We start from the raw sequence: 57,671 nt of genomic DNA on the forward strand, positions 1-57,671 counted from the left end.
GAGCCATTACCAATTTTAACACCAGGATTTACACTAGTATTAATACCTGTTTTTACACCATCACCAAAGATAGCACCAAGTTTACGAAGACCAGAATCTACACGTTCACCTTTAACTGTAACTGGAACATTTTTATTATCAAATCTAAGATTTGCAAGATTTGTACCAGCACCAAGATTACAATTCACACCAATAACAGAATCTCCCACATATGAAAGATGATTTACATTAGTACCATCCATAATAATACTATTTTTTATCTCAACAGCATTACCAACATCTACATCGTTACACAAACAGGTATATGGACGTAGATATGTATTAGGTCCAACATCACAGTTTTCACCAATAAATACAGGACCTTGAATATAACATCCAGATCTTATAATACTGTTTTTACCAAGATGAAGATCACCATGAACTGTTACACCATCTTCAATTTCACCCTGAATATCTTCTTCCATTTTCTCAAGGAAGCTAGCATTAGATTTTAGAAGTTCCCATGGTCTTCCAACATCCATCCAAGGTTCATGAGATACTAAACCAAGTATTTCATAGTCATTGTCAAGTTCAATTTGAAGTGAATCTGTAATTTCATATTCTCCACGCTCTGAAAGTTGTGTTTCACGAATAGCATCGAATATTTCAAGGCTAAATAGGTATATTCCAGCGTTTGCAAGATTACTTGGAGCTTCATCTTCTGCTGGTTTTTCAATGATTTGAGTAATTTTATCATTAGTCATTGAAACAATACCATAATTTGATGGATTATCAACTTCAATCAATGTTAATACTCCTTTAACATTGTTGCTTCGTCTTGTAGCATATTTTTCAATTAAGTTTCTAATAAGATCATAACTTACAATAATATCTCCATTTAAAACTATGAAACTTTCATCAATATACTCCTCAGCACTACCAATAGCATGAGCTGTACCAAGCTGTCCTTCTTGTAAGGCATAATTAATATTTACTCCAAAGTCACTTCCATCTCCGAAGTAGTCTTCTATAACTTCATGTTTATATCCTACAACTAAGGTTATGTCTTTGATTCCTGCTTTTTTAAGTGATTCAATGTTATATTGGATTAATGGTTTTCCTCCAGTAATAAGCATTGTTTTTGGTCTTGTGGTTGTCAAAGGACGCATTCTTGTTCCTTCACCAGCTGTTAAAATTATTGCCTTCATATGATTTTCCATCCTTTAGTTTTTAATTAATAATATTAATTTCTTATTATAAGTTATTATATATTTTTTTAATAAAAAAAGAATTAGAAAATAAAGAAAAAAAGAAGAGTGGAGATTAAATTAAATAAAATAACAACTAGATAAGGTTATCTAGGAAATCTGATGAGATTTTACCAATTTCATCAAGAAGTTGTTGTGTTTTTGCTTCAGCTGTTATTCTAATGTATGGTTCTGTACCAGATGGACGTATTAAAACCCAACTATCATCGTCAAATTGTACTCTTACACCGTCAATTGTGAGAATTTCAGCGATATTTGTGAATTTTTCACTAAAATGCTGTGATACTTCATCCATAACAGCAGCTTTTCTATCATTTTGACATGTTACTTTAAGTCTTAATGTAGGATAGCTTTCAATATCAGCTAGTTGTTTTGATAATTTACCATTTTTCTGTACAGCTGCAATAATTCTAAGTGCAGAAAGAAGTCCATCAGGACACATACAGAAGTCTGGATGAATCCATGTACCAGATGGTTCTCCACCAAATGTTGCATTATTATCAACAATAGATTCTGCTACATGTACATCACCAACAGGTGTTCTTAGTACACTTCCACCAAGTTTTTTCATCTGTGTATCAAGACATGCTGATGCATCAACTGTTGTAACTACAACCCCACCAAATTCTTTTGCCATAATTGTAAGAAGTTTATCAAAGTCTGATATGTTACCTTCCTCATCTATTGCAATCATACGATCTGCATCACCATCATGTGCAATACCAATATCTGCACCTGTAGCTTTTACAGTTTTCATAAGTTCAACTAAGTTATCAGCATTAGGTTCAGGATTACGTCCTGGGAAGAATCCATCAGGTTGACAATTAAGTGTTATAAGTTCCATTCCAGATTTACGTATTGCTTCTGGTGAAAGATATGATCCTGCACCACTTGCTGCATCAAGGACAACTTTTAGAGGTTTTGATGAATCAATTCCTGATGCTTCAATTATTGCATCTACATATTCATCACAAAATGATGAAATATCATATACTTCTCCTATTTCATCCCATCCAAGAATATTGAAATCTCTTTCATATACAATTTTTTCAATTTCATGTTCTTGATGTTGTTTATATGCTGATCCATCTGCATTCCATAGTTTTATACCATTATATGGTGAAGGATTATGTGATGCTGTTATCATAATACCTGCATCTGCATTTTTCTTTATTGTTGCATATCCTACAGTTGGTGTTGGTACCATTCCAAGAGATAGTACATTACAACCTGACTGCATAAGTCCTGCAATCATAACATTTTCAATAATTTTACCAGTTGTACGTGTATCTCGTCCTATTACAACTGTTTTTCCATGTCCACCAATATATTTTGCTAGTGCTCGTGCTACATCTAATGCTAATTCTAGTGTAACTTCTTGTTGATATTTTCCTCTGATTCCTGATGTTCCAAATAGTTTTGGTATATTATCTTCCATTATATGTAAATCTCCTTTTATTAAATGAGTATAATAATTAAAATAAAAATTAATTCTTTAATATATTTAGTTTTATTATCTTTTTTTATTAAATTTTTTAAGTATTTTTCAATAAAAATTGTGGAAATAATTTTATCTAAAAAAAGGGGTGTGAAATAGGGGGAGGTGAATTAGTTGTAATTTAAATATAAAAATTCTATGCTCCGAATTTTGCAATTACATTCATTAAATCTCTGATAATGTACATTACATCTGATCCTCTAATACGGCAAAGACCACCTTTTGCTGCTGCTCTTTCACCATATTCTGTTACATCATCTACTCTAAGACCAGGTGCTTTTATAAATACAGGTACAGGATCTCCTGTGTGATCCATTACACTTACAGGTGTTGAATGGTCTGCTGTTACAAATAGTACAATGTCATCCATTTCATCAAGATCTTTCATAATTGGATCAATTTTTTCAATGAAATCTCTTTTACCAATTGTATCTCCATCGTGTCCTGCTTCATCTGCACCATCAACATTTACAAGTATGAAATCATATTTATCACTTTTTACTGTGTCAATGATGTGTTTGTGTACACTGTCAATATCTGTGTGAATTCCACCAGTTGCTCCTGGGATTTGGATAATGTCCATACCAGCAAGTTTACCAATACCTTGAATAAGTCCAGTTTCTGCTACACATGCTGCTTTAAGACCATATTTTTCTTCAAATGATTCTACTTCAGGTACAGCTCCTACACCACGTGGTATAACAATATTTGCTGGATTTTCTCCATTTTCTATTCTTTCAAGGTTTACTGGATGATCTTTAAGCATTTCATATGATTTTTCAACGAATTGATTTACAACATCTGCTGTATATTTTGCTTCTTTTGTATCATCTAAAGGTTTTACAACTTTTGGTTTGTGTCCTTCATGTTTAGGATCTGCATCTGTAATTTGATCAGATAATCCTTCTCCTCTTAGAACTAGAACTGCTCTGTGTCCTGTAGATTCTTTAAAGATAACTTCAACATTATCATCAATTTTCATTTGATTGATTGTTTCTGAAATTTTATCTGTTCCTACTTCTATTCTTCCAGCACGTCTATCTGTAATTGTTAGATCTTCATCTGCTGTTGAGAAGTTACATCTGAATGCTACATCTCCAGGTTGAACATCTACATCTACACCTGCTGCTTCAAATGGTCCTCTTCCTGTGTATACTTCATATGGATCATAACCTAGTAAGGTTAAGTGTGCTGTGTCACTTCCAGGTCTTACACCAGGACGTATTGTATCCATAATTCCTGTTATACCTTCTGTTACCATTTTATCCATAGATGGAGTTCTTGCACTCTCAAGTGGTGTTTTACCACCTAATTCTTTCATTGGGCGATCTCCCATTCCATCTATTACAAATATAATTCCTTTCATATTTTCATGCTCCAATTGTGATTATTATGATACCAACTAATGCTCCAATTATTGTGGCTAGTAAATTAACATGTTCATTATTTAAAAGTCCCTCGCGCTCTAATGTTGCACCTAAAAGACTATCTGCAAAACAACCTACCATTCCAGCAATGATTGCTATACAGATACTGTGGGTAATGTCTGGGGTTACATTTACTATAAAGGCTGAAACTCCAATTATTAAAGCTCCAATTAATCCTGCAACAGTTCCAAGTACTGATACTCCTCCATCTGTTCCAGGTTTTACTTGTTCCTTATTTGTTATAAGTATAGGTTTGCTTAACACTCCTATTTCACTTGCCATTGTATCTGCTGTTGCTGTTGCTATTGCTCCAACAAATCCAGCATAATTCCCAAAAACGGCCATTATTACAGGAACGATACCGTTTGATATAACGTTTTTTATCGTTCTTTTTTCATGAATTAAACCTATACGATACTTGTAGTCTTTTTTAAATTTAGTAAATACTGAACCTAAAATAAGAAATAGTAAAAGTATTGTTAGCCAGTTAAATCCTCTGGTTGTAACAATAAACATTCCAATAATTGTAACAAAAAATGAGCCTAGTAAATCAAGTGCACCACTTAAGTATACTAAAATTCCAAGTATTACACAAGTTATGAGGAATATTAATTGTATCATAAAGTAATCTATGTACTTTAATTATATTAAATGTTTATAAAAAAAAGAAATAAAAAAAAAGAAGAAGATTATAAATTATCTAAATTAGTCAATATATTCAATTGTTTTAGAATAAATTTGTTAGAAAACAAATTTAGTTTACTTTTGATTTTATTGTTTCTACTTTTTTAAGTGGGTAGATTTTTTTAGCTTCGTGGTAGATGTTTGATGCAAATTTACCAGAAATTATATCTTTTACTAATTCATTAAGATTTTTCTCTGCTGCGTTTTCAACAACCATTCTTCTCATGGTTTCTCTGATAAGTTTTTGTTGTGAAGCTTTTGCTCTTTTTACTGTAATTGCAAGTATGTGTATGTCTAATTTTACACCGTCTTTTGTTGTTGCACTTGTGATTGTATCGATACGGCTTGTTCCTCTTCTGATCATACTACGTACGTAATCTGATGTTACTTTGTGACCTGTAAATACTGTGTGTGCTACTTCTCCTGATACGTGATCTACTTCAAAGAAGAGTTTTACGTATTGTCTGCTGAAGTCACCGTTTAATTCACGCATTGAGGTTTCAATTTTACGTCCTACAAGCATTTCTGGTTCTCTTGCAGGGGATGTTCCTAAACTTTCTTCATTAAATTCTTCTGGTGCTAAAATATCGTACCAAATTTTTTCTTTCCATGTGTCACGTACTCGTCTTCTTGCTTTTGCCATTATATCATATTCTCCTATAAGTTTTATTTTTAAATTAAATTTTTTTATTTGACAGTTTATATTACTGCTAAAATAGTTTTTGGTGGTTAGTTATTTTAAAATCTTAATTAAAGATACAGTTCTTAAAAAAGGTTATAATTTTGTTGTATCTTCTGAATTAGTTTATATTTTTTTAATAATTTTCTTCTAAATTTATTAGTTTGAAAATAATTCCGTCAAGTTCAAAATTGGTAAATAAAACAAATTAATATCGTTGTTTTTTATAAAAGAATTTAGATACGCATGACTTTTGTCATAATCTCTTATAATAATCTCGATAGGATTTTAGATTATAAATTACCAAGAACCTAGTCTATATTATTAATTTTATATTATGTTTTTTATTTAATATAAAGTTACGTATTAAAATTAGTAATTAAATTATGTAAAAAAAGAATTAATTTTCAAAAAAGATTTAATTGTGTGGGTATGTATGTTATTTTTAAATTTCCATCCTAAAAAAATATAAATTAGGAGGGAATAAATTTCCTATATTTATTTTTATGCTTGTCTAACTTCTTGGAATAGTTCATTTAAGTCAAATGATCTTACATCTACTTCATCATCAGTAATTCTTTTTGAAATTTCACCATCAAGAATTTCAAGTAAAACTCTTAGTGATGAAGAATCCTGATTTTGAGGTACTTTATATGTTTCTATTAAATCTTTTTTTGATGCATATTCAATTAATTCATGATACTGTGTATCTCGACCATATATTTTTGCATAAAGTCTTGACTGGGAATCTTGTGTTCCAGGTATTACTATAATTTGTGAAAATACATCAACTCTTTCATAGTTTAATGTTTCAAGTTCACAGTAATCTTCTATAAATTTATGGAGATAATACATTGTAAGTGATGGATTTTCAAGTTCTAAATCTTCATCTAAGTTGATAAATAAGTAGAATTCATTAAATCCTGTATATAATGGTACTGCCTCAATATTAAAGAGACTTTTTATAAGATCATATACTTTTTGTAGTTCATAGAATGCTTTTTTATCATGTCCTAAATTAATTGATCTGCGTATGAACATGTATTTTTGAATTTCATTTAATTCTTCAGTTTCTTGTCTTATGATTGTTGTATCATTTTTAAATCTGAACATTATATAACGTTTTTTTGAATGCTCTTCATATTTTTCTTTTTGAAGTCTATCCCATTTTAGTATATTTTCATCTGTATCAAAGTTATATAGTGACATGTAGAATTCTTTTTGTGGATAGTATTCTTCAATATATTCTGATAGTTGATCTATTGATCTTACATTATAGTTTTTAAATCCTTCTTTTTTTGTTCCTATTGTTAGAACTCTGTTGAATTTTTCTCCATATATAGCTCTGTATAGATCAATCCATTTTTCATCTATTTTCATAATGATTCCCCCCTCTAAATTAAAATATAATTTAAAATAATTCCAATGTGTTTTAATTTAAAGTAATTATTAAGCTCTGTTTTCTTATTATTAATTATAACATAATATAATTTTGCTAAAAAATATTAATTTTACTTAATTTTAAATCATAATAATTTAAATAAACCTTTGGTAAGTTTAAAAACAAAATAAGCATGATAAAAAAATAAAAAGGGTGGTCAGTAAATTAAATCTAAGTTTCTAAGTTATTTCTGATTTTTAAGAAAGTTATCTAAAACTTCATCAATAGATCCTTCATCTTCAATAACTTCAACACCTTTATGTTTCATCTGTCCTTTAGGTACAACACCTATTTTTTCACAGATAACAACATCGCATCCATCAATAGCATCTGCTGACTTTTCCCACTCTTCAGGACTTGTATGATCTTTTGGAGAAAATATAAGATTATCATACTCTATATTTCCACTTTTCTTATCATAATTATATACAATAAAACTTTCAGATGTTCCAAAATGTCCAACTTTAACTCCATTATCTTTTACAGCTACTGCTATTTTCATCATAATATAAGTTCCTCTAAAATATATTTTCTATTATAAATATTTGTTTAATAATTTATTTAAATTTTTTAAATAAAATTAATTAATAAAAAAAGAGATTAAAAAAAAAGATTTAAGAAAGTTTAGATAATAATTAGAAATTATCTATTTCATCTTTAGTATAATGTGTTACAGGTTTTGGTATGTTAAGTAAATCTATAACATCATCTTCATTTACCATTGTATTGATACATCCATCCTTTAAAAGTACAGCACCCTGTGTTGTAAGTGGTGCAAGTGATGTCATCATATTATTTAAATCAATAGGACATGCAACTCCAATTGCTGCTTTAAATGGTCTTTGTTTCATTACCTGTTTTATAAATGTTGATCCTGGAACAACATACATTCCAATTTCTTTTTTATCACACATTTTCTTAAAAGTTCCTATTGAACATTTACCACACTTTACACATTCAAGTCCTGAATTTCCAAGTACTGCAGGACACTTTTGTGCTCTAAGACAGTGTGGAAGTATTAAAATCACATCTTTTGCATCAAGTTCTTTAAAGTCATTATGATGTAATCTATTTCTTAGGTCAATACTGATTTTATCTATTAATAATTCATCCATATTTAGTAATTTTAACATTCTCTTTGTTGTTGGATATGTTAAATTAATAGCAAAAAGTAGCACTCTTGGAAATACTAATTTCTTATTTTCAAGCTGATAAACACCTAATATTAGTGATATTGCAATTAGAATTAGTATAATAACTACTCCTACCACTACTATTTCACCAACTAATGTGAATATATTCATGTCCATTTTATTTATTTCCTATATTTTAAAAAATATAATATTTTATAATATAAAAATCTTAATTTTAAAGTATTAAAGTTTTTTATTAATTTAGAAAGATATATAGATTATAAAGATAAATTCTAAGATATTAAATAATATATTTTTTTAGTTAGAATTTCTTTGAAAATTTATTGTAAAAATAGAAATCTTTTTATTAACTAAAAAATATAACTAATATATACTATTCTAATAATAATCTGTTATTTATAAAATATTACTAGATTTAATAATATTAACAACGTTGTTATAAGAATTATTTTATTTATCAAAAAATTATTAAAAGTATTATAAAGATGAAAATTGTAATTTATCACTCAAAAGAGTGCGATCCAAAAAGATGTACATCAATAAAGCTTGCAAATCAAAATAAGGCAACTATTACACACCAGATGAATAGAATACCTTATAATGCAATTGTTTTAGATGCTGAAGCTAAAAAGGCAGTTTCTTGTGAAGATCGAGAAAAAATTACAAAATACGGATTATCAGCATTAGATTGTTCTTGGAAGAAATTAAAAAAATCTTCATTTAATTTTAAATCTAAGAAGAATCACAGGTTACTTCCATTTCTAGTTGCAGCAAACCCTGTAAACTATGGAAAACCATGTATTCTCTCAAGTGCTGAAGCATTAAGTGCTACTTTGTATATTGTAGGTTATAAACAAGAGGCTCGTGATCTAATGAATTGTTTCAAATGGGGACCTCATTTCATTACACTTAATGAAAATTTATTAGAAGCCTATAGTGAGGCAAAAAATAGTTCTGAAATTGTTAAAATTCAAAATGAATTTTTAGGAGGAAAATAACATGGCAAAATTTGAAGAAGCAGAAAACAGAATTTTCAATGTAAAAATTTGTTTAAAATGTAACGTAAGAAACCCTGCATCCGCAAAATCCTGCAGAAAATGTGGTTACAAAGGTTTAAGATTCAAAGCAAAAGAACCAAGAGGATAGACTCACTGATGGATCTTTGTTTAAAGATTTAAACTTTTTTACTTTTTTTATTTTTTTTTAATTAAATTAGCTTTTTTTTAATATATAACTTATTTTATTATGAAATTAATTTATTTTTATTTTAACTAAAATTTCTAGTTAATAGTCTTTTTTTATAAATAAAATTAAATTATATAAAAAATACATAAATTATTATTAATCAACTTGAAGGAATTTAAATAATGAATGTTGAAGAATATTTAAATAACACACTTAAAGATCATAAGTTACACATAACTCTTATTGATCCTGATGAACAAACACCTGCTGAGGCTGTTGAAATAGCAACAGCAGCACAAAAAGCCGGAACTGATGCTTTTCTTGTTGGAGGTTCAATAACAGATCAGGAAGAGTTAGATGAAACAGTAAAAGCTCTAAAAGATAATATTTCATTACCTGTTATACTATTTCCAGGAAATGTTGTTGGTGTAAGTAAATATGCTGATGCATTACTTTTTATGAGTTTACTTAATTCAACAAATCCATACTGGCTTACAACAGCTCAAGCTCTTGCAGCACCATCTGTTAAAAAGATTGGAATTGAAACAATACCTATGGGTTATTTAATTGTTGAACCTGGAGGAACTGTTGGATGGGTTGGTGATGCTAAAGCTATTCCTAGAAATAAATCAGATTTAGCTGTAGCATATTCTCTTGCAGCAGAATATCTTGGTATGCGTGTAATTTATCTTGAAGCTGGTTCTGGTGCTGATGCTCCTATACCTGTTGATTTTGTTATGAAGGTTAAAAAATTAACAAATCTCATGGTTATTGTAGGTGGAGGTATTAGAACAGCAGAAGATGCTGCTAAAATCAAACAAGCAGGTGCAGATATAATAATTACAGGTACTGTTGTTGAAGAAAGTAGCGATGTATATGGAAAAATCAAAGAATTAACAGATGCTATACATCAATAAATTACAATATGACCTTAAACCCCATCTTCTTTTTTTTTGATTTACTTTTTTTTAGAAATATTAAATCTTTTATTCAACCTATCAATACATTAAAAAATATTATAGATATGTTTTTAAATACATAAAAGATATTCAATTATAACAACAACCTATGTAGTAAATATAAAAAAAAATAAGGAAATATAATAGGCAAATTCACATATTTTACATGGGTAGTTGAAACCAAATTAACTAGGAGAATAAATTATGCAAAGTCCATGTCAAATTAATGAATATGAAACAATAGCAAATAAAATAAAAACATTACTAAAACTTGAAAAAGAACCAGTAGCTGTAAAATTATTCCTAACTGAAGATGAAGCAAAAGAAACACTAAAAAAAGCTGATGATAAAATAAGACACTGTGAACGTATCTTCAAAGCAGCAGCAGAAGGTGTATCATGCTATGCAACAGTAGATGAACAACAATGTCAAGGAGGAGCAGCAGTACTAGGACTTCGTGACCTTCCAGAAGCTGTAAAAACAGGAAAAAAATACATGTCACTCGGAAGATTTGCATCACTAGGATCTGCAAAACATGAAGTAGATCAAATACCAATGGTTGACAATATAATGGAAGCTGTAGGATATGCACCTCTAAAAGATGCAAAATTTAAAGCTGATGTAATAGTACTTTATGCAAAACCAGAACAAGCAATGCGTGTAGTTCAAGCAAATGGATTCATACTAGGTAAAAGATTTACCTCATCATTTGCAGGAATACAATCAATGTGTGCAGATGTTGTAGCACAACCATTTGTAAATAAAGAACCTAACATGTCACTTGGATGTGATGGATCAAGAAAATCAACATCAATTGCACCAGATGAACTTGTAATAGGACTTACAGCAGAAAATATTGGATGTATGCTTAACTCACTTGACAGCATACTCGGATAGAAAAAAAGGAAAATTTAATTATACCACCCAAAAAAAAGAGATTATAAAAAAAGATTTTGGAATTTATATTTCCATGATCTTTCCCTTTTTAATTACCACTACTTTTTTCAATAATATCTTTAATTTTAAGATATTCACTATAATGATTTATATTAAGAAGCTCAACATCATCAACTGCTTCAATACCATAGAATTTAACACCATCTTTAATCATATTACGCAGTATAGGATTTAAATTACAATTAGCACCCTTAAGATAGTTATAAATCAAACTACCATAACAGCAAAATGGCATGCCAAGACCTTCTGCTGAATTAAGAACACCTGTTTTTCGTCTTGCAAGAACACTTACTAAATTATACTTGTCACTATCTGAATTATAAATATTAATCATATTATTAATTGTTTCAGGTGAAATTGTAGGCTGATCTGCTGCCATAAATAAGTAGTCACAATCACTACAACCACTAAGTGCATTTAGTATAGTTTCAGAAAGTGCTACATCAACATTACTATTTTCTCGAATTCTAACACAATCAAGCATACTATATTCATCTAAAATACCATAAATTTCATCTCTAAAATGACCAAGCATAACTGTAATATTTTCAATATCTGCTTTCATAACATTTTCTATTGTATGTATAATTATAGGCTTATCATCAATTTTAAGTTTTAATTTATGAATAGGCTCCATTTTAAGATTAGTGAAATCCTCTATCATTCTTGAATTTCTACCTGCTGCTGTTATTATAGCATCCATATAATCACATCCCCCTAAAGCATATCACTTTTTTTTAATTAATTATATGATTTATTATATCATCTATAAAAATAGGAAATGTAATTTTAAAATCAGGGAAAAAAATAGTTTTTTTTAGAAAAATAAATTATAAAAAAAAATAGCTAGTTTATTTTGAAAAAAGAAAAGATTAGAAGAATTTTTCTAATCTTCTGATGAACTTGAAACTGTGGATGATGTTGTTACATTGTTATATGTAGCATTATCTTTAAGTTCATAGATTGTTGTGAAAATCTGTGTATCTCCACTTTCTCCTTCAGTCCACATAACTATCTTAATTGGATAGTCACCATTGTTTGTTACAAGAACATCTGCTGTTGGTCTGTATTCATATAAAATACATTCTTCTGCTCCACTCATACCTACAGGTAATGGATTTCCAAGAGCAAGTATTGCATCTCTTAGTGATCTTCCAGGTGGACATACACCGTGTGTTGCACTACCTGATGCTGCTTCTGATTCACTAATTGATGTGAAAGATACATTTTCTTTTCCATGAGCTGCTGAGTGTGGTGGAATTATTGTGTTGTTCCATCCATCTGCAAACATCTTAGCATTTGCTGCTCTTACTTCTGTTGGATATCCTGCAAGATAACGTACTGTACTTACAGCAGAACTTACATTTGTCTCTGATGCATTGTGTGTATATACCATTACAGGTGCACCTGAGGTGTAGTTTCTCATGTAATCGTAAGCTCCTTGACCAAATTTATGGATTATATTTTTCTTACCATATACTCCATTTCTTTTATCACTGAAGTCTCCAAGGTAGTAGTCTACTGTGATGTTATCTCCATCTTTTGATGAATTAAACCATTCTTTTAATGATGCTGCTGAAACAAAGTCTGTAGGAACTGTATCATTATTAATATCAGTTGCTTTTACTGTTTTTACGGTTTTATTATTTTCTACAAGTTTTATTTCATCACCTGCTTTAACAGCTTTTGTATATGGAAGTTTATGTCCCCATACCATTGAAGTTGCAGGTTTTACTGAAACTTTATTGTTTTCATCAAATTCAACTACTGCAGGACCATCTAGTTTACTTGAGATGTGTCCATCTGCTGTTATGTACGAATTGTTTTTAATAACATCATTAGGTGCTGCTGCTGTTACTATACTGAAAAATACTGTTGATATATCACGATTTTTAATAGGTCTTAGTATGTTCATTGGATTTGATGCTATTGGAACTTTCTGTACTGTAGCTTGATCTATTAATGCATCTCCTGATACAACAGTTGAACCATTTTCATATCCAATAGGGTTCTCTTTTGCTATAGTTTCAGCTGTAACCATATTACATAAGAGTCCAGAAACTGCTACTGTTACTAGAAGAACAATAATTAACAGATATGGATTATCTAATTTTTTCTTTATTTTAATTAACCCCCTATCTAATTTTAAGAAAAAATTTTATTTTCAATTATTTTATTATTATCTATTTTTATTTGTTTTAATAAATAAAGATTATTTAATAATTATATTTTAATCTATTTAAATTAATAAAAAAAGTTAATATTCACATATATTAGGTGTTTATACTTGGTTAAATCGTTCTAATTTATAAAAAAAAGATTAAAATGAAGGTTATAGTTGAAATTATATGTTTTAATTTCTTTATAATTCATCTTCTAGCATTGATGTAATTTTTGTAATTTTTTCTTGTCCATTTCCACCAATGAATATTTTTGAGTTTTGTTTTGAATTTATATATCGTATTATATCATCTATATTTTTAAGTACCATCATATCTTTGTTATATCCAATATTATTTAGATATTCAATATAGTCATACGTTGTATCTTCTAGTCCTGGGAAGATTATAAGTGTGTCAGGTTTGTATGATTTGATATAGTCAAGTATATTGTATCTGCATGTTTCATACTTTCTTGGTGTTCCTATAATTAGAATGTCAAATCTTTCCTCATCAAGTACTGCTTTTAGTGCATCTACATTGTCTGTTTTTCCTGTTATTACCTCGTTTGTATTGTATATGATCTTCTTTGTACGTCCTTTTACTGCTTCAAATTCTGCTAGTGATTTTTTAATTTCATCTGTATTTATTCCCAGATATTGGCATGTCATGTATGCTGCATCTGCATTTTTTAGGTTGAATTTTCCAAATAAATTAAGATCTCCATCATAGATATTAAATAGTAATGGATTGCTGCTTTCATCCTTTATTTTAACAAGATTTTCATCATTACAATTAAGAATTGCTGGTTTGTCTTTTATAAATTCTGCAACCTCTTGAGTATATTGTTCAATTGAACCATGAACATCCATATGATCATAGCCAATATTTGTAACAACAACAATATCTATGTCAAAAACATAACTACAAAAAGCAAGAGTCATATCACATACTTCAATAACCATGTAGTCATAATCATTTTCATTAGCATCAAGTAGAAGTTCATTATAACCAGAAAATCCACCACCACCATTACCACCAATTGCTACCTTATATCCATTATTTTTTAGAATCTCATAGATCATATGAGTAGTGGTAGTTTTACCATTAGTTCCAGTAACAGCAATTGTCTTAACAGATTTATGTTTTGTAAATATATCAGATATGAAAATGTCACGTTCTATAATATCTTTACAAATCTTTTTATTAAATAAACTAGGACTTACACTAACAGCATCAGATTTAAATATCTTATCAAGATTATGACTTCCAACTTCAAGATCAAGATTAATGTTTTCATCAAAACCACTACTTTGAAGTAATGATAAGTCAATATCCTTATTAATATCTGATGAATAAACATCATAATCCCGCTTAAGTAGAGAAATTGTTGCTTTTTGTCCTTCAACACCTAATCCAACTACACTTATCTTCATAAATAGCCCTCATGTTATATTTTTTCTATAATTAAAAAAAACCTAAAATGAAATATTAAAGGTTCTAATTTATTTTAATTATTTACTAATATAATATAAATATTTTAATTTTAATATTATTATTCATAATAAAAAAAATAATTAATTATTAAATAGAAAAAAAAACTATTTCAAAAAAGGTATGAAAATTTTATAAATAATACTATTTTTTTATATAATTCCCAACTATAGGAGTAATGAGTTAAATGAAAAATATGACAAAAACAATTCTTAAAAAGATTGATGAGGTAAAACAACCAATCAAAATCATGCACGTATGTGGATCACACGAACATACCATAATGTATAACGGTATAAGATCCATGCTACCACCTGAAGTTGAAGTTGTAGCAGGTCCTGGATGTCCTGTATGTGTTGTACCATCACAGGAAATTGATGAATGTGTAGCACTAGCAGAACAAGGAGTAACAGTAGCAATATTTGGAGATATGCTAAGAGTACCAGGTACAGTAAAATCATTAGCAGATGCAAAATCAGAAGGTGCAGATGTAAGAATAGTATATGGAATTTCCAATGCTGTTGAAATGGCAAAAGAATCAGACAATGATGTTGTATTTATGTCAGCAGGATTTGAAACAACAGCACCACTAACTGCAAATGAACTTCTAAGTGAACCACCAGAAAACTTCTCAGTTCTATCAAGTCACAGACTTGTACCACCAGCACTTGACTTCTTAGTACATGATGATGTACAACTAGATGGACTTATAGAACCAGGACATGTATGTACAATTATTGGTACAAAACCACTAGAATTCCTATCTGATGACTATGGAATTCCACAAGTTGTATCAGGATTCAATCCACTTGACATACTCCTTTCAATATACTTCATATTAAAACAGAAAAAAGAAGACAATCCAAGAATACAAAACGAATACAAACGTGCAGTAGCAGAAGAAGGAAACATCAAAGCACAAGAAGCAATGGCTGAAGTATTCAGACCAGTAACAAAAGAATGGAGAGGTTTCCCAGAAATACCAGACTCTGTATATGATCTTAAATCAGAATTTGACGATCATAATGCACGCGTAAAATATGACATGGATCTACCAGATACAGAAAATGTACCAAAAGGATGTATCTGTGGACCAATTCTCAGAGGAACAGCAAGACCAGAGGATTGTAAATTATTCAGAGGAGAATGTAACCCACTTCACCCAATAGGTGCATGTATGGTAAGTAAAGAAGGTACATGTAATATTGCATACAGATACTCAAAAATGGACTAAATATTTTATAGTCACATAAGAAACTTGAAAATTAAAGAAAATAAAAGAAAAAATAAATTTATTAGGATGAAAAAGTTATGGATCATTTACTAGATAATATTTTAAATAAACTAACAAAACAAGTAGATCATGCAGAAGTATATGCTGAGAAGATAATTTCAACAGATGTTGACATACTAAATGATAAAATTAACCATGCAAAAGATGAAGACATCTATGGAATTGGTATCAGAATATTTAAAGATCAAAAACAGGGATTTGCATATACAACAAACATTGATAGAATAGATGAAACAATTAATCAAGCAATAAATAATTCAAAACTAAATCATAAAGATGAAAATTTAGTAATGATAGATAATTCAAAAAAATACTCACAAATCAAAGGATTATACAACAAAGATGTCATAGATATGGATGTTGAAGATGCAATTGAGTATTCACAAACCCTAATAGATCTAACAAAAGATGCAAAATGTAACCCTACATCTGGTGGATTTTCAACAACAGTAAGTGAAATACAGATAATGAACTCAAATGGTATAGATGTAAAAGAACAACAAACAGGATGTGGAGCATCAATATCTGTTAATGTAGATGATAATGACGTTGTATCAAGTGCATACTACTATGATTTAAGTCATAGTGTAAATATTGACTTGGAAAATATTGTTCAAAAAGCAACAAAACTAGCACTAGATTCAAGAAATGCAAAACCAACACAAACACGTGATAGTAATGTAATTCTTAATCATACAGCTGCAGTATCACTTCTTGGAACATTCCTCAGTGCAATTGGAAGTGAAAATGTACAAAGAGGAAGATCATTATTTAAAGATAAACTAGAAATGCAAGTTGCAAATGAAAACTTCACATTAACAGATGATGGAACACTAGATTATGCACTTAATTCATCAATAGCTGATGGTGAAGGTATGCCATCTGAGAAGACCACACTAATTGAAGATGGAATACTTAAAAGTTTCATATACGATGCATACCATGCTAAAAAAGATGAAGCAGATGTACAAACAACAGCAAATGCAGTGCGTGATAGTTATTCATCAACACCATCTGTTGGATTTACAAACCTAAAACTTGACTTTAAAGATGTAGTTAAAGTTAGTGATATTCAAGATGGAATAATTGTAGATAATGTTATGGGAGCACATACAGCAAATCCTATAACTGGTGATTTCTCAGTTGAAGTATTAAATGCATTTGAAATAAGAAATGGTGAAATTGCAAATCCAATTAAAAAAGGTATGATTTCAGGAAATATCTTTGAAATTATGAAAGATGCAAAAGCAGTAGATAGTGAAATTCGCCAGGTTGGAAGTTGTATAACTCCACAGATTTTAGCTGATAATCTACGTATTATTGGATAAATAAATTTTTTTCTTTTTATTTTTCCAGATAACCACCATTTAACCCCTTAAACTCCATTTTTTTAGATTTTACTTATTATTTTAAAAATATGATTTAATATAAACTCTTAAATTTTTATATATTATAAAAAAGATATATTTTCTTAATCTAAAAAAAGGTATATAATATAATTTTTATAATTCTACTAATAGAGTAAAAAAACTAATAATAAAAGAAATCCTTTTTTAATACTAATTAGGCATAATACAATTTAATGATTATTTCATAGTATTTTTTTAACTTAAATAAAAAAAAAACAAATTAAGAGATGAGGTAGTATATAATGTTTTGTAGAAACTGTGGTACAGAACTTAGCGACGATGACAATTTCTGTTTTAATTGTGGAAATAAAGTAGGAGAAGAAGCAGAAACCACACCTAAAGAAGAACCAAAAGCTGTAGATGAATTTGACGAACTTCTCGAATTAGACACTGAAGACTTTGAAGATGAAGGACTTGTATGGGAAGAAGTACCAATAGATGAAGATTTAAGCTTTATTGAACCAGAAGCTGAAAAAGAAGAAGTAGAAGAAAAACCTAAAGCAAAACCTAAAAAAGATGTGTCAAATCTTAAATCAGTGAAATCAACAATTGCAAATCCAATAAAACCAAAAGCAAAACCTAAAAAAGCAGCACCAAAAGCAGCACCTAAAGTTGAAAAACCAGTTGTTGAAGAAGAACCTGTTGATGAAATAGTAGAAGATATACCAGTAGAACAAGAAGAAGTACCAGTAGAACAAGAAGATATTCATGTAGATGATACAGAAGTTATGAGCATTGATGAAGATGCAGTAGTACTTGATGATGATGAATTACTTCTTGATGATGATATAATAATTGATGATGACATCGTAATTGATGAAGCAGATCCTGTTATTGATGAAATTATATCAGAAGAACCAAAAGCTGAACCTGAAGTTGAACAACCAGTAGTTGAAGAAAAACCTGTTGTTGAAGAAAAACCAGAACCAGTAGCTGCTAAAACAGAAGACGTAATTATTCCAGAAATTGAAGATGAAGAACCTGAAATAAAAGAAGCAAAATCTGTTGTAGAAGAAGCAAAAGAAGCAGTAAGAGAAGCAAAAGCTGTAGTTGATCCAAAATCTGAAACAACAGTAGAAGAAAAACCAGCAGATGATGATATTGATGATGATCTTGAAAAACTTCTCAAATTAGATGATGAAGAAGATGAACAAAAAGAAGATGAAAAACCACCAGTTCTTAAATCACTACAAGATTCTGTGAAAAAACAAAAACAACAAGAAGAAGAAAAACAAGAAAAAGATTCAAAAATCAAAGATAAATTCAACAAAATCCTCGAAGATGATGATATTGATGATCTAGCTGATCTTGAAGGAGAACTTGATGAAAACATAAACACATTAAGTAGTAAACTTGTAACAATTCTTATCATCGTATTAATTCTTGTAATTGCAGCTGTTGTTGCATTATCATTAATTAACTACATAGGAATGTAAAGAAAAATATTTTTTTACAATAAAAACTTCCACACCACTTCTTATTTTTTTTCTTTTTTTAAAAAATAATTAAAAATAATAAACTATCTAAAAAAAGGGAATTTTATGAAACTTCTAAAAAGTAAAGATGATATTTCACGTTTAACTGAAATTGTTAATGTACTAATAAAATATGGATTTGACAATTCAATTACAAACGATCTTAAATCTAAAATAAAGATATTTAACAAAGTACTTCCTGAAACACAAAACTATGATGTTAATACAAGAATTAGACTAGTACTTGAGGAGCTTGGAACAACATTTATAAAACTTGGTCAAACACTAAGTACATTTCCAAACATTGTAGGTGTAGAGTTAGCTGAGGAGTTATCAAAGCTACAACAATCAGCACCTGTAAGTGATTATGAGGATGTGAAAGATGTAATTGAATCTGAATTTTCAAAGCCTATAGATGAAGTATTTTCAGATTTTTCAGAAAAACCTATTGCATCAGCAAGTATAGGTCAAATACACAAAGCATTCTATAAAGATAATCTTGTTGCTGTAAAAGTTCAACATCCTAATATTCAACAAACAATTGAAAGTGATATTAGGATAATGAAAACAATATCAAAATATACAAATAAGCTATCATCACTTGCAATATTTAATTTTCCAGAGTTAATTGATGTATTTGAACGTGACATGAAAAATGAGCTTGACTATACATTTGAGGCAATAAATACGATTCATATGGATGATCTTCTCAGAGATGATGAAGTTCATATTCCAAAGATATATAGTGATGTTTCAACATCAAAGATTCTTACAATGGAATTTATTGATGGGGTAAGTCTTAGTGAAGTATTTGAAGCTAGTGATGATGAATATGATAAAAAGAAGATTGCTCATGTTGGTGCTGATTCATACATAAAACAGATTCTTATTCATGGATTTTATCATGCAGATCCTCATCCTGGAAATATCTTTGTAATTAATCGTGATATTGTTACATTTATAGACTTTGGTATGATAGGACATCTAAGTAATTCTCTTCGTAAGGATCTTATTAAGTTATTTACATTTATTATTCAAAACGATGCATATCTTCTTACAAAACAACTATATCGTATGAATATTGTTAAAAATAAGAAGTACTTTGAAAGTATTGAAAATGAGATAATTTATCTTCTTGATAAAAACTATAATGCTCAATTTAATGATATTACAGGTATTTTTCAGGAAGTTATAAAATCAAAAACACTCCAACAATATGGTGTTGTTATTCCTCGTGAACTTATGATGGTAATACGTACAATATCTATGGTGTATGATTTTGGATGTAAGCTTGATGATGAATTTGATACAACAGAAGTTCTAAGACCTTATGCACTTAAATTATTTTTAGATAACTTTAGTGGTAGTAATATGTATCATAAAAGTCGAAAGTTTTCCATGAATCTTGAATATCTTATGCATGAACTTCCCGATGCATTAATTAAGTTTTTAAATATTGTAGATGATGATGGTAAGGTACGTCTTTCTCTTGAATCTAATGAACTTGACAGTATTAACAATATAGTTTCACGTATAATTAATGAAATTGTTCTTTCTATTATTATTGCAGCACTTCTTATTGGTTCATCTGTAATGGTTCACTCTGGTGTTGGAATGAAATTATTTGGATATCCAATTCTTGGATTTGTTGGATTTTCATTTAGTGGAATTCTTGGAATAATACTTGTTATTATGATTCTAAGACGTGGAAATTACTAATAAAAAAAAAATTTATTATAACTATATCTCCACCAATTATTTTTTTTTCTTTTTTTTATAGTTAAAAATTTAGGAAAAAAATATAATCTCTCTTTTTTTTAGAAAAAATAAGTTTTTTGATATTTAAAATAAAAATAAAAAAGTTTAAAATTTAGTTTTATATATTTGGGTGATGATTTTTATCTAAAAGAAACTGTCAAGACTTGTTTGTTTTTCATTGTTCATGACTTGTTCTTCACTATATCCAATTGCTTCAAGAATTCTTAATGTTGCTGGCAATACCTGATTTTGTATGTAGTATTCAGCATCATATGAGAATTTATCTCCAATAAGTTCAACTGGTTCTGCTTTTTGACTTATTGATCCTTTAGCTTTTGTTATAACATAGCTTATAATAGTACCACTTTTTACATTAATTCCATGGTCTATTAGTTTTCTTGCAGCAATTACATGTGGTGCTATTTGTTTGTAGTTTTCAGGTTTCTTTGTTAGTTTTGTATGAATAACTAGATCATCAAGTGGAACTTCACCCTTATTAAGACGTGTAATAACATTATTTACTATCTTTTTAGCCTTTTTAGGTGATGCATCCTTTAGTATTGCTTCAAGTACATCGTGTTGTGTCTGTTTTGCAACGTTTGCCCAGTCTCGTCTAACAAGTTCAAGACCTTTAACTGTTATTTCACCATCAGATATGACTGCATATCTTTTTTTTGTTACGAAGAATCCTCTATCATAGTAACCTTCAAGTTCAAGTTCCATGTCTGAGGGAAGATTTTGATTTATGGAGCTTAGTAGCTCCTCAATCTTTTCTTCAATTATTGGTGGAATGCTCATTCGATTAATACACCGTTTACAATTCCGTTTTGTCCTGGTCTGGATGTGATTCTTGCATTACCAATTTCTGTTTCAACAATTGCACCTTTTGTAATGATGTTTCTTCTTACAAAGTGGCTGTTTGCTGAGTTTTCAAGAACTGTGATAATTTCAACATTTTTTGTTGAGTTGTCTTTAGGATCTACAACGTTGATTCTGTTAGCAACTGTTGCTCTTGTTTTTGAGCAGTTTCCTCTTGCTACAATTTCTTTTTTAACTTCTTCACCAATTCTTGTTTCTGCTGGTGTTCTTCCGAATTCAGCGTTTCTTTTGTTTTTGTTTCTTATTGATCTTGCTCCAGATGGTTTTCTTAGGGAGCTTCCTTGCCATATTGCCATTTTTTCACCTTAGTTTTTTTAATTAAATTAAATTTTATACTAAAGAATTAAAATCTTTAGATAAATCCGTAAATAATTACCCATTATAGGTAATTTGTGATATAATATAAAGTATTTGTAATTAGTTTAATCTACCAAAATTTGTAGTAAACTAAGTTTATTGTATAATATAAATTTTATTTTTCATAAAATAAATAAAAGAGTAAATATTATATTATACTAATTTTTACAATAATATTATAATATATAATTAATATTATATTTATATTTTATCGAATAAATTTCACAACCCAAAAAAATTAATATATTCATCTTACTTTTTTCATAAAAACCTATTTTTTATAGTGTAAAATTTTATTAAATAATTAATTGATAAATATATATTATAAATAAATAAAAAAACTAAAAAAATTTTTATTACTAAAGGATTTTAATTTTTTTTGTAAAAAACAAAAGTATATAGGAGCAATATATAATGGCATATAATGATGATAAAATTAACATGGTTCATGGTGCTGGTGGAGAAGTAATGCAACAGATGATTTCAGAAATTGTTCTATCAAATGTTACTAAAAAAAGTGTAAATGGTGGAATAGGACTTGAATCATTAGATGACAGTGCAACAATACCAATTGATGATGAAAATGTAGTTGTAACAACTATTGACAGTCATACAATACAACCATTATTTTTCCCAGGTGGAGATATAGGAAGAATATCTGCAGCAGGAACCTTAAATGATATATCAGTTATGGGAGTAAAACCAGTTTCATTAAGCAATTCAATGGTTATAAGTGAAGGATTTTCAAGAGAAGATCTTGATAAAATCATGAAATCAATGGATGAAGCATGCCAAGAAGTAGGAGCTGCAATTGTTACAGGAGATACAAAAGTTATTGACAGTGACAAACTTGACTCAATGATTATAACAACAGCAGGAATAGGTATAGGTAAAAAAGAAAACGTAGTACGTGACTGTACCTTAAATGTTGGAGATAAAGTAATTGTAACAGGAACAGTTGGAGATCATGGAATGGCTATTATGTCCAAACGTGAAGGATTTGGATATGATACAGAACTACAATCAGATGTAGCACCTGTATGGTCAATGGTTGAAGCAGCACAAAAAGTTGGAAAAATTACAGCAATGAAAGATCCAACACGTGGTGGAATAGCAAATGCATTAAATGAAATGGCAAATAAATCAGGTGTAGGTATGAGATTATATGAAGAAAATATACCAGTAAGACCTGAAGTTGAAGCTGTATCAGACATGCTTGGAATTGACCCATTTGAAGTTGCAAATGAAGGAAAAATTGTAATGGGTGTAGAAGCTGAAAATGCAGAAGATATGCTTGAAGCAATAAGAAAAACTAAGTATGGTAAAAATGCACAAATTATCGGTGAAGTTACAGATACAAACCGTGTAATTATGGAAACTCTTATTGGTGGAGAAAGATTAATAGAACCTCCAATAGCAGATCCTGTACCTAGAGTATGTTAAGTGGTAGTTATGGAACATTTTATTTTAAGAACAGAAGCATTGATAGTTGATGGTATTATAGTAACTCTTCTTACAGCGTTACTTAATAACATTCTATTTATGTTATTTGTCTTGTTACACATACCAGTTCTTAACTTATATAATATGGTTGTACTTGTTGTTGTAACAATGGCATACTTTACAATCTTTGAAGCAAAAACAAACAAAACAATAGGAAAGAAAATGCTTCACTTATATGTATCAGATGCTGAAGGATACATGAGCTACAAAAAAGCATTCATCAGAAATATTACAAAAATCTGTTGGGTACCACTTATTGTTGATATTATAATTGGTAAAATATTAAACTACCCATCAAGATTATTTGATAAAATTGCACAAACTGATGTTTATGCAGATAATGAACTTGAAAGTGTAGATGAAGACGATGACTTCGAAGCATTAGATGATGATTTTGAAGAACTAGATGCTGACTTTGAAAGTGAAGATAAAGAAAAATCAGCTTCCTAGATTAAAAGAAATAGAAACACAAAAAAACAACTAGAAAAGATAAAAGAAAGGAGATATGAGTTTTGTTAGATATAAAATTATTCAGAGAAAATCCAGAAAAGATCATTGAATCTGAAAAGAAAAGATTCAGAGAAACCACAAATGTTGAAAAAACAATAGAATATGATAATTTATGGAGAGAAGGTCTTCAAAGATTAAACAATCTAAGATCAGAAAAAAATAAACTATCAAAATCATTCAAACAAGCAAAAAAAGATGGAAATATTGAAGAAGTAATATCAAAATCTAAAGAAGTAGCAGAAGAAATTAAAAATCTTGAACCAAAAATTGCAGAATATGAAAAAATCCGTGATGAATACAGATACAAAGTAGGAAATATTATAGATGACCAAGTACCAGTATCTGATACAGAAGATGACAATGAAGTTATAAAAACATATGGTGAAATTCCACAATTTGACTTTGAAGCATTAAATCACGTTGATCTTATTGAAAAAGTTGATGGAGCAAATCTAGAAACAGCATCTGAAGTTTCAGGATCAAGATTTTACTACTTAAAAGAAGATATACTCTCACTTAACCTTGCACTTATTCAATTTGCATTAAATGAACTAACAAAAAAAGGATATACTCCAATGCAAACTCCATTTTTCATTAAAAGTGAAGTTGCAGCAGAAACATCAGAACTTGGTGAATTTGAAGAAACACTCTATAAAATAGAAGATGAAGATTTATATCTTATTGCAACAGCAGAACAAACACTTGCAGCATTACACAGAAATGAAATTATAGATTCAGAAGATTTACCACTAAGATACTGTGCACTTTCCACATGTTTCAGAAAAGAAGCAGGATCACATGGAAAAGATACACTTGGTATTTTCAGAGTACATCAATTTGAAAAAGTTGAACAATTCATCTATACAACACCAGATAACTCTGATGCAGAACATAAAAAACTTCTAGAAGTAACAGAAGACATCTACCAGAAACTTAATCTTCCATACCGTGTTGTTGCAATTGTATCATCAGCATTAAATGATAATGCAGCAATAAAATACGACCTTGAAGCATGGTTCCCTGGATCTGAAACATACCGTGAACTTGTATCATGTACAAATTGTAAAGATTACCAGGCAAGAAAAATCAATACAAGATATGGAAAAGCAGGATCAGGTGATGCTCAAATTCTTCACACACTCAACAGTACAGCTATTGCTACAGAACGTACAATCTGTTGTATTCTTGAAAATTATCAACAAGAAGATGGAAGCGTTAAAGTTCCTGAAGTTCTCACACCTTACATGAACAAAACAGTTATTGAAGCTAAAAAATAAGTTTTATATTTGAAAACTTAAATATTTCCTTTTTTTACTTTTTTTTATATTAAACAAAAACCTATATTTTTCTAAATTAAATACATAGTATTTTTTGAAAATTACCCTTATTTATAACAATTAAACTAAATGTATTTATTAATAATGATAATTAAATATTATATTAAATCAAAAGATATTACTTAAAAATCATTGATTAACAATTAAAATTAAAGAAGGTAATTGACATGAAAATTAAAGAAATAATGATGGAGGATGTTCAATCAGGATCAGTGCCAGGTACAATTCATGGAATATATGAAATACTAAAAGACACAAAATTATCTGGATTACCAATTGTTAAAAAACAAACAAATGAAGTTGTTGGGATAATAACAAGAACAGATCTTATTAAAAATCCTGATGAAGATCAAATTGCTATGGTGATGACAAGAAATCCTGTTACTGCATCACCTGATGAGGATGTAACATCTGTTGTTCAGAAAATGATCAACAATAATATTAGAAGAGTTCCAATTACAGTAGATAATGAACTTGTAGGTATTGTAACATCAACAGATATTATTAATAAAGCATTATGGAAAGTTGACAATATTGAACCTGTTGAAAAATACATGATTCATAAAGTTCCAACCATATGGGATAAAACACCTATATCTGTTGCATATTCAATAAGCAGATATTTTAACTTCAAATGTGTTGTTACACTTAATGATGAAGGTAAAGTTTCAGGTATTCTTACAGAAACAGACTTTATACGTGAAAGTAGAGTTGCACAAGAACAAGTAGTAAGTAGTAGTGCTATTGGTACAGAAGGAGATAAATGGACTTGGAACAGTGAAAGTGTAATGTATATTATTAAAAATACACTTAAGTTTTCAGATAAACTTGTAGTTGATGTTATTAAAGATCAAAAACTACAAACTGTTACACGTAAAACTTCAGCAAAAGAATGTGCAAGTATACTTAGACAGTATCATATAGAACAAATTCCTGTAATTAACATGTCACGTGAACCTATTGGACTTGTTAGATCTGGAGATTTAATGCGTTCAATGATTCAGTAAAAAAAGGGGAGTTTAAATATTTAAATAGAATATATTAATTAGATATATTCTACACTTTTTCTTTTTAATAACTTAATTATCTTATTTATTTTACTACTAAAATCATATTTTTGTGGTATGATTATTTTTCCATTCTGATATATTAGGATGTCATTATATTTTATGTAATTTTCACATTTTATACTATTTTCACTACTTTTTTTCATATTTTTATATGTTTCATCCATATTTATTTCATATGGTAGTTGATATGTATTGTTTTGACCATCATTTTGTGGTACTACTTTTGTCTTTTTATATCCTGTTATATCAAGTTGTATCTTTTCATATCCAAGAGCTTGTAGTTTATGTGTTAGTTTTTCTATTAGGTTTTTATCTAATATTTCAAGTGGTTCATCAACTACTATCGTTGCAGTATTACCATCTATACGAAGTCGTATATTTTCCTGATTTATGAGTGTGTGCATATATTTTTCTGCCACGTCAACTTTTGTGAGTTTTTCATGTGAAACTTCCTGATCTGTTTTTATACGTGTTGAAAGACATGTTGTATTTGTTGAATATGTTAAACCAAGGTGATTTATTATTTCAAATACATCATCTTTTGTTATGTCACATTCAATTAGTGGACTTACCATCTGGTGGATGTCATTTACAACAACACCTGGTCTGTCTTCAAATAGATCTGTTATATTTGTTCCTTCAAGAAGATAGTCATAATCATTATATTGTGGTATTTGTTTTATTTTTGAATACATTAATTTTCTACATTCAAAGCATCGACTCTTGTCATTTGCTATAAATTTTGGATCTTCAAGAAAGTTTACATCAACTACTTCATGTTTTAGATTATACTCTTTTGCTTTTTGTCTTGTATAGTCTATAAATTCTGATGGCATCATATGATTGTCAATTGTTACAAGTAGACTTTCAGGACTTACCTTTGAGAGTATATATGCAATTAGACTACTGTCTGATCCTCCACTAAATGCTAGTATGCATCGTTTATCTTTTAGAAAATCCTCTAGTTTTGCTATTTTTTCATCTATCATCACTTTACATCTACTCCTACTAATTTTTTTTTATTGTTGCATTTTTAGTTGTTTGATATAGTTTATTGTCTTTTTTGCATCCTCATATTTTATATCAAAGTTTTTATCTTTTATGTATCCTAGTAGTTGTTGTTGAATTTCTCCATCAATTTTTGATTTTGCAATAACATATTCAAATGACCTTTTCGGGTAGTATGTTTGTTTTGCTGCATCTAGTATTTGTTGTTTTTGTTGTGTTGTTATTATTTCATCATCACATGCAAATTCTAGGTTGTATCGTATGTTAATGTATGATTCAGATAACTGTTCATAGCTTTCAGGATCTAATGCTACTGCTACATCATCATCTGAGTCTATCACTTCATTTTTATAATCATTAAATATTGAACCTACACCTTCCATTCCATAAGGATATAGTTCACATGCACGTAGTGCTCCCATACTTGCACCACCTACTACTTTTATTCCATTCTTTAGTGCTTTTAGTATTTCTTTATGTGCTACTGCAGGGCTTTGATGAAATACTCCATCTATTATTCCTATTATGTCAATATCATCGTATTTTTCTAGTATTTCTTCTATGTCTCCTCGTTTTATGGGTGGCATGTATATTGCATCGGGTAGGATTTCTTTTGCCTGTTTGTGTGATATTGAAAGTCCTGTATATATTATTGTTGTCATATTAAATCATCTTATTAATTCATTGTGTAGTTTTATAAGGCGATCTATTGCATCTTTTGACATGCCTTTATTTGTCCATTTTTCTATTACAAAGTCTAGATCTACTTCTTTTATTCCATGTACTAGGTTGTCTGCATGTGCTACTACTTTTTCTTCAAATGTTTCAGGTATATAGTTACGATCAGGCAAGTTGTTTTCTTTTGCATCTTGTTTTGATACTCCTGCTCCTATGTGTCTTTCTGTTATTTTACAGATTTTCTCATCAACTCCAAGGTTACGTAGCAAGTCTGCTCCTAGATATGCATGTCTTATGTCTGATGTTAGTGTTCGTCCTACATCATGTAGCATACATCCTGCTTTTATTAGATCTTCATCTATGTTATCATAGTGTTGTGTTATGTATTTTGATCGTTCATATACTGCTTTTGAATGATCAATTATGTAGTTTGTGCATTGTAGTTTTTCATATACATCTTCAATTAAGTTATCTATATCTGACATTGTATTATTTCTCCCAAATTATTTTCTTAACAATTGTTAAATTATTTTTAGTTATTTACTATTATTATACTATAAAATTAAAATTTAATGAAATATTTCATCTAAATAAAAAAGATTAATTATTTAATTTATTTTTTAAGGGAGGTGAGGAAAAAGTGTTTGAAGAATTATCTATTCTTCATTTATTGTGTATGAGGATTTAAGTTTTTTAAGATCATTGATTATATCTGTGTTATCTTTGTATTCTAATGTTGTATTACATCTAGGACATATGAATTGATATGTTGCAGCCTCATCAAATGGATATCTGCATCCATTAGGACATACAAAGAACATATTATTTTCTTCATATTCTAAAGATTCTTTAATTTCCTCATTATGATGGTTATACTGGGTTTCTAGAATATTTGCTGCTTTTCTTGAATCAAATCTCCAGTAGTATGTAAACCATTGTGTTTCTGGATCTTTTTTCCTTGTATAGTTTGCCATCCCTACATCATAAAATTTATATAAGATTTTTCTTACTAAATTTAATTTAATACCTGTAGCTTCAGCTATCTGTTCATCTGTAACTTCAGCTGTGAATAAACAATCTAATATTTTCTCACTATTATCAGAATCATGAGTTAGATCATATGCTAATTTTTTAACATTATGTTCATTTAAGAACTTGGAATCATAATCAAAATTATATACAACTTTTTTTCTAGCCATTATCTAATCTCGCCTAAATTTTTATACAAACTAAATATTCTATCATGTAGCAATTTATTTAGTTGTTAATATTATATTATTTATGTATCTAGTATTATAAATAATTTTATTATTTCAGGGTATGTTTCAGATAATATAATATATTATAAATTAAATCATAAAAATCCATAAAAAAAGCAATAAATTAAGGTGTAAGTTTCAATTAAAAATAAGATTATCTAAAAAAAATAAAATAAGAGGAGAAATATTATACTTTACCGAGTGTATCTCCTCTAAGTCCACGTCTTAATGTTTCAAGTGAAATAATATCGTTTGTATTAATATTTCCAAGGTTAATATCATTTCCAAGTGTTAAAATTAATTCAACTTGCTGATTTTTCTGTGGAGCTTCCCACATAATTTTTTCACGTGGAGTATTTTCATATAATTTTGTTAAAGTATCAGCTTTAATATTTCCACTACCATCATAAATACCAATATTTTTACCACTTTCACGTCCTTCAACAATAACCATATCAGCACCATTTTGAATATCAGTATTAATTAATTCAATTCTCATATCCTCTGAGTATTCTTTATCTTTTTGTGGATTTTTCTTTCCAACTTCTGTTAATGTATAAAGTCCAACTTCTTTAGCTTTACTTATTGCATCAGCACGTCTATCTGCATCAATAACTGTTGATCCATCTGAAATTTCAACAGCATTAAATCCTAGTTTATCAAGTTGTTGGAAGTATTCATCTATTTTATCTTCACGATTTGCAAGTTCAAAGAGTGTTCCACCAGGATATGTTTTAATATCATATGAATGATACAATTCATTTTTATCTTTTATAATATCTTCATCTACAAGCATTGATGTTCCCCATCCATACTTTGCAAGATTAAAGTATTCAGCTGTAATTGTAAGCATGTCTTCTACTGTTTTATATCCCATTGCTTTATCTAGAACCATTGTGTTTGTATCAACTTTTCCAACTTTGTCTAAAAATTCAAATGCTTTCATGTTATCTAAAGCCTCACCATTTTAATTTTATTTTTTTTGTTATATTTTCTTTAAGCCTAATTATATTAATTAATATTAAAACTAATTTTTCATTTCCATCATTAGTTTTTTTTAGTTTATTTTATTTTCTTTTGTATTTACAATTATATATTAACATAGTATTTAAATTAATATAAAAATTACATTAATTAATAAATTATATCTTCTTGAATTTTAGAGTTATATTTAAACTAAATTTATATATTTTATTAGATAGAGATAAATATTAATATAAAATTTATTATTTATTTAAAAAAATAAGAAAGTATATCTTAAAATTAATATCGTTAATTATTGGATATGGATGTTTAAATCTTAATTATTGATACAAAATTAAATTGTATAAATTACATAACTCAGTTAATATCCTAAATTAATTAGATTTCCCAAGCCAAATATAGTATTATTTATAACTAAATTATATACTATGGTTATTTTTAGAAAATCTTTTAGAAATGATATTAATTACACAATGAAAAAAAGATGTAAAATCATAACAATACCCCTTTAATTGGTTTGTTTGATTTTCAATAATGTAAGATATTAAATAATTCAATAATAAATATAATATTAGTAATATTAATAAGACTAGATAATGGTTATTAATTATAAACATGATAGTGAGGGTGTTAAGTGAAATCTTTAATAAATGATAGCTTAAAAGATTCTAAAGCTAATACTACAACAGAAAGACCTAATGTCCCTAGTTCAAGTTCAAACTTAGATGATATTAACCAAGAACTTGTGGATATTATAAACCAAAGTAGAGCAAAAATATTTGTTATAGGAGCAGGTGGAGCTGGAAATAACACTATTTCACGTTTAGGTGAAATTGGTATTGAAGGTGCAGAAACTATCTCTGTAAACACAGATGCACAAGATTTATTCTTCTGTAAATCAAATGATAAAATCTTAATTGGAAAAGAAACCTGTGCTGGTCTTGGTGCTGGTGGAATTCCTGCAGTAGGAGAAGCAAGTGCAGAAGAAAGTGAAGAACAAATTAAAAGAAAGATCGATGGAGCAGATATGGTATTTGTAACATGTGGTCTTGGTGGAGGAACAGGTACAGGTTCAGCACCAGTAATTAGTAAAATTGCACAAAAAGCAGGTGCATTAACTATTGCTGTTGTAACAATGCCATTTAGTGCAGAAGGAGTAAAAAGACGAGAAAATGCTGAAAGTGGTCTTGAAAAACTTCAAGAAGCAGCAGATACAGTTCTTGTAATTCCTAATGATAAATTACTAGAAGTTGCTCCAAGCTTACCAATTAACAAAGCATTTATGGTATCAGATGAACTTCTCGGACGTGCTGTAAAAGGTATCACAGAGTTAATTACAAAACCTGGACTTGTAAGTTTAGACTTTGCTGATATTAAAAGTGTAATGGAAGACAGTGGAATGGCTATGATTGGTATGGGTGAATCCGATACTGGTGATAGAGCTATTGAATCTGTAAATGAAGCTCTTAACAGTCCACTTCTCGATCTTGATATTTCCAATGCAAAAAGTGCACTTGTTAACATAAGTGGTAGCAGTGATTTAACATTAAATGAAGCTGAAAAAATTGTACAAATTGTTGCAGATGAACTTGACCCTGAAGCAAACATCATCTGGGGTACACAGATACAAGACGATCTTGCAAGTACAGTAAGAACAACAATTGTTATTGCTGGAGTAAACTCCCCATCAAGTGGATCTGATGATTCATACAAAGAAAAATCACGTGGAGAAGAAGCAGCAACACCTGACACAGACCTTGAAGGCTTTATAGATGATGTATTCTAGATAATTAATTTTATCTAGAATTTAATTTTTTTTAAAACTATTCAAAATCCACTGAAAAACTATTTTTATTTTTATGATTTTTTCATAATTTTAGGAAAATAAACACAAAGCTTTATTAATAGTAAAAAATATATCTAATATATGATCCCTATCTTAGGTTTTAAATTTTCTCATTTTTGAATTTTAAATGCAGGTAAATATTATGAATATAAACAAAGAATCAATAGGCAGTTTTATAAAACAATGCGAAAGAGTACTTAAAATTTCAAGAAAACCTGATAATAGCGAATATAAAACTGTAGCAAAAGTTACAGGAATAGGAGTTATTGCAATAGGTGTTGTTGGATTCATAATTACAATAGTATCACAACTATTATTCTATTCATAGTTGTTTTATGAAAACTTTAAATAAACTTTAGAACAATAAAAATATTTTTTTTTAATAATATTTTTTTTAAATGAAATTAAAAATAGTAATTTCAATGAGATAAATTAAATTTTACAATAAAATAAAAAGTGAAAAATATGTTTTATGCAATGAGAGTTCTTATTGGACAAGAAAAGAATGTAGCAGCATTACTTGCACAAAGTATTAAGCATGAAGACACAGGAATATCTGCAATTCTTGCTCCAGAAGAAATGCAAGGTTACATCTTTGTTGAGTCTGATAAAACATTAGATATGAGAAACCCTGTACTTAAAGTACCAAACTTGAGAAGTTTAGTCGAAGGAGACGTAGCATTTGACGAACTTCAATCATACCTTAACCCTGAACCTCCAATGATCAACATTGACAAAGGCAGTGTTGTTGAATTGACTTCAGGACCATTTAAAGGTGAAAAAGCTAAAGTTGTAAGACTTGATGAAGCTAAAGAAGACGTTGTATTGGAATTAATTGAAGCAGCAGTTCCAATACCTGTTACAGTAAAGGGTGACCAAATCAGATTAATACAAAGGGAGGCTGAATAGTGGCTAGTCAAACTATTGAAATCCTAGTGGAAGGTGGAAAAGCCACACCAGGACCACCATTAGGTCCGGCTATAGGTCCATTAGGTATTAATATGATGCAAGTTGTTGAAGAAATCAACAAAAAAACTGCTGATTTCGCTGGAATGAAAGTGCCTGCAAAAATAACTGCAGATCTTGATACAAAAGAATTTGAGGTAACAATAGGAACACCACCTACAACAGCTTTAATTCTTGATGAATTAGGAATCGAAAGCGGTTCACACGAACCAGGTACAGAAGTAGCAGCTGATTTCAAAGTTGAACAAGCATTTAAAGTTGCTAGAATGAAATACGATGACTTACTTGCAAATGATTACAAACACGCTACAAAAGAAGTGATTGGAACATGCGTAAGTATGGGTATTAACGTTGAAGGTAAAGATGGACGTGACACTCAAAAAGACATCGACAATGGAGATTATGACGAAGTATTTAACCAATAGATACTTTCTAAATAATTTTTATAATTATTCATTACTACAACCATATTAGTAACAAGAAATAAATTATATTAATCTATAAGATTAGGCTTTAAATATAAAAATTTTATACAATGTACATGGTACATATTTTATTTACACGTTGAATTTGATTTAAATTAATTTAAATCTTATTCTTTGGAGGAAATTTAATGACACAAGAAATTGAAGAAGCAGTGAAGAAGGTTTTATCAGAATCTAAACCGAGAAACTTCACACAGTCTATAGATGTGGTCATGACCATAAACGATTTAGACATAAACAAACCAGAAAACCGTTTAGATGAAGAAGTGCTTCTCCCTAATGGACGTGGAAAAGATGTTAAAATTGCATTTATTGCTGAAGGTGAATTAGCATACCAAGCTGAACAAGCAGGTGCAGATTTAGTTATAAGCAAAGAAAGACTTGAAGAATTAGGTAAAAATAGACAAGAAGCTAAAAAAATAGCTAACTCTCATGATTTCTTCGTAGCACAATCTGACTTAATGCCAACAGTTGGTAGATTCTTAGGACCTGTATTAGGACCAAGAAAAAAAATGCCTAAACCAATTCCAGCTAGTGCAAATCCAGAAACCATATTAGGTAGATTAAGAAGTACAATAAAAATAAGAGTGAAAGACCAACCTATAATACAATCTATTGTAGGATCTGAAGATATGACTGAAGAACAAGTTTCTGAAAATATCGATGCTATAATGGATGTTCTTGATCGTAAATTAGAAAAAGGTTCTAAACAGATCAAAGCAATGTATTTAAAAACCACAATGGGATCTGTAACGAGGGTGATCTAGATGAATCATGTTGCAGATTGGAAAAAAGAAAAAGTTGCTGAATTAGAAGATTTATCAAATTCTCACGAAATTGTAGGTATTGTGAACTTAGCTGATATCCCAGCACCACAACTTCAAACTATGAGAAAATCATTAGGTGATAAAGCAGTTTTAAAAATGTCACGTAAAAACTTTATTAAAATTGCACTTGAAAATTCTGATAAAGATCTTGAAGATTTAGCAGATTATCTTGAAGGTCAACCAGCAATGGTCTTCACAGAAATGAATCCTTTCAAACTATTTAAAATCTTAGAAGATAGTAAAACGGAAGCTCCAGCAAAAGCTGGAAGTATTGCTCCAGCTGATATCGTAGTTCCAGCAGGAGATACATCTTTCCCACCTGGACCTATTCTTGGTGAATTACAACAAGCTGGTATTCCTGCAAAAATCGATAAAGGAAAAATTGTAGTAACCGACGATGCAACAGTTGTAAACGAAGGCGAAGAAATTCCTAAAAAAGTTGCAGACATACTCACAAAACTTGAAATTTACCCAATGGAAGTGGGAATGGACTTACTAGCAGTTTGTGAAGGAGACACAATTTACACAGCAGATGTACTTAGAATTGATGAAGAAGAAACTCGTCAAACAATTGCAACTGCATTCCAGAATGCTATTAATTTATCAGTTAACGCAGCTGTATTCAACAGTGAATCAACACCACTACTCATACAGAAAGCTGCAAATGAAGCTCTTAACTTAGCAGTATTTGCTAACATATTAACTTCAGAAACAGCTGATAGAATATTATCTAAAGCATATTCACAAATGTTAGCTTTAGCATCCAAATTATCTGAAGATGCAACTGATGATGAACTTAAAGAAAAATTAAATTCACAAGCAGCAGCAGCTCCAGCAGTTGAGGATACTCAAGAAGCTGAAGAAGAACCTGAAGAAGAGGAAGAAGACGAAGAAGTATCTGCAGCAGCAGGTCTCGGAGCTCTCTTTGGATAAGTTCACTTCAACTAGTAACAAACGGAAACTTACTCAAATCCTTATTGCCAATTAGGATTTAACTAAAAAAAGAATTTAAAAAGAATTTAAACTTTATATAAAAGCAAAAATTAATATTAAATTAAAAGGTGTATTAAGATGGAATACGTATACGCAGCATTATTATTAAACGCAACAGAAAAAGAAATTAACGAAGAAAATGTTACAGCTATCTTATCTGCAGCTGGTGTAGATGTAGATGATGCTAGAGTAAAAGCATTAATCGCATCCCTCGAAGATGTAGATATTGAAGAAGCTATCGCAACAGCAGCAGTAGCAGCAGCACCTGCAGCAGCTCCTGTAGCAGCTGAAGAAGAAGAAGCTGAAGAAGAAGAGGAAGAAGACGAAGAAGAAGAAGCTGAAGAAGCAGCAGCAGCTGGATTAGGTGCACTTTTCGGATAAGTGCCCTGCCACTTCTCTCTTTTTAATTCTTTTTTTTAAAATTTTTTTATTTATACAGATTTAATTACTTATTTTATTTTACATATTGCTTATTTTACTTAAATTAACTATTTTTCATATTAATTAATTGATCTTTAAACTACTTTTTATATATTATAAAAAACATAAATCTAACTAGTATTAGATAAAAAAGAAAAAATAAATTTTTCAATAAAAATCTAGCCTTTATATGAATTATATGAATATAACATCTATGGATCATATTAAGGAGAAAAACTATTTCATAAACTACCAAATATTAGCTGTAATTATTTTTTTAAGCTTTATTTGATGAAGATCTTTAGAATACAAATTTGAAGATTTATTTAATTATAGTAAATACAAAAAAAATTATTTTAAGTGTATATTTATGACATTTGAACTTGAAGAATTAGGATATAAAAAACAGGTTTGTCAGAAATGTGGAAATACATTCTGGTCTATCCGTCCAAGAGCAACATGTGGGGATGCTCCATGTGATGAATATGAATTTATTGGAAATCCTGTAACTGATAAACATTACGATTTAATGGGTATTCAGAAGAAATTTAAAGGATTTTTCAAAGATAATGACCATACACCAATTGACAGATATCCTGTTTTAGCAAAAAGATGGAGAAATGACGTATTTCTTGTTGGAGCATCAATTTATGACTTCCAGCCATGGGTAACTAATGGAATGACAAAACCACCTGCAAATCCATTGGTTGTAGCACAGCCATCAATTCGTCTTAATGATGTTGATAATGTTGGAAGAACAGGAAGACATATGACCTGTTTTACAATGGGTGCACACCATGCATTTAACTCAGAAGGCAACAACATCTACTGGCAAAATCAGACATTAAGATACTGTCATGACTTCCTTGTAAGTATTGGAATTAATGAAGAAGAAATTACCTATATTGAATCCTGGTGGAAAGGTGGAGGTAATGAAGGTCCTTCATATGAGATTTGTGCTCATGGTGTAGAACTTGCAACTCTTGTGTTTATCCAGTATGCAACAACAAAAGATGGTCTTAAAGAAATTCCTCTTAAAGTTGTAGATACAGGTTATGGTCTTGAACGTATTGCATGGGTAAGTCAGGGAACACCTACAGCATATGATGCTACATTTGAACCTGTTATTAATTCATTAACAGATCTTAGTGGTGTAGAACTTGATACTGAAATTTTATCTGAAAATGCACGTATTGCAGGTATGATGGATATTGAAGATATATCAGATCTTAAACTTTTACGTAAAAAAGTAGCAGATAAATTATCTGTAGATGTAGATTATCTTAAAGATGCAACAGCTCCAATGGAGGCAATTTATATTGTTGCAGATCATACAAGATGTTTAAGTTTCATGCTTGCTGATGGTATTATTCCATCAAATGTAAAAGAAGGATATCTTGCACGTTTAGTTCTAAGACGTACTGTTAAATACATGAATGAATTAGGACTTAATGAATCATTATCTGATATTATGAAAATACAGCTTGACTTCCTTTCAAAAACATACCCTGAAATTAAAGATAACAAAGACTATATCTTAAATATCACAGATCTTGAAGAAGAAAGATATCATACAACACTCACAAAAGGTACAAATCTTATTAAAAGATCAATTAAAAATCTTAAAAAAGATAATATTACATCATTCCCTAATGATATGCTTATAAACTTCTATGATTCACATGGTATACCACCTGAAACTGTTGAAGCAATAGCAAAAGAAAATGCATTTGATGCAAACATACCAGATAACTTCTACACTCAAATTGCAGCAGCACACGAAGAAGAAGAAGTTGAAGAAGCAGAAGAGATAGAACTTAACTATCCTAAAACACAACTTACATTCTATGATGATCTATCATTACGCACATGTGATGCTAAAGTTCTTGGTGTTGAAGATTCAAATAAAATTATTCTTGATCAAACAATATTCTACCCTGAAGGTGGAGGTCAACCATCAGATATAGGTACAATTAAAGTTGATGATGTAGATTTAAACATCACCTATGCTGAGAAGAAAGATGACATAGTACTTCATCATGTAGCAGAAGATGATGTTGAAAAACTATCAGATATTATAGGTAAAGATGTAGTATGTAATATTGATGCTAACAGACGTGATCTTCTAACACGTAACCATACAGCAACACATATTGTTATATCATCAGCACGTAAAGTTCTTGGAAAACATATCTGGCAGGCTGGAGCTCAGAAAGGTATTGAAAAATCAAGAATTGACTTATCACACTATAAACGTATAAGTTATGATGAACTTAAAGAGATTGAAAAACTTGCAAATCAGAGAGTTCAACAAAATATACCTGTAAATATACAATGGTATAACAGAACTGATGCAGAACGTAAATATGGATTTAAATTATATCAGGGTGGTATTGTACCTGGTAAAGATATTCGTGTTGTTGAAATTCCAGGTGTTGATGTTGAAGCATGTGCAGGTACACATTGTATGCGAACTGGTGATATAGGAGCTATTAAAATCCTAAGAACTGAAAGAGTTCAAGATGGTGTTGAAAGACTTGAATATGCTGTATCTGATTCTGCAGTTGAAAAAATACAGGAAAATGATTTAATTATCAAAGAAAGTAGTGAAATCTTTGGTGTAGATGCAGATCAACTACCTAAAACATGTGAAAGATTCTTTAATGAATGGAAACAACAACAAAAAACAATTAAAGCTCTTGAAAAACAGGTTGCTGAGGCTAAAGTTTCATCACTTGAAAATGAAGTAAGATGTGTTGGTGACTTTAAAGTATTAACACAACTTCTTGATGTTGAAGCATCACAACTTAGAGAGATTGCAATCGATACAGTTGAGAAAAATCAAGTTGCAGATGTTGCAGTTTTAATTAACAATGATGGTAATATTGTTGCAGCAGCAAATGATGCTGTTGTAGATTATGGAGTTAAAATGGGTGATGTAGTATCTGATATTGGATCTGTTCTTGGTGGTCGTGGTGGAGGTAAACCTAACCTTGCACAAGGTGCTAAAATGACAGAACTTAACAGAATTGATGAAGCATTTGCTGTTGTTGACTCTAAATTAGGAGATAATTAGATTTTCTCCTTTTTTTATTCTTTTTTTTATTTTATTTTTTTATAAATTCTTATTTTCTTAAATAAGCTTTGATTTAGTTTCTATTAACCTACTTTTTAATTATAGTTCTTATATTACCTAATCAATTTTATTTTAGCTAAAATGTTAAATATCTTATTTTATAAAATAAATAGTAACTATTAAAAAAATTATTAAAAATTTTATAATTATTTTTAATAGTGTTATTTTTCAAAAAACAAAGGGAGTTAGAATTGATTATGTCATCAAAAAAATCAATTTTATTAACTTTAATGCTTTTCTTTGTTTTCATAGTCGGACTTACAGCAAGCTGTGCTGCAGACTCTGCAAATAGTAGCGTGCATACTACAGCAGATACAATTTCAGCAGATACAGTTTCAGTAGATACTGTTAGCTCTGATATTGAAGTAAAAGAAAAGACAATACCAAATAAGGAAATAAAATCAAACATAAAAGAAAATAAAAAACAGACAAAAAACGTGGATAAAACAACAAAAAAAGCAACAACTCACGTTATTACAAATTCTACAATAGGTAATTACTTCATAAAAGATAATAATTACTCACTTGCAGATAACGTAGTTGCAGGAGATACACTTGATATTCAAGGAAATATCTCAAACCTCGATGATAAAAACTTCTCAATGATAGTTAACAAACCAGTTAACATAATATCATCAACAAAAGATGCATATATTGATCTTAATACAACAGCAGGAAGTCTTCTTGGTGAAAATCCTGGAACAGCATTTAACATAATAAATGGTGCAAATGGAACAAACATGTCAGGAATCTACCTCCACAACACACAATTCTGGATAAGTGGAGTATCAAATGTTGTAATAAACAATATTTCAGCAGTAGTTGAAGATCAAAGAGTAGGAAGTGGAGTAGGACAAACATCAATAAGAAACAATGCAACAAACATCACACTTAAAAACAGTTTCATATATACAAGAAACAATGGTGGAAGTAGTAGTGTTGTAATTGCATGGGCAGACTACTGTACAATAGAAAATAACACCATTCAAGGTGAAGGTAATGTTGGAAACCTCTTCTATTTAACAACATACAATGTAAATCTTGAAATTCCAAATGGAACAATTGTAAATTCAAATAACAAATTTATAAACAACCATATTATAGGTCCTCAAATTGCATCAAATATTTGTGGTGGAATCTATGTATGTGGAAGTAACAACACAATTGCAAACAACATAGTTGACACAAAAGGTGTAGGTCTTACAACCCAGTGGGGTACAAACCTTGTAATTGAAAACTACACAATTGAAAATAACACATTTAATCAAGGTGCATCAATTAGTGCTGCATCAATAAGAAAATCAGTATATAGAAACAACACAGTAACCACTGGAAGAACAATAATTCGTGATTCTGTTGCAGAAAATAACAAATTCCTTGGAAGTTGTACAATTACAAACTGTAACCTTACAAACAACACAATAAAAGGTGCTCTTACAATAAGTAATTCATCAAATGTAACAGGAAACTCACTTGAAACATTATATATTACATCTACAAGTTCAAAAGATAATGTAATTGAAAATAACAGAATTATTGCTAAAAATACAACAAAACCTGTAACTATTAAAAGTACAAACAACACATTTAAAAACAACTACGTAGTTGGAATAACAACACCAGGTGATGAAGCATTAGATATTGCACAAGGCAATATTGTTGAAAATACAACACCTGTATCAAATACAGTTACAATTACAGAAGAAAACTTTGGAAATTACTTTGATAATGATGGAAATCTATTAAGTGAAGAAATTCGTGACTTTACAACAATTAATATTCAAGGTACACTTACAGATAGAAAATTCATAATTAGCAATCTCATGGTTACAATTGAAGGTATAGATGCTACATTAAACAATGGAAAAATAACACTTGAAGAAGGTGCAGTTGCATACATTAAAAATATTAAATTTAATACAGAAGATATTGCAATTGAATTAAATTCAGATGACAGCCTTATTGAAAATGTAACAATTAATACAAGCAGTAGTGATGCTGCAATTGCTATAGATGGTAATGGTAACACAGTAACAAAATCTACAATTACATTAAGTAATGAAACTTCAGCTAAAGCAGTTACAATAAAAGGATCAAATAATAAAATTACAAACAATAATATTACCTCTAATAAAGCAGCAAGTGTAAATGCTATTATTGTTGATGGAGATTCAGTTGGAAATAATATCTTATCAAATACAATTACAATTAACAATGCAACAGATGCAAAAGCAGTTGTTATAAATGGTAAATTTAATCATTCACAAGTTTCATCAAACAATATCTATATTAATGCTACAAATGTATGTGCTATTGATGCAACAGGTGATATGGAATCTGCTGTAATTAATACAAATAAAATCTTTGTAGGTACAGCAAATACATTTAAAGCAATAGCTATTAAAGGTAACCTTGATAATGTTACAGTAAATTCAAATAATATACAAACTAAAAATACAACAACAATAAATGCAATAGAAGTAATTGGTGACTTTACAAACAAAGCACAAATTGCAAGAAATACAATTAACATAACAAATGCTGACTCTATTGTTGCTGTAAATGTAACAGGAACACTCTATAGTGGTTCTTTTGTAAGTACACATATCATTAATATTACAGGTAAAAATGTTATTGGTATAACAGTTGATAAATTAACAAACTCAACAGAGCTTCGTTCAAATTCAATGAATATTACAGCTACAGAACAATCAGATGCTAATGTTGGAATTATTGTATCAGGAGAAAACTATACTGTTGCATCAAATACAGTAAATGGTAATGTATTACCATTAAAAGTATATGATTCAGAAAATGTAAGAGTTGAAAGATTATATGGTAATATTACACAAGCTGTAGTATTTAGTAATGTTACAAATAATTCATCATTTATTAATTCAAATATTAACTCAACAGCTAATATTGCATTAAAACTTATTGACTCTAAAAAAGTAAATGTAACAAACAATGTATTTAAAATGGCATCAAAAGAATTCTATGGTAACAATGCTGTAGAAGCAAAAGCTGAAGATAACAACATAATTTACAACAACAAACCATATATGACATCACTTAAAATTGAAGGTGTAGATAATCTTAAAGTTGATGTGCCAGTAGAAATTACAATCACAATCTTAGATGAAAACAATACAGCTGTAAAATATTCAAGTTCACAGTCAATGATTGTATCAATTAATGGTCAGAAAACAACAATTAAAGCTACAACATACACATTTACATTAACACCTAGTGCTATTGAAAATATAATTGAAGTAGAATTTAATGATAAAAATAATTACTATGCACCAATTAGTGAAACAAATACATACAATGCTACAATTGGAACACCTAAAATTATAATTTCAGGTCATGAAAACTTAAAAATTGATGAACCATCAGAAATTACAATTACAGTTGTAGATGAAAATAACAATACAATTAATGCTGATAACTTCTCATTTAATGTATCAATAAATGGTGAACTTGTTGAAGTTAATTCAACATCATACACATTTACATTAACACCTGATGTAATTAAAAATACAATCAGAGCAAACTTCACAGATAACACTGGTGCAAGAGAAAATGCAACACTCTCAAGAGATATTAAAGCTGCAAAATCTGATGTATATGCACCTGTAAAAATAGATATTCAAGGTCTTAACTTAGTTGTTGGTAAAACATCAACAGTAACAATTACAATTGAATATACAAATGGTACACAAGTACCTAAACTTACAGATGGATCATTTATTGTATATGTTGGTGATGATGAATATAAAGTAAATGATACAACAGTTACAATTAATATTACACCAACATCAACAAGAAAAATAACAGTAGATATAGAATATACAGATAACACTGGAAGAACAAGAAGTACTTCTCAAGCATATATAACTAGTGTTGCAAAACGTAATGCAACAGTAACAGTAGATGTAAATGATACAAAAATCTTTGAAGACATCAACATGTCAATTAAAGTTTTAGAAGATGCAACAGCTGTAAATGAAGGAAAAGCAATAATAAAAATAGATGATGAAGTAGTTGGAGAAGTAAATGTTACAAATGGAGTTGTAGACTTCACATATGAAAATTCAACACTTCCAACAGGTCAACACATTGTATTAGTCGAATTCACATCACCTAATTACAACTCATACACAGCAAATGCAACATTTACAATTACAAAATATGATATTGAAGATGTTACAATTGAAGGATTTGATGTAAAAGTTGGTAAAAATACAACAATTACTGCAACAATTGTAGATGAAAATGGTAAAGCTATAGATTCAATTAAAGATGTTGAAGTATTAATTGATGGCATATCAGTTGCTAATAAAACAATAATCATACAAAATGGAAAACTTGAAATTGATATTCCTACAAGCTCACTTAAAGTTGGACAACACTCAGTTGTTGTTAATATTAAAGAAGATGAAATTAACTATGCATCTGATGTTTCAGCTGCAATTAGTATAATTAAAGGTAATGCTAATATTAACATACAAAAACTTGATGTAATCTATGCTGGAAGTAACATTACACTCATTGCTGTAGTTACAGATGATGAAGGTAAAGTATTAAATGATGGTAAAGTTGCATTTAAATTAAATGGTAAAACACTTAAAGATGCAGATGGTAAAGCAATCACTGTAAAAGTTGAAAATGGTGTTGCAAAACTTGTATATGAAATACCTAAAGATTATTCAGCAAAAGATTATAAACTTACAGCAGTATATGAATCAAATACAATCACAAGATCTGAAGCTACAGAAATAATTACAATACAAAAAGCAAACATTGTAATTACACCTGAAGCATTAATTTATGATGAAGATGGTAACTTAGCAATTAAAGCTAGTGTTAAAACAGTATTTGATCAAGAAATTACAAATGCTCAGAAAGTTACAGTAAAAGTTAATGGAAAAGCTATTATTAATAAATTAACAATTAATAATGGTATAATTGACATTAAACAAGCTGTTGGAATTAAAAAAGGAGAAGCTAAAATTACAATTATTGTTGGTGAAAACAGTAAATATGCACAATCTAGAATTGAAACATCAATCTATGTATTACCACAAGCAAATCCTAAAACAGCTAAAATGTCAAATTCTACAATCATAGCTGCTAAAGTATAGAAGGTTATATTTTACTATAACTTTCCCACTTAACCACCCCTTTTTTTTATATTATTAAATTTAATTTATCTGATTTTGAAAATATGCTCTTCTTTTTATGTATTTCTGATTTTTTTTTAAATTATTCTTAAGGGATTTTTAAATAAAGACTATAGATACTTGTTTTTTTAAAAATAGTATTAAATATTGTAAGATATATAAAATTATAGTAACTATTAAATTAATTTTTATTTTTCTTAAAATTTTATTTAATAGATTATTTAATATTAACGAATTATTAGGAGTAAAATGTGACTATGAATAATAAAAAGTCAACCTTATTTTTCATCACACTCCTTGTATTAATAATTGGAATATCATCAACATATGCAGCAAACATAACAGATGATACCAATTCAAATACACAAACTACAACTGATACAATAAGTATAGATGTAGCAAGTGATACAAACATACAAGCAAATAGTGATGAAAATAAGCAGATAAAAACAGAAAATAGTAAAGAAACTAAAAAAGCAAAAACACATATAATTACAAATCAAACAGTGGGAAACTACTTCCTTAAAGACAATGAATATAAACTAGCAGACAATGTAAAAGAAGGAGATACACTTGATATACAAGGAAATATCTCAAATCTTGATGATAAAAACTTCTCAATGGTAATTAACAGACCAGTAAATGTAATATCATCAACAAATGATGCATACATCGACCTTAATACAACAGCAGGAAGTCTAATGGGAGAAGATGCTGGTGCAGTATTTGGTATAGTTACAGGTGCAGATGGTACAAATGTAACAGGAATATATCTTCACAATACACAACTATGGATAAGTGCAGTATCACATGTAACACTAGATAATATCTCAGCAATAGTTGAAGAACAAAGAGTTGGAAGTGGACTTGGACAAACATCAATAAGAAACAATGCAACATACATCACACTAAAAAACAGTCATATATCAACAACAAACAATGGTGGAAGTAGTAGTGTAGTACTTGCATGGGCAGATCATTGTACTATTGAAAACAATACAATTGAAGGAATAGGAAATGTTGGAAACATCTTCTATCTTACAACATACAACTTAAATAATGAACCTCCAGAAGGAGTAATTCCAAATTCAAACAATATTATACGTAACAACCGTATAACAGGACCTGCTACAGCTGCAACCATATGTTATGGTATGTGTCTTACTGGACATAACAATACAGTAGATAACAACACAATTACATATTCAGGTACAGGAATTACATCACAATGGGGAAATTCAAATTTAAACAATACAATAATTACAAATAATAAAATTCTAGGTGGAGCATCATTTATTGGAACATCATTTACAAATACAACATATGCAAACAATACATTTACAGGATCCATAGCATTTGGTAGCGACAAAATTGAAAATCAAGTATTTGGAAATAATACTATAACATTCACTGGATCTGAAGTTACAAACTGTACAATAAATGGAGTATGTACACTTACAAATGCAACAATGACAAATTCAACAATTACATCTATCTTAAAACTTAATGGAAATACCTCAGTATCAAATTGTAATATTCATAATGTTTCAATGGAAACCATGAGAAAAGACAACAACACACTAGTAAATAACAATATTTCAACACCTGTTAAAATTATGAGATCAAAAGACAATACACTAAAAAACAATACAATTAAAGTTCCAGATGATTATGCTATACAAGTTTCATCATCAACAGGAAATATAATTAGTGGAAATACACTTATTGCAAAATCATTATATGGTAATGCTGCAATAAAACTAGCAGGTGCAACAAATCCAAATACAATTGAAAATAACTATCCAATAGAAACAAAAACAGAACTTAGAAGTTCAATTAAAGGAGGAGTTGTTGAAATTACAGCAGAAGTAACAGATGTACTAGCAAATAATACAATTAACCAGGGAGTTGTAGTATTTAAAATTAATGATACAACAATTGGACAAGCACAAGTTAAAAATGGAGTAGCAGTATTAAATTACACAATTCCTACTAGTATGAATGGTGATGTTGAAGTTGTAGCAACATATACTGATGATAAAATTAATTCAAGTAGTAATACAACTACATTTACAATTATAAAAACTGATATTAAAGATTTAGATATTAAATTAGATGATATTCAATCTGGAGATAATATCATAATTAATGAAGTATTAATGGATGTAAATAATAATCCTCTTAAAGAAGATGTTAATGTTGAAGTATTAGTTGATGATGTATCTGTATCTAATATAACAGTTGTTAATGGTCAACTTAATGTGGAAATTCCATCAAGCAATATTAAAGCTAGAAATCATATAATTAAAGTATTAGTTAAAGAAAGTTATGCATATAATGCTAAAGAATTTACATCAAATATTAAAGTTATAGGTAATGCTATAGTTGATGTAACTGCAAATAATCCTAAAACACTAGGAAATATTAATATTATTGCAACTGTATTTGATACAGAAAATAAGGCAGTAAATACTGGTAGTGTAAGCTTTAAAATAAATGGTAAAACACTTAAAGATGCAAGTGGTAATGTAATTTATGCAGATGTAAATAAAGGATTTGCTAAATTAAATTATGAACTTTCAGATGAATATAAAACTGGAAACTATGAAATAAAAGCAATATTTACTGATGAATCATACAATACAAAAACAGCTACAAGTAAATTTGTAATTTTAAGATCAACTATTGATGAAATTAACTATCCTGATATTGAAATTAAAACACATGAAAATACAACACTTAACATGACACTTAAAGATACAGATGGTAATGCTTTAGTTGGAAATGTTAAAGTTACAATAAAACTTAATGGTAAAACATTTACAAACATGGTAGTTAAAGATGGACAGCTTAATATTGATCTTAATGTAGCAGGACAAAAAGCAAAAATGCATACATTAACACTTAAAGTTGGAGAAAATGGACTTTATAATGCATATAGTAGTGATATTAATCTTAATATCTTAAAACGTAGTGTTGATGTTGTTGTTAAAACACCACAAAATTCTAAAGCTGCACAGACATTCCCAGTTTATGTAACAGTTAAAGAAGATGGTGTGGCTGTAAATGGTGGTAGTGTTACATTTAAAGTAAATGGTAAAACACTTAAAGATGCAGATGGTAACGTTGTAGTTTGTGATGTTAAAGATGGACAAGCTGTAATTATGAATAAATTACCATCACATGTATATGCTGGTAATGCATCAATTGTTGCTATCTATAAAAATGATGGATATGAAACAGCTAATGCTACTACATCATTTAATGTTTCAAAAGCTGATATTGGTGATGTAAATATTGTTGCAAGAAGTATTAATAAAGGTAAAAATACAACACTTAAAGCTACAATTTATGATGAAAGCTACACTAAAGTTACATCTTCTGCTAAAGCTGTAGTTAAAATTAATGGTAAAACTTTTACACAAACTAGAATTGTTGATGGTAAATTAGATGTTAACTTTGATACTTCATCACTAAAAGCTGGTAGTACATATAATGTTACAGTTGTTATTGGTGAAAATAAGTTATATAATTCTAAAGTATTAGAAGTTCCACTTACAATTAAAGCATAAGTTTTATTTCATACAACATATTAACCTCCCAATTCTTTTTTATTTTTTTTTTATTATAATAGTCTCATACTTTTTTTATTAAATATCATTATCTTCTTTTAACAATTGTTAAATTTATTCACCTAACATTTTTATAGTATTTTTAATTAACTTTTTAATATAGAAGAATTTTAACTAGAAATATATAATAGGTTTAATTTAGTGATTATATGACAAAAACAATAGAAGATATACAGCAAAAAATTGATACAGATGATGCTGTAATTTTAACAGCTGAGGAATTAAAAGCTAAACTTCGAGATGGTGAAGATGTTAGCATTGATGATGTGGACGTTGTAACATGTGCAACAAGTGGTGTAATGTCAGGAACAGCAGCACTCCTCCATATGCAGGTTGCAGAACCTGGTGCTTTTGCAAAAGCACGTGAGGTATACATTAATGGTATTGAAGCATATCCTGGACCTTGTCCTAATGAACTTCTTGGATCTGTTGATGTAATGTTATATGGTACAAATCACAGCAGTACTATTGATGACTATGGTGGAGGTTTCCTTCTTAAAGACCTAATTGATGGAAAGGAAGTTGAAGTTGTAGTAATAGACTATGAGGGAAATAAATTCACACGCAACTTAACACTTGATGATATGCAAACAGCACGTCTTATTGGTACACGTATGGCATTTAAGAATTATAACTCATTTACAAATCCATCACCTGATGCTCAGAAGTCAATATTTAATGTTTCTGCAATGGAAGGTCCTTATAATTCATACTCCTTTAGTGGATGTGGTGATATAAATCCACTTGCAAATGATCCTGATGGAAGAATTATAAAACAGGGCTATAAGGCATTAGTTAATGGTGCTGAAGCTATGATTATTGACAATGGTACACGCAGTAGTGACGAAAAGCCTAATCTTCTTTTAACTGCTGATATTAAGGATATGGATTCATACTATGTTGGTGGTTTTAAAACAGGTCTTGGTCCTGAAATATATAATACTGTTGCTGTTGCAATTCCTGTAGTTGATGAGGATGTTCTTAGAAATCTTAAAGTACTAAATAAGGATATTGATCTTCCTGTATGTGATATTCATGGAAGACATCTTCCTATTGACACTATAGATTATTCTATATGGGATGATAGTGACTGTCGTCCTGTTGCTGATGTTGATAAATGTTTTGATTGTATTCCATGTTTATGTGAACTTTACTGTCCTGTAAATGCATTTAAAAAACCAGCACAGATCGATACCGAGGCATGTTATGGTTGTGGATACTGTTCTGTTGTATGTCCAAGAGGTGTTTCTGAGATGAATCTTGGTAGTATTACAGTAAATAGTGAAGATAAAGAACGTAAAATCCCTGTTACATGCAGACAGTCTGATAAAAAACGTGCAAATGAAATGGCAAATGATCTTAGAGATGCACTTCGTGATGGATCATTTAAATTATAATTTTATAGAGGCTTTAATTTATTAACAGAACTTGTTTATATGTTTTTTTGAATTTATAAACATTTTTTTGTTAATATTTTTCTTTTTTATTTGATTATATCTGCTTATTTTTATTATTATTTATTTTTTAGTAATATTTCTATTTTTTAGTGGTTGTGTTTATTTCTATTTTTTATGTATTAAAACTGGTAATTTATCATGATTTATCGTTATATTTAGTTATTATGTCTATTTTATAATAGTAATAATTTATCATGATTAATAATTATAGATTTTAGAAACCTTTATATATAAACCAAGCACAAATAGAAAACTACAGATTAATACGTATTATTCTTTAAAAAAATCAAGATTAGAATTCTAATTTATATAGTAAAAAAAATGAAAAAATAAAATAAAATCTTAATATAAAGGTGGAATTAAAAATGACAACTTTTAAAGGATTTGCAATGAAAAGATTAAATGAAACCGGATGGGTTGAAAAAGAAGTTCCAGATTGTGAACCCTATGATGCAATTGTAAGACCTACATGTGTATCACCATGTACCTCCGATACTCATACAGTATGGGAAGGAGCAATAGGTGATAGAAAAGACATGGTACTAGGACATGAAGCAGTAGGAATTGTTGAAAAAGTTGGAAGTCATGTAAAAAACTTCAAAGAAGGTGACAAAGTAATAGTACCTGCAATCACCCCAGATTGGGATGATGAAGCAGCACAAAGAGGATTTCCATCACAAACCACAGAACCACTAGGAGGATGGAAATTTTCAAACTTCAAAGATGGAGTATTTGGAGAAAGATTCCATGTAAATCTTGCCGATGCAAACCTGGCACTACAACCAGAAGAACTTAGTGATGAAGCAGCAGTTATGCTTGTAGATATGTGGTCAACAGGAATGATGGGAGCAGAAAATGCAGACATACCACTAGGTGGAAGTGTACTAGTAATAGGAATTGGAGCAGTAGGACTATCTGCAATTGCAGGAGCAAAACTCCTCGGTGCAGGTGAAATCTATGCTGCAGGAACAAGACCAATATCTGTAAAAGTAGCAAAAAAATACGGAGCTACAAACATAATCAACTATAAAGAAGGATCAATAGATCAACAAGTCCGTGATGCAACAGATGGAGCTGGAGTAGACTCTGTAATTATAGCAGGAGGAAACCTTGAAAATACATGGAAAGAAGCAATAGCAAGTGCTAAAGCTGGTGGAACAGTTTCAAATGTAAACTATCTTAGTGGAGCAGACAATGTCCTAATTCCTAGAGTAGAATGGGGATGTGGAATGTCTGGAATTAAAATAACAAATGGACTATGTCCTGGTGGACGTGTAAGAATGGAACGTCTTGCATCACTTGCACTTAATAAACGTGCAGATCCAGAACTTCTTGTTACACATAAATTTAAAGGACTAGAAAAAATTGAAGAAGCACTATATCTCATGAAAGATAAACCAAAAGACCTAATAAAACCTATTGTTAAAATTGAAGAATAAGTAGATAAATGCCCCATTTCTTACTTATACTTCACCCCCTCCATATACTGGAAAAATATTTTATCCCAAAAAAAATATTATAAGTTAATAAAAAAAAATCAGAAATAATAAAAAAAAGATAATTCTCCTATTATTTTTTTTTAATACTGAGGGTGATAGTGTGATTATTGTTCAAGCTAAAGCTATTCCAAAAAATAAAGCTGCATCATATAAAATTGTAGCATATGCTGAGAACTTAATTAAAAATACAAAACTAGAAGATGGAAATTTAAGCTATAATCTATACATGAGCACCCAGGATGATAGTTTAATGTTCATAGAACTATGGGATGATATGGATAGCTTACAGCTTCATTTAAATACAGCACACTTTAATAAATTTGGTGATGATATAAAAGATCTTCTAAGTGAAGAATTAATTATTGAAGTATATAATGCTGATGAAACACAACTATAAAAAAAAAGAAATCCATATTTTCAACTATAAAAAAAAGATTATAAAATTTAAAAAAAAGAAGTATTTCTCTTCTTTCATCCATTTTTTAAATTATATAAGTAAAACCATACTCTTACTTCCATCCCCCTCAAAGAAAGGTGGTAGATGGAGAAAAATACAAAAAATATATAATTTTATATAAAATAATACCCTCTCTCTTTTGTAAGATTAAAAAAAAAGAAGAAATTAATCTTACCCACACTTAATTTTTTTTCTTATTTATTTTTAAAAATTTCATATTCATATAACTTTAACTTCTCATCATACTCATCATAGTCTGGATAAACTCTACGCATTATATCATAGAATCTATCATTATGATCTAGGACAATTAAATGTACCATTTCATGATATACAACATATTCAATAATATCACATGGAACATAGATAAGATCCTTTGAAAAGGTAATATTATTTTTAATACTGCAACTTCCCCATTTATACTTTGTATCTCTAAATTGTATACGTCCAACAGTAACATTTAATATATCCTTATATTTTTGAATATAGCCATCTACAATAGATCTTAGCTCACTAAGTGTATGATTTTCTAATTTGATTTTTCCAATTTTCCCGTCAATTTCATCATACTTACAAAGTTTACGATATAGATAGTTTTGTTTTATCCTGATAAACTCCTCAGGATCTTCTGATACACTGTGTGGTAGTATGAGTTTTAATTTGTTATATTTAAGTTCAAAACGAATATATTTAACATCACGGTATTCTACACTATAATAGAGTGTTTTATCTTTTATCTTAATTTGCTTCATAATAAATTTTTAATATGATATATGATTTTCATATTAATATAAATTTCCATTTTTTTTCTTAAATTATTTAATATATTAAGCATATAATTTAATAGTGAATATTAATTTAAAGGAAAAGAAAAATAAATTTTATGAAAAGGGAATAATTATGAGTGAAATTAAAGAAGTTGACGTGTTAGTTATCGGAGCAGGTCCTGCAGGTTCTATGGCAGGAAAATGTGCAGCAGAAAATGGTGCAAAAACACTTATTATTGAAAAGAAATCTGAAATTGGTACTCCAAAACGTTGTGCTGAAGGAATACGTGATAGTGATATTGAAAAACTTGGACTTGATATTGATGAACGTTGTATTGCAAGATGTATTGATGGTGCAAGTATTATATCACCAAATAATACACGTGCAATGTTTACAACAGAGAATATAAAAGCAAATATTACAGGTGTTGTACTTGAAAGAAAAGTATTTGACAAACATCTTACAATGGATGCTATACGTTGTGGCTGTGAGGTAATGATTAAAACAGAGGCAACTTCAATGAAACGTGATAGTGATGGATGTTTTATTGTTGATGTAGTATCATTCCAAGAAAAGAGGACACAAATTAAGGCAAAGATTGTTATTGGTGCAGATGGTCCTGAAGGACATACAGGTCCATGGGCTGGTATTAACACTAAAGTTCCACAAAAAGAGATGGAATCAGGTGTACAGTATGAAATGACAAATATGAAAATGCTTAAAAATGATTCACTTGAATTCTACTTTGGAAGTGTTGCACCAGGTGGATATGCATGGATCTTCCCTAAAGGATATGATACAGCAAATGTAGGTATTGATATTAACTCAGCAAAAGCACAAAAGAGTGCTATTGAATATCTTAATGACTTTATAGCTGACTGTTATGCTACTCAGGATGCTCAGATTGTTGAGATAAATGTTGGTGGAAATCCTCTTTGTGGTGTATTTGATGAAATTACAACAGATAACTTCATGCTTGTTGGTGATGCTGCAGGATGTGTTAACCCTGTTACAGGTGGAGGTATTGACACAGCAATTGAAAGTGGTATGATTGCAGGTGAAGTGGCTGCAAAAGCAATTGCAAATGGTGATTATTCTAAAGATGCATTATCTGATTATGTTGACTATATTGACGAGCATATTAATCAAAAATTTAAGAAGTTAATTAAGATACGAGATTTCATCTATGATGAACTTGATGATAGTGATCTTGATGAATTTACAAAAGCATTATCTGAGGCTGACTTTGATGAATTTTCATTTAAAAACATGCTTAAAATATTAATGAAAACATCACCACGTAAACTTCTAAAACTTAGAAAACTATTATAAGACAATTATTTGAAAAGGAGAAGATGGTGGAGGAAATAATACCTCTCCTATAGGCTCCTTATTTTTTCATATAACATGATCTTTTAAATCATTGTCTGTTATTTTATTTCTATTTTCATTTTCTAGTTTTTGTCCTAGTATTTCAAGTTTTATAAGTCCATCTCGTATATCTGTCATATTTATGATGTATTTTACTAATTTTTTAATCTGGCTTTGTGTTATTGTATTATCTTTAAATCCCTGTTTACATCGATATTTTAGTATTTGATATGTTTCATCTTGGCTAAACTTATTTAGATGTATTTCATATCCTGTTAGTATTGTTTGTATATGATCAGGTAGTGAGTATTTATATGCTATGTCATTTATTGATATTATCAGGGCAATTTTCATGTCATAGTATTCATTTAATCTGAATAATTCATTTATTAATTCTATTGCTTCATGTTCTGGAAGTATGTTTATATCATCTATTGCAAGTATTAGTTTTTGATTTTTCATTTCTTTTATTATTTTATCATGTATTATTTCTGTACTTTGATATTTGTTTGCATCATGTCCAAATAGGGTGTTATATAGTTTGAAGTAGCATTTTCTTTTTTTGTTTTCTAGGTTGCAGTTTATATAGCATGTTTTGATGTTTGTATTTTTATTAATTTCACTTATTGCATATCTTATAAGTGTTGTTTTTCCTGTTGATGATTTTCCTGTTATTATTGTGTTAAGTGGTTTTTTATCTTCAAGTAATGGTTTTATATTTCCATAGATTATTTTTAGTTCTTCTTTATTTGCCTGTAGTTTTTCTGGAAGATAGCTTATATTAAATACATCCCTATTTTTAAATACTTTACTTTGTGAGTATAAAACATCATTTAGCATATAAAATCACCCATTATAATTTCCAGTATTTTTTTTATAAGTTTCAAACCAAACCTATCACCCAAATCTAATATTATTATGAATTATTTTTCTATATAAAGTAATTAGAAGTAGTAGTTTCAATATTAATTGAATTAAATACGAGTTTTAAGTTAGAATTAGGTGTGTTGTTTTTTAAATAAAAATTGACTATGTATGTATATATACATATTATATCCCACCACACCATAGCCATCCATATATGTATGTGGGTGTGGGTGTGTGTCTTAATTTAATTTATAAATTATTTTAACTCATATTTTTATTCAATTAAAAAAAAATGATATGAATAAAAAAAAGGGGATGTTATGTTTATGATTAATAATTTAAATAATCATAAAAAGAAGCCTTTAATTAAAATTAGTAGTCAAAACAGTATAGATTCAATAATTGAATTTTTCCACCATTTCAGCCCTAAATATAACATTAAAATAGAGGATCTTGAAAATAAAATCCAGTATAAAATCTATGACATAAACATTACACAAACATATAAAAATACACTACTACTATATGACTATGAAACAATAAAGCCCAAGATAATAGCTGCAAAAAAGCCACTAATAATTTTTGTAATTAATGAAATATGTCCTGATGAAAAAACAGTACATGATATAATATGTGAAATTCAAAAAATTGATGATGTTATCATAAAAGTTATAGATGAAGATAGTATATTTAGTGAAATTGACATGATATGCAAAAGAAGGTGATGTGCTATGGGATATAAAAACATCTATAAAATAAATGGTAAATATCACATAATTAAAAGTATATACAAACAGAAAATCAACTATGGAATCTATGATAATCTTGATGATGCAATAAAACAACGCACTATACTTATCCTAAATCAATGGATTAAATCAGAAGAAAGTGGATATGCAAAATCTGAACAGTTTCCAATCTATGAAATCTATGAACATGAAAATGGATACTACCTGAAAAATAATGAAAATAATAAAAGCTTTGGATCATTTAAGGATTTAACATATACAAAGATTATCCAAAAAATTCTACCATACTACCAAGAGGTGCCTGACATTAAAACAATAAAAAAACAGGCAATTAATGAATTCTACAGACACATCACCTATAACAGGACAACAAAAAGATATCAAATATCATACAATGAACATATATATGCAACATCAACAGATATAATTGAAACACTACAAGAACGTGACATGATAATAAAATATGATGCAGATGAAGATATGATGTGTGAATATAATCCACCAAATAAGTATGATAAAGATAAAATTCCAAAATACAGAAGGCGTATTGAAAATATTATCCAAATAAATTCACTCAAAAATAAGTTTCTAATACAAAAACAGATCAATAAAAAAAAGATAACAATTGGACGATATATGACATATGAACTTGCAGAGTTTATACGAAACTATCTTGATGATAACAACTGGAGTTGTGAGGCAATAAGACATATTAAGAAAATAACAAAGATAATACAAAATAGAGATCTTAATATTCACACACGTAACAGTAAATTCTATGTAGAACTTCGAAAAGATGATGAGCTTATAATCTTTGCATACTATGATGATATTGAAATGGCACGATATATACGAAAGTTATTATCTGAAAATAACTGGAATAGCCAGAAGATTCATGAATATGAAGAGTCATTTAATAAAAATTTCAAGAAGACTAAGTACTTCTATGATAAGACTGATTTTATAAAAAGTTAGATTTAATTATATAATCTAACACATCTTTTTTTGCTATTTTTTACAAGTATTCCTTAATTAACTTTGACATCTTGTAGCTTTAAAGTATTATTTATTTTATATATAATAGTTTTTTATAATAGATACTTACATATATTTTAATATCATATTTAAAATAGAAAAAAATAATTTTCAGCATATCATTTAAATATGCTTTAAATCTATTTTAGATCACAGATAATGGTTTTTTATTTATATCATTACATGGATTACAACCAGATAAATATATGTACTTTTTTATATGGATAATATAGGAGTTAATTTTATTTTTTTTTATTAAATTTAAAAAACAAAGCTAGAAAAGATACATATCAGAAATGGTTCATATTAAACAAATACTAACAAGAAAAGGGGAAAATTCATACACTTTTTTCATATATAAATAGGAAGCTTTTTTTATCTAGGTACTTAGTTGAAAAATAAAGAAAATAAAACTTTTTTAATTAAAGGAGTCTAATAAAAATGATAATAAAAGGAAATATTTTAAATGTATTTACAGATGAAATATATCCAGCAGAAATAAAAATTGAACATGGAATAATCCAGTCAATAAAAGAAGTAAATAAGTTTTTTAGTGATATAATAGTTCCAGGATTTATAGATTCACATATTCACATTGAAAGTACACAACTTACACCATCAAGATTTGCAGAAATTGCACTAAGACATGGAACAACATCAGCTATTATTGATCCACAAAAAATTGCAAATGTCATGGGTATTAATGGTATTGAATATCTTATACGTGATGCAAAATACAGTCCACTAAATTATTATTTTACAGCACCACCATGTATTAAAGCAAATGAATTTGAAACAAATGGTGCAACACTAAAAACTTCAGATGTTGAATATCTTCTTAAAAGAAAAGAATTTGTAGCACTTGGTGAAGTTAAGGATAAAAAGGGTGTTATTGAAAAAGATAATGATATTATCTCAAAAATCAAGTTAGCTCATAAATTTAAAAAACCTATTGATGGTAAATGTGATAATCTTAAAGATTATGATCTTCAACAATATGCTCGCTGGGGAATTTCAACAGATCATGAATGTAGAAGTCGTCGTGATGTTGAAGAAATTAAACGTGTTGGTATAAAAGCTATGATTACAGAGGGATCATATACTAAAACTCTTGAGGAATTTGTTCACTCTGAGTGTGACTTCATGGTATCTGACACTATTAATTCTGAAGATCTTATAGATGGTCATATTAATCTTATGCTAAGAAAAGCAGTTGATCTTGGTATGGATCCATTTGATGCAATAAAGCTTGTTACAATCAATCCTGCACAGCATTATAATATTAATGCTGGTTGTATTGCACCAGGTCGTAAGGCAGATCTTGTATTTATTGATAATTTATCTAACTTTAATGTAAAACGTGTAATTATTAATGGTAACACTATCTTTAAAAAACAGAAATTATTATATCGTGCAAATCCTAAGGAAATGGAAAATACAATTAATATTAAACAGATGAAGCCTGATGAGTTTAATGTTAAAGTTAAAGATCCAGCACAGAAAAGTGCTGTTGTTAATGTTATTAAGATTAGAAATGCAGATAAGTATACAACAAAAACAACTGCTAAGTTA

49 protein-coding genes (2 of these 49 only partly in view) are annotated in these 57,671 nt (G+C 29.0%); 29 read left to right on the top strand and 20 right to left on the bottom strand.

The features are described from left to right. The 8 genes from glmU to MRZ80_RS04745 form a co-directional block, all read right to left on the bottom strand. On the bottom strand, positions 1 to 1,187 hold the 5' portion of the coding sequence (gene glmU / locus MRZ80_RS04710; RefSeq protein WP_292536668.1) for a bifunctional sugar-1-phosphate nucleotidylyltransferase/acetyltransferase. The gene continues 106 nt to the left of window position 1, outside the view; only the first 1,187 of its 1,293 coding nucleotides appear in the window; it begins with the start codon at positions 1,185 to 1,187; the stop codon falls past the left edge of the window. Between the two features lie 136 nt (positions 1,188 to 1,323). Continuing rightward, a complete protein-coding gene (glmM, locus tag MRZ80_RS04715) occupies positions 1,324 to 2,685 on the bottom strand; it encodes a phosphoglucosamine mutase (protein WP_292536671.1) in 1,362 nt (453 codons plus the stop codon). 196 nt (positions 2,686 to 2,881) lie between these two features. Beyond that, positions 2,882 to 4,111: a 2,3-bisphosphoglycerate-independent phosphoglycerate mutase gene (locus tag MRZ80_RS04720; protein WP_292536673.1), complete on the bottom strand. Its 1,230-nt coding sequence runs from the start codon at positions 4,109 to 4,111 to the stop codon at positions 2,882 to 2,884. Between the two features lie 4 nt (positions 4,112 to 4,115). Next, positions 4,116 to 4,793, bottom strand: a complete 678-nt coding sequence (locus MRZ80_RS04725) for a TIGR00297 family protein (protein WP_292536675.1) — start codon at positions 4,791 to 4,793, stop codon at positions 4,116 to 4,118. Positions 4,794 to 4,926: 133 nt separating this feature from the next. Then, the gene (locus tag MRZ80_RS04730; protein ID WP_292536677.1) at positions 4,927 to 5,499 is read right to left on the bottom strand and encodes a 30S ribosomal protein S3ae; all 573 of its coding nucleotides are present in this window, start codon (positions 5,497 to 5,499) and stop codon (positions 4,927 to 4,929) included. Between the two features lie 540 nt (positions 5,500 to 6,039). Further along, complete coding sequence (locus tag MRZ80_RS04735; RefSeq protein WP_292536679.1) at positions 6,040 to 6,915, bottom strand: hypothetical protein; 876 nt, start codon at positions 6,913 to 6,915, stop codon at positions 6,040 to 6,042. A 245-nt stretch (positions 6,916 to 7,160) separates the two neighbouring features. Further along, positions 7,161 to 7,481: a NifB/NifX family molybdenum-iron cluster-binding protein gene (locus MRZ80_RS04740; RefSeq protein WP_292536680.1), complete on the bottom strand. Its 321-nt coding sequence runs from the start codon at positions 7,479 to 7,481 to the stop codon at positions 7,161 to 7,163. Positions 7,482 to 7,611: 130 nt separating this feature from the next. Then, positions 7,612 to 8,286: a DUF116 domain-containing protein gene (locus tag MRZ80_RS04745; protein WP_292536682.1), complete on the bottom strand. Its 675-nt coding sequence runs from the start codon at positions 8,284 to 8,286 to the stop codon at positions 7,612 to 7,614. Positions 8,287 to 8,615: 329 nt separating this feature from the next. Here MRZ80_RS04745 and MRZ80_RS04750 point away from each other — a divergent pair, with 329 nt between their 5' ends. The 4 genes from MRZ80_RS04750 to MRZ80_RS04765 all read left to right on the top strand — a co-directional run bounded on the left by MRZ80_RS04750 (position 8,616) and on the right by MRZ80_RS04765 (position 11,171). Then, positions 8,616 to 9,128 carry a DUF367 family protein gene (locus MRZ80_RS04750; protein ID WP_292536685.1) on the top strand — a complete coding sequence of 171 codons (513 nt, stop codon included), beginning with the start codon at positions 8,616 to 8,618 and terminating at the stop codon, positions 9,126 to 9,128. Position 9,129: 1 nt separating this feature from the next. Then, positions 9,130 to 9,276 carry a 50S ribosomal protein L40e gene (locus MRZ80_RS04755; RefSeq protein WP_292536686.1) on the top strand — a complete coding sequence of 49 codons (147 nt, stop codon included), beginning with the start codon at positions 9,130 to 9,132 and terminating at the stop codon, positions 9,274 to 9,276. A gap of 221 nt (positions 9,277 to 9,497) precedes the next feature. After that, positions 9,498 to 10,232, top strand: a complete 735-nt coding sequence (locus MRZ80_RS04760) for a geranylgeranylglyceryl/heptaprenylglyceryl phosphate synthase (protein ID WP_292536689.1) — start codon at positions 9,498 to 9,500, stop codon at positions 10,230 to 10,232. 246 nt (positions 10,233 to 10,478) lie between these two features. After that, the gene (locus tag MRZ80_RS04765; protein ID WP_292536690.1) at positions 10,479 to 11,171 is read left to right on the top strand and encodes a DUF169 domain-containing protein; all 693 of its coding nucleotides are present in this window, start codon (positions 10,479 to 10,481) and stop codon (positions 11,169 to 11,171) included. Between the two features lie 88 nt (positions 11,172 to 11,259). Here the strand turns inward: MRZ80_RS04765 and MRZ80_RS04770 are convergent, their stop codons facing one another. The 3 genes from MRZ80_RS04770 to MRZ80_RS04780 form a co-directional block, all read right to left on the bottom strand. Beyond that, positions 11,260 to 11,934, bottom strand: a complete 675-nt coding sequence (locus tag MRZ80_RS04770) for an NTP transferase domain-containing protein (protein WP_292536693.1) — start codon at positions 11,932 to 11,934, stop codon at positions 11,260 to 11,262. A 183-nt stretch (positions 11,935 to 12,117) separates the two neighbouring features. Then, positions 12,118 to 13,272 (bottom strand): hypothetical protein, encoded by a 1,155-nt coding sequence (locus MRZ80_RS04775; protein ID WP_292536695.1) that lies wholly within the window; start codon positions 13,270 to 13,272, stop codon positions 12,118 to 12,120. A gap of 321 nt (positions 13,273 to 13,593) precedes the next feature. Beyond that, positions 13,594 to 14,826 carry a Mur ligase family protein gene (locus MRZ80_RS04780; RefSeq protein WP_292536698.1) on the bottom strand — a complete coding sequence of 411 codons (1,233 nt, stop codon included), beginning with the start codon at positions 14,824 to 14,826 and terminating at the stop codon, positions 13,594 to 13,596. A gap of 245 nt (positions 14,827 to 15,071) precedes the next feature. Between MRZ80_RS04780 and hypD the strand changes: the two genes are divergently transcribed. The 4 genes from hypD to MRZ80_RS04800 all read left to right on the top strand — a co-directional run bounded on the left by hypD (position 15,072) and on the right by MRZ80_RS04800 (position 20,781). After that, positions 15,072 to 16,118, top strand: coding sequence for a hydrogenase formation protein HypD (gene hypD, locus MRZ80_RS04785; protein ID WP_292536700.1), 1,047 nt, complete (start codon positions 15,072 to 15,074; stop codon positions 16,116 to 16,118). A gap of 77 nt (positions 16,119 to 16,195) precedes the next feature. Further along, positions 16,196 to 17,506 carry a TldD/PmbA family protein gene (locus tag MRZ80_RS04790; protein ID WP_292536702.1) on the top strand — a complete coding sequence of 437 codons (1,311 nt, stop codon included), beginning with the start codon at positions 16,196 to 16,198 and terminating at the stop codon, positions 17,504 to 17,506. Between the two features lie 323 nt (positions 17,507 to 17,829). After that, entirely contained in the window at positions 17,830 to 19,023 is a 1,194-nt protein-coding gene (locus MRZ80_RS04795; protein ID WP_292536703.1) for a zinc ribbon domain-containing protein, read from the top strand. A 105-nt stretch (positions 19,024 to 19,128) separates the two neighbouring features. Next, on the top strand, positions 19,129 to 20,781 hold the full coding sequence (locus tag MRZ80_RS04800; protein ID WP_292536706.1) for an AarF/UbiB family protein: 1,653 nt from the start codon (positions 19,129 to 19,131) through the stop codon (positions 20,779 to 20,781). A 183-nt stretch (positions 20,782 to 20,964) separates the two neighbouring features. Here the strand turns inward: MRZ80_RS04800 and MRZ80_RS04805 are convergent, their stop codons facing one another. Both MRZ80_RS04805 and MRZ80_RS04810 read right to left on the bottom strand, forming a co-directional pair. Next, a complete protein-coding gene (locus tag MRZ80_RS04805; protein WP_292536708.1) occupies positions 20,965 to 21,618 on the bottom strand; it encodes a DNA polymerase domain-containing protein in 654 nt (217 codons plus the stop codon). Beyond that, positions 21,615 to 21,995, bottom strand: a complete 381-nt coding sequence (locus MRZ80_RS04810) for a 30S ribosomal protein S8e (RefSeq protein ID WP_292536709.1) — start codon at positions 21,993 to 21,995, stop codon at positions 21,615 to 21,617. The genes MRZ80_RS04805 and MRZ80_RS04810 overlap by 4 nt, the downstream gene beginning before the upstream one ends. Before the next feature lie 475 nt (positions 21,996 to 22,470). On the opposite strand from MRZ80_RS04810, the gene hypE reads away from it, so the two are divergent. The 4 genes from hypE (at position 22,471) to MRZ80_RS04830 (ending at position 26,413) form a co-directional block, all read left to right on the top strand. After that, entirely contained in the window at positions 22,471 to 23,499 is a 1,029-nt protein-coding gene (gene hypE, locus MRZ80_RS04815; protein ID WP_292536710.1) for a hydrogenase expression/formation protein HypE, read from the top strand. A gap of 9 nt (positions 23,500 to 23,508) precedes the next feature. Beyond that, positions 23,509 to 24,009: an RDD family protein gene (locus tag MRZ80_RS04820; RefSeq protein WP_292536712.1), complete on the top strand. Its 501-nt coding sequence runs from the start codon at positions 23,509 to 23,511 to the stop codon at positions 24,007 to 24,009. Between the two features lie 62 nt (positions 24,010 to 24,071). After that, entirely contained in the window at positions 24,072 to 25,346 is a 1,275-nt protein-coding gene (gene serS, locus MRZ80_RS04825; protein WP_292536714.1) for a serine--tRNA ligase, read from the top strand. 227 nt (positions 25,347 to 25,573) lie between these two features. Then, the gene (locus MRZ80_RS04830) at positions 25,574 to 26,413 is read left to right on the top strand and encodes a CBS domain-containing protein (protein WP_292536716.1); all 840 of its coding nucleotides are present in this window, start codon (positions 25,574 to 25,576) and stop codon (positions 26,411 to 26,413) included. A 38-nt stretch (positions 26,414 to 26,451) separates the two neighbouring features. Here the strand turns inward: MRZ80_RS04830 and larE are convergent, their stop codons facing one another. The 5 genes from larE to comA all read right to left on the bottom strand — a co-directional run bounded on the left by larE (position 26,452) and on the right by comA (position 30,367). Further along, entirely contained in the window at positions 26,452 to 27,465 is a 1,014-nt protein-coding gene (gene larE, locus MRZ80_RS04835; protein WP_292536718.1) for an ATP-dependent sacrificial sulfur transferase LarE, read from the bottom strand. Positions 27,466 to 27,495: 30 nt separating this feature from the next. After that, positions 27,496 to 28,146, bottom strand: a complete 651-nt coding sequence (locus MRZ80_RS04840; protein WP_292536720.1) for a TfuA-related McrA-glycine thioamidation protein — start codon at positions 28,144 to 28,146, stop codon at positions 27,496 to 27,498. A 6-nt stretch (positions 28,147 to 28,152) separates the two neighbouring features. Then, entirely contained in the window at positions 28,153 to 28,647 is a 495-nt protein-coding gene (locus tag MRZ80_RS04845) for an HD domain-containing protein (protein ID WP_292536722.1), read from the bottom strand. 171 nt (positions 28,648 to 28,818) lie between these two features. Beyond that, on the bottom strand, positions 28,819 to 29,361 hold the full coding sequence (gene tfe, locus MRZ80_RS04850) for a transcription factor E (RefSeq protein ID WP_292536724.1): 543 nt from the start codon (positions 29,359 to 29,361) through the stop codon (positions 28,819 to 28,821). 247 nt (positions 29,362 to 29,608) lie between these two features. Further along, positions 29,609 to 30,367 carry a phosphosulfolactate synthase gene (comA, locus tag MRZ80_RS04855; protein WP_292536726.1) on the bottom strand — a complete coding sequence of 253 codons (759 nt, stop codon included), beginning with the start codon at positions 30,365 to 30,367 and terminating at the stop codon, positions 29,609 to 29,611. A 672-nt stretch (positions 30,368 to 31,039) separates the two neighbouring features. On the opposite strand from comA, the gene ftsZ reads away from it, so the two are divergent. The 13 genes from ftsZ (at position 31,040) to MRZ80_RS04920 (ending at position 51,249) form a co-directional block, all read left to right on the top strand. Beyond that, on the top strand, positions 31,040 to 32,191 hold the full coding sequence (gene ftsZ, locus MRZ80_RS04860) for a cell division protein FtsZ (protein WP_292536729.1): 1,152 nt from the start codon (positions 31,040 to 31,042) through the stop codon (positions 32,189 to 32,191). Positions 32,192 to 32,393: 202 nt separating this feature from the next. Beyond that, a complete protein-coding gene (locus tag MRZ80_RS04865) occupies positions 32,394 to 32,579 on the top strand; it encodes a protein translocase SEC61 complex subunit gamma (RefSeq protein WP_292536731.1) in 186 nt (61 codons plus the stop codon). A gap of 137 nt (positions 32,580 to 32,716) precedes the next feature. Next, the gene (locus MRZ80_RS04870) at positions 32,717 to 33,160 is read left to right on the top strand and encodes a transcription elongation factor Spt5 (RefSeq protein ID WP_292536732.1); all 444 of its coding nucleotides are present in this window, start codon (positions 32,717 to 32,719) and stop codon (positions 33,158 to 33,160) included. Continuing rightward, the gene (locus MRZ80_RS04875) at positions 33,160 to 33,642 is read left to right on the top strand and encodes a 50S ribosomal protein L11 (RefSeq protein ID WP_292536734.1); all 483 of its coding nucleotides are present in this window, start codon (positions 33,160 to 33,162) and stop codon (positions 33,640 to 33,642) included. The genes MRZ80_RS04870 and MRZ80_RS04875 overlap by 1 nt, the downstream gene beginning before the upstream one ends. 188 nt (positions 33,643 to 33,830) lie before the next feature. After that, positions 33,831 to 34,469: a 50S ribosomal protein L1 gene (locus MRZ80_RS04880; protein WP_292536736.1), complete on the top strand. Its 639-nt coding sequence runs from the start codon at positions 33,831 to 33,833 to the stop codon at positions 34,467 to 34,469. After that, complete coding sequence (locus MRZ80_RS04885) at positions 34,470 to 35,462, top strand: 50S ribosomal protein L10 (RefSeq protein WP_292536739.1); 993 nt, start codon at positions 34,470 to 34,472, stop codon at positions 35,460 to 35,462. 138 nt (positions 35,463 to 35,600) lie between these two features. Further along, on the top strand, positions 35,601 to 35,903 hold the full coding sequence (gene rpl12p, locus MRZ80_RS04890; protein WP_292536742.1) for a 50S ribosomal protein P1: 303 nt from the start codon (positions 35,601 to 35,603) through the stop codon (positions 35,901 to 35,903). Positions 35,904 to 36,312: 409 nt separating this feature from the next. Then, positions 36,313 to 39,018 carry an alanine--tRNA ligase gene (gene alaS, locus MRZ80_RS04895; protein WP_292536744.1) on the top strand — a complete coding sequence of 902 codons (2,706 nt, stop codon included), beginning with the start codon at positions 36,313 to 36,315 and terminating at the stop codon, positions 39,016 to 39,018. A gap of 257 nt (positions 39,019 to 39,275) precedes the next feature. Next, positions 39,276 to 44,225: a hypothetical protein gene (locus MRZ80_RS04900; protein ID WP_292536746.1), complete on the top strand. Its 4,950-nt coding sequence runs from the start codon at positions 39,276 to 39,278 to the stop codon at positions 44,223 to 44,225. A gap of 296 nt (positions 44,226 to 44,521) precedes the next feature. Next, positions 44,522 to 47,836 carry a hypothetical protein gene (locus MRZ80_RS04905; protein WP_292536748.1) on the top strand — a complete coding sequence of 1,105 codons (3,315 nt, stop codon included), beginning with the start codon at positions 44,522 to 44,524 and terminating at the stop codon, positions 47,834 to 47,836. Between the two features lie 209 nt (positions 47,837 to 48,045). Continuing rightward, complete coding sequence (locus MRZ80_RS04910; protein ID WP_292536750.1) at positions 48,046 to 49,293, top strand: methanogenesis marker 16 metalloprotein; 1,248 nt, start codon at positions 48,046 to 48,048, stop codon at positions 49,291 to 49,293. A gap of 425 nt (positions 49,294 to 49,718) precedes the next feature. Next, a complete protein-coding gene (locus MRZ80_RS04915) occupies positions 49,719 to 50,792 on the top strand; it encodes an NAD(P)-dependent alcohol dehydrogenase (RefSeq protein ID WP_292536752.1) in 1,074 nt (357 codons plus the stop codon). Positions 50,793 to 50,952: 160 nt separating this feature from the next. Beyond that, on the top strand, positions 50,953 to 51,249 hold the full coding sequence (locus tag MRZ80_RS04920) for a putative quinol monooxygenase (RefSeq protein ID WP_292536754.1): 297 nt from the start codon (positions 50,953 to 50,955) through the stop codon (positions 51,247 to 51,249). Positions 51,250 to 51,503: 254 nt separating this feature from the next. Here the strand turns inward: MRZ80_RS04920 and MRZ80_RS04925 are convergent, their stop codons facing one another. Beyond that, positions 51,504 to 52,061: a M48 family metallopeptidase gene (locus tag MRZ80_RS04925; protein ID WP_292536756.1), complete on the bottom strand. Its 558-nt coding sequence runs from the start codon at positions 52,059 to 52,061 to the stop codon at positions 51,504 to 51,506. A gap of 157 nt (positions 52,062 to 52,218) precedes the next feature. On the opposite strand from MRZ80_RS04925, the gene MRZ80_RS04930 reads away from it, so the two are divergent. Next, positions 52,219 to 53,409 carry an NAD(P)/FAD-dependent oxidoreductase gene (locus tag MRZ80_RS04930; protein WP_292536952.1) on the top strand — a complete coding sequence of 397 codons (1,191 nt, stop codon included), beginning with the start codon at positions 52,219 to 52,221 and terminating at the stop codon, positions 53,407 to 53,409. Positions 53,410 to 53,475: 66 nt separating this feature from the next. On the opposite strand, the gene MRZ80_RS04935 is transcribed toward MRZ80_RS04930, so the two are convergent. Then, positions 53,476 to 54,288, bottom strand: coding sequence for an AAA family ATPase (locus MRZ80_RS04935; protein WP_292536758.1), 813 nt, complete (start codon positions 54,286 to 54,288; stop codon positions 53,476 to 53,478). 353 nt (positions 54,289 to 54,641) lie between these two features. Between MRZ80_RS04935 and MRZ80_RS04940 the strand changes: the two genes are divergently transcribed. From MRZ80_RS04940 to MRZ80_RS04950, 3 genes are all read left to right on the top strand, one after another. Then, on the top strand, positions 54,642 to 55,040 hold the full coding sequence (locus MRZ80_RS04940; RefSeq protein WP_292536760.1) for a hypothetical protein: 399 nt from the start codon (positions 54,642 to 54,644) through the stop codon (positions 55,038 to 55,040). 6 nt (positions 55,041 to 55,046) lie between these two features. Then, the gene (locus tag MRZ80_RS04945) at positions 55,047 to 56,039 is read left to right on the top strand and encodes a hypothetical protein (RefSeq protein WP_292536762.1); all 993 of its coding nucleotides are present in this window, start codon (positions 55,047 to 55,049) and stop codon (positions 56,037 to 56,039) included. Positions 56,040 to 56,540: 501 nt separating this feature from the next. Beyond that, positions 56,541 to 57,671, top strand: the 5' portion of a protein-coding gene (locus MRZ80_RS04950) for an adenine deaminase C-terminal domain-containing protein (protein ID WP_292536763.1). 489 nt of this gene lie beyond the right edge of the window; the window shows 1,131 of its 1,620 coding nt (coding positions 1–1,131); its start codon is at positions 56,541 to 56,543; its stop codon lies beyond the right edge, outside the window.

Source organism: Methanosphaera sp., assembly GCF_022768985.1.
Taxonomy (GTDB): domain Archaea; phylum Methanobacteriota; class Methanobacteria; order Methanobacteriales; family Methanobacteriaceae; genus Methanosphaera.

Excerpts from the sequence above, each read along its gene's own strand:
- glmM (WP_292536671.1), bottom strand. The coding sequence starts at position 2,685 with ATGGAAGATAATATACCAAAACTATTTGGAACATCAGGAATCAGAGGA.
- MRZ80_RS04720 (WP_292536673.1), bottom strand. The coding sequence starts at position 4,111 with ATGAAAGGAATTATATTTGTAATAGATGGAATGGGAGATCGCCCAATG.
- MRZ80_RS04725 (WP_292536675.1), bottom strand. The coding sequence starts at position 4,793 with ATGATACAATTAATATTCCTCATAACTTGTGTAATACTTGGAATTTTA.
- MRZ80_RS04730 (WP_292536677.1), bottom strand. The coding sequence starts at position 5,499 with ATGGCAAAAGCAAGAAGACGAGTACGTGACACATGGAAAGAAAAAATT.
- MRZ80_RS04735 (WP_292536679.1), bottom strand. The coding sequence starts at position 6,915 with ATGAAAATAGATGAAAAATGGATTGATCTATACAGAGCTATATATGGA.
- MRZ80_RS04740 (WP_292536680.1), bottom strand. The coding sequence starts at position 7,481 with ATGATGAAAATAGCAGTAGCTGTAAAAGATAATGGAGTTAAAGTTGGA.
- MRZ80_RS04745 (WP_292536682.1), bottom strand. The coding sequence starts at position 8,286 with ATGGACATGAATATATTCACATTAGTTGGTGAAATAGTAGTGGTAGGA.
- MRZ80_RS04750 (WP_292536685.1), top strand. The coding sequence starts at position 8,616 with ATGAAAATTGTAATTTATCACTCAAAAGAGTGCGATCCAAAAAGATGT.
- MRZ80_RS04755 (WP_292536686.1), top strand. The coding sequence starts at position 9,130 with ATGGCAAAATTTGAAGAAGCAGAAAACAGAATTTTCAATGTAAAAATT.
- MRZ80_RS04760 (WP_292536689.1), top strand. The coding sequence starts at position 9,498 with ATGAATGTTGAAGAATATTTAAATAACACACTTAAAGATCATAAGTTA.
- MRZ80_RS04765 (WP_292536690.1), top strand. The coding sequence starts at position 10,479 with ATGCAAAGTCCATGTCAAATTAATGAATATGAAACAATAGCAAATAAA.
- MRZ80_RS04770 (WP_292536693.1), bottom strand. The coding sequence starts at position 11,934 with ATGGATGCTATAATAACAGCAGCAGGTAGAAATTCAAGAATGATAGAG.
- MRZ80_RS04775 (WP_292536695.1), bottom strand. The coding sequence starts at position 13,272 with ATGGTTACAGCTGAAACTATAGCAAAAGAGAACCCTATTGGATATGAA.
- MRZ80_RS04780 (WP_292536698.1), bottom strand. The coding sequence starts at position 14,826 with ATGAAGATAAGTGTAGTTGGATTAGGTGTTGAAGGACAAAAAGCAACA.
- hypD (WP_292536700.1), top strand. The coding sequence starts at position 15,072 with ATGAAAAATATGACAAAAACAATTCTTAAAAAGATTGATGAGGTAAAA.
- MRZ80_RS04790 (WP_292536702.1), top strand. The coding sequence starts at position 16,196 with ATGGATCATTTACTAGATAATATTTTAAATAAACTAACAAAACAAGTA.
- MRZ80_RS04795 (WP_292536703.1), top strand. The coding sequence starts at position 17,830 with ATGTTTTGTAGAAACTGTGGTACAGAACTTAGCGACGATGACAATTTC.
- MRZ80_RS04800 (WP_292536706.1), top strand. The coding sequence starts at position 19,129 with ATGAAACTTCTAAAAAGTAAAGATGATATTTCACGTTTAACTGAAATT.
- MRZ80_RS04805 (WP_292536708.1), bottom strand. The coding sequence starts at position 21,618 with ATGAGCATTCCACCAATAATTGAAGAAAAGATTGAGGAGCTACTAAGC.
- MRZ80_RS04810 (WP_292536709.1), bottom strand. The coding sequence starts at position 21,995 with ATGGCAATATGGCAAGGAAGCTCCCTAAGAAAACCATCTGGAGCAAGA.
- hypE (WP_292536710.1), top strand. The coding sequence starts at position 22,471 with ATGGCATATAATGATGATAAAATTAACATGGTTCATGGTGCTGGTGGA.
- MRZ80_RS04820 (WP_292536712.1), top strand. The coding sequence starts at position 23,509 with ATGGAACATTTTATTTTAAGAACAGAAGCATTGATAGTTGATGGTATT.
- MRZ80_RS04830 (WP_292536716.1), top strand. The coding sequence starts at position 25,574 with ATGAAAATTAAAGAAATAATGATGGAGGATGTTCAATCAGGATCAGTG.
- larE (WP_292536718.1), bottom strand. The coding sequence starts at position 27,465 with ATGATAGATGAAAAAATAGCAAAACTAGAGGATTTTCTAAAAGATAAA.
- MRZ80_RS04840 (WP_292536720.1), bottom strand. The coding sequence starts at position 28,146 with ATGACAACAATAATATATACAGGACTTTCAATATCACACAAACAGGCA.
- MRZ80_RS04845 (WP_292536722.1), bottom strand. The coding sequence starts at position 28,647 with ATGTCAGATATAGATAACTTAATTGAAGATGTATATGAAAAACTACAA.
- tfe (WP_292536724.1), bottom strand. The coding sequence starts at position 29,361 with ATGGCTAGAAAAAAAGTTGTATATAATTTTGATTATGATTCCAAGTTC.
- comA (WP_292536726.1), bottom strand. The coding sequence starts at position 30,367 with ATGAAAGCATTTGAATTTTTAGACAAAGTTGGAAAAGTTGATACAAAC.
- MRZ80_RS04865 (WP_292536731.1), top strand. The coding sequence starts at position 32,394 with ATGAATATAAACAAAGAATCAATAGGCAGTTTTATAAAACAATGCGAA.
- MRZ80_RS04870 (WP_292536732.1), top strand. The coding sequence starts at position 32,717 with ATGTTTTATGCAATGAGAGTTCTTATTGGACAAGAAAAGAATGTAGCA.
- MRZ80_RS04880 (WP_292536736.1), top strand. The coding sequence starts at position 33,831 with ATGACACAAGAAATTGAAGAAGCAGTGAAGAAGGTTTTATCAGAATCT.
- MRZ80_RS04885 (WP_292536739.1), top strand. The coding sequence starts at position 34,470 with ATGAATCATGTTGCAGATTGGAAAAAAGAAAAAGTTGCTGAATTAGAA.
- rpl12p (WP_292536742.1), top strand. The coding sequence starts at position 35,601 with ATGGAATACGTATACGCAGCATTATTATTAAACGCAACAGAAAAAGAA.
- alaS (WP_292536744.1), top strand. The coding sequence starts at position 36,313 with ATGACATTTGAACTTGAAGAATTAGGATATAAAAAACAGGTTTGTCAG.
- MRZ80_RS04900 (WP_292536746.1), top strand. The coding sequence starts at position 39,276 with ATGTCATCAAAAAAATCAATTTTATTAACTTTAATGCTTTTCTTTGTT.
- MRZ80_RS04905 (WP_292536748.1), top strand. The coding sequence starts at position 44,522 with ATGAATAATAAAAAGTCAACCTTATTTTTCATCACACTCCTTGTATTA.
- MRZ80_RS04910 (WP_292536750.1), top strand. The coding sequence starts at position 48,046 with ATGACAAAAACAATAGAAGATATACAGCAAAAAATTGATACAGATGAT.
- MRZ80_RS04915 (WP_292536752.1), top strand. The coding sequence starts at position 49,719 with ATGACAACTTTTAAAGGATTTGCAATGAAAAGATTAAATGAAACCGGA.
- MRZ80_RS04925 (WP_292536756.1), bottom strand. The coding sequence starts at position 52,061 with ATGAAGCAAATTAAGATAAAAGATAAAACACTCTATTATAGTGTAGAA.
- MRZ80_RS04935 (WP_292536758.1), bottom strand. The coding sequence starts at position 54,288 with ATGCTAAATGATGTTTTATACTCACAAAGTAAAGTATTTAAAAATAGG.
- MRZ80_RS04940 (WP_292536760.1), top strand. The coding sequence starts at position 54,642 with ATGATTAATAATTTAAATAATCATAAAAAGAAGCCTTTAATTAAAATT.
- MRZ80_RS04945 (WP_292536762.1), top strand. The coding sequence starts at position 55,047 with ATGGGATATAAAAACATCTATAAAATAAATGGTAAATATCACATAATT.